At 71.2% G+C, this 50,090-nt stretch carries 66 protein-coding genes and 1 other RNA gene (1 of these 67 running past the window's edge); 46 read left to right on the forward strand and 21 right to left on the reverse strand.

Annotation, left to right across the window (positions count from 1 at the left end):
• From ACZ6H8_RS03930 to ACZ6H8_RS04035, 22 genes are all read left to right on the forward strand, one after another.
• On the forward strand, nucleotides 1-32 hold the end of the coding sequence (locus tag ACZ6H8_RS03930) for a hypothetical protein (protein ID WP_464144585.1). It extends 547 nt beyond the left edge of the window; 32 of the gene's 579 nt are visible here — the last part of the coding sequence; its start codon lies beyond the left edge, outside the window; the stop codon is at nucleotides 30-32.
• On the forward strand, nucleotides 29-649 hold the full coding sequence (locus ACZ6H8_RS03935; protein WP_464144586.1) for a hypothetical protein: 621 nt from the start codon (nucleotides 29-31) through the stop codon (nucleotides 647-649). The genes ACZ6H8_RS03930 and ACZ6H8_RS03935 overlap by 4 nt, the downstream gene beginning before the upstream one ends.
• A complete protein-coding gene (locus ACZ6H8_RS03940; RefSeq protein ID WP_464144587.1) occupies nucleotides 642-863 on the forward strand; it encodes a hypothetical protein in 222 nt (73 codons plus the stop codon). The genes ACZ6H8_RS03935 and ACZ6H8_RS03940 overlap by 8 nt, the downstream gene beginning before the upstream one ends.
• 419 nt (nucleotides 864-1,282) lie before the next feature.
• The gene (locus ACZ6H8_RS03945) at nucleotides 1,283-1,546 is read left to right on the forward strand and encodes a hypothetical protein (protein ID WP_464144588.1); all 264 of its coding nucleotides are present in this window, start codon (nucleotides 1,283-1,285) and stop codon (nucleotides 1,544-1,546) included.
• 367 nt (nucleotides 1,547-1,913) lie between these two features.
• Entirely contained in the window at nucleotides 1,914-2,216 is a 303-nt protein-coding gene (locus tag ACZ6H8_RS03950; protein ID WP_464144589.1) for a hypothetical protein, read from the forward strand.
• 223 nt (nucleotides 2,217-2,439) lie between these two features.
• Nucleotides 2,440-2,922: a hypothetical protein gene (locus ACZ6H8_RS03955; RefSeq protein WP_464144590.1), complete on the forward strand. Its 483-nt coding sequence runs from the start codon at nucleotides 2,440-2,442 to the stop codon at nucleotides 2,920-2,922.
• Nucleotides 2,915-4,621, forward strand: coding sequence for a hypothetical protein (locus ACZ6H8_RS03960; protein ID WP_464144591.1), 1,707 nt, complete (start codon nucleotides 2,915-2,917; stop codon nucleotides 4,619-4,621). The genes ACZ6H8_RS03955 and ACZ6H8_RS03960 overlap by 8 nt, the downstream gene beginning before the upstream one ends.
• 14 nt (nucleotides 4,622-4,635) lie before the next feature.
• Nucleotides 4,636-6,150, forward strand: a complete 1,515-nt coding sequence (locus tag ACZ6H8_RS03965) for a phage portal protein (protein ID WP_464144592.1) — start codon at nucleotides 4,636-4,638, stop codon at nucleotides 6,148-6,150.
• A gap of 15 nt (nucleotides 6,151-6,165) precedes the next feature.
• Entirely contained in the window at nucleotides 6,166-7,419 is a 1,254-nt protein-coding gene (locus ACZ6H8_RS03970) for a hypothetical protein (protein ID WP_464144593.1), read from the forward strand.
• A 70-nt stretch (nucleotides 7,420-7,489) separates the two neighbouring features.
• Nucleotides 7,490-8,182: a hypothetical protein gene (locus ACZ6H8_RS03975; RefSeq protein ID WP_464144594.1), complete on the forward strand. Its 693-nt coding sequence runs from the start codon at nucleotides 7,490-7,492 to the stop codon at nucleotides 8,180-8,182.
• Between the two features lie 45 nt (nucleotides 8,183-8,227).
• Complete coding sequence (locus ACZ6H8_RS03980; RefSeq protein ID WP_464144595.1) at nucleotides 8,228-9,184, forward strand: major capsid protein; 957 nt, start codon at nucleotides 8,228-8,230, stop codon at nucleotides 9,182-9,184.
• A gap of 15 nt (nucleotides 9,185-9,199) precedes the next feature.
• Nucleotides 9,200-9,556 (forward strand): hypothetical protein, encoded by a 357-nt coding sequence (locus ACZ6H8_RS03985; protein ID WP_464144596.1) that lies wholly within the window; start codon nucleotides 9,200-9,202, stop codon nucleotides 9,554-9,556.
• A gap of 15 nt (nucleotides 9,557-9,571) precedes the next feature.
• On the forward strand, nucleotides 9,572-9,964 hold the full coding sequence (locus tag ACZ6H8_RS03990) for a hypothetical protein (RefSeq protein WP_464144597.1): 393 nt from the start codon (nucleotides 9,572-9,574) through the stop codon (nucleotides 9,962-9,964).
• Between the two features lie 14 nt (nucleotides 9,965-9,978).
• A complete protein-coding gene (locus ACZ6H8_RS03995) occupies nucleotides 9,979-10,374 on the forward strand; it encodes a DUF6093 family protein (protein WP_464144598.1) in 396 nt (131 codons plus the stop codon).
• The gene (locus ACZ6H8_RS04000; protein WP_464144599.1) at nucleotides 10,359-10,796 is read left to right on the forward strand and encodes a hypothetical protein; all 438 of its coding nucleotides are present in this window, start codon (nucleotides 10,359-10,361) and stop codon (nucleotides 10,794-10,796) included. The genes ACZ6H8_RS03995 and ACZ6H8_RS04000 overlap by 16 nt, the downstream gene beginning before the upstream one ends.
• Nucleotides 10,793-11,209, forward strand: a complete 417-nt coding sequence (locus ACZ6H8_RS04005; RefSeq protein WP_464144600.1) for a hypothetical protein — start codon at nucleotides 10,793-10,795, stop codon at nucleotides 11,207-11,209. Before ACZ6H8_RS04000 ends, ACZ6H8_RS04005 begins: the two co-directional genes overlap by 4 nt.
• Nucleotides 11,206-11,439, forward strand: coding sequence for a hypothetical protein (locus ACZ6H8_RS04010; RefSeq protein WP_464144601.1), 234 nt, complete (start codon nucleotides 11,206-11,208; stop codon nucleotides 11,437-11,439). Before ACZ6H8_RS04005 ends, ACZ6H8_RS04010 begins: the two co-directional genes overlap by 4 nt.
• The gene (locus tag ACZ6H8_RS04015) at nucleotides 11,432-11,755 is read left to right on the forward strand and encodes a hypothetical protein (RefSeq protein ID WP_464144602.1); all 324 of its coding nucleotides are present in this window, start codon (nucleotides 11,432-11,434) and stop codon (nucleotides 11,753-11,755) included. The genes ACZ6H8_RS04010 and ACZ6H8_RS04015 overlap by 8 nt, the downstream gene beginning before the upstream one ends.
• 1 nt (nucleotide 11,756) lies before the next feature.
• Complete coding sequence (locus ACZ6H8_RS04020; protein ID WP_464144603.1) at nucleotides 11,757-12,257, forward strand: phage tail tube protein; 501 nt, start codon at nucleotides 11,757-11,759, stop codon at nucleotides 12,255-12,257.
• A 91-nt stretch (nucleotides 12,258-12,348) separates the two neighbouring features.
• Nucleotides 12,349-12,681, forward strand: a complete 333-nt coding sequence (locus ACZ6H8_RS04025) for a hypothetical protein (RefSeq protein WP_464144604.1) — start codon at nucleotides 12,349-12,351, stop codon at nucleotides 12,679-12,681.
• Nucleotides 12,674-13,258 carry a hypothetical protein gene (locus ACZ6H8_RS04030; protein ID WP_464144605.1) on the forward strand — a complete coding sequence of 195 codons (585 nt, stop codon included), beginning with the start codon at nucleotides 12,674-12,676 and terminating at the stop codon, nucleotides 13,256-13,258. Before ACZ6H8_RS04025 ends, ACZ6H8_RS04030 begins: the two co-directional genes overlap by 8 nt.
• A 38-nt stretch (nucleotides 13,259-13,296) precedes the next feature.
• Nucleotides 13,297-13,641, forward strand: coding sequence for a hypothetical protein (locus ACZ6H8_RS04035; RefSeq protein WP_464144606.1), 345 nt, complete (start codon nucleotides 13,297-13,299; stop codon nucleotides 13,639-13,641).
• On the opposite strand, the gene ACZ6H8_RS04040 is transcribed toward ACZ6H8_RS04035, so the two are convergent.
• On the reverse strand, nucleotides 13,638-13,907 hold the full coding sequence (locus ACZ6H8_RS04040) for a hypothetical protein (protein WP_464144608.1): 270 nt from the start codon (nucleotides 13,905-13,907) through the stop codon (nucleotides 13,638-13,640). The two genes, ACZ6H8_RS04035 and ACZ6H8_RS04040, sit on opposite strands and share 4 nt — an antisense overlap.
• A 71-nt stretch (nucleotides 13,908-13,978) precedes the next feature.
• Between ACZ6H8_RS04040 and ACZ6H8_RS04045 the strand changes: the two genes are divergently transcribed.
• The 9 genes from ACZ6H8_RS04045 to ACZ6H8_RS04085 all read left to right on the forward strand — a co-directional run bounded on the left by ACZ6H8_RS04045 (nucleotide 13,979) and on the right by ACZ6H8_RS04085 (nucleotide 22,451).
• Complete coding sequence (locus tag ACZ6H8_RS04045) at nucleotides 13,979-16,783, forward strand: phage tail tape measure protein (RefSeq protein WP_464144610.1); 2,805 nt, start codon at nucleotides 13,979-13,981, stop codon at nucleotides 16,781-16,783.
• The gene (locus ACZ6H8_RS04050; protein WP_464144611.1) at nucleotides 16,780-17,559 is read left to right on the forward strand and encodes a hypothetical protein; all 780 of its coding nucleotides are present in this window, start codon (nucleotides 16,780-16,782) and stop codon (nucleotides 17,557-17,559) included. The genes ACZ6H8_RS04045 and ACZ6H8_RS04050 overlap by 4 nt, the downstream gene beginning before the upstream one ends.
• Nucleotides 17,560-17,742: 183 nt before the next feature.
• Entirely contained in the window at nucleotides 17,743-18,675 is a 933-nt protein-coding gene (locus tag ACZ6H8_RS04055; RefSeq protein WP_464144613.1) for a hypothetical protein, read from the forward strand.
• Nucleotides 18,672-19,283, forward strand: coding sequence for a hypothetical protein (locus ACZ6H8_RS04060; RefSeq protein WP_464144615.1), 612 nt, complete (start codon nucleotides 18,672-18,674; stop codon nucleotides 19,281-19,283). The genes ACZ6H8_RS04055 and ACZ6H8_RS04060 overlap by 4 nt, the downstream gene beginning before the upstream one ends.
• Before the next feature lie 15 nt (nucleotides 19,284-19,298).
• Entirely contained in the window at nucleotides 19,299-19,556 is a 258-nt protein-coding gene (locus ACZ6H8_RS04065; protein ID WP_464144616.1) for a hypothetical protein, read from the forward strand.
• A 2-nt stretch (nucleotides 19,557-19,558) separates the two neighbouring features.
• On the forward strand, nucleotides 19,559-20,002 hold the full coding sequence (locus tag ACZ6H8_RS04070; protein WP_464144619.1) for a hypothetical protein: 444 nt from the start codon (nucleotides 19,559-19,561) through the stop codon (nucleotides 20,000-20,002).
• Between the two features lie 4 nt (nucleotides 20,003-20,006).
• A complete protein-coding gene (locus ACZ6H8_RS04075) occupies nucleotides 20,007-21,152 on the forward strand; it encodes a hypothetical protein (protein WP_464144620.1) in 1,146 nt (381 codons plus the stop codon).
• A complete protein-coding gene (locus ACZ6H8_RS04080; RefSeq protein ID WP_464144622.1) occupies nucleotides 21,152-22,048 on the forward strand; it encodes an alpha/beta hydrolase family protein in 897 nt (298 codons plus the stop codon). The genes ACZ6H8_RS04075 and ACZ6H8_RS04080 overlap by 1 nt, the downstream gene beginning before the upstream one ends.
• Before the next feature lie 19 nt (nucleotides 22,049-22,067).
• A complete protein-coding gene (locus tag ACZ6H8_RS04085; RefSeq protein WP_464144624.1) occupies nucleotides 22,068-22,451 on the forward strand; it encodes a hypothetical protein in 384 nt (127 codons plus the stop codon).
• Here ACZ6H8_RS04085 and ACZ6H8_RS04090 read toward each other — a convergent pair.
• Entirely contained in the window at nucleotides 22,448-22,690 is a 243-nt protein-coding gene (locus ACZ6H8_RS04090) for a hypothetical protein (protein ID WP_464144626.1), read from the reverse strand. The genes ACZ6H8_RS04085 and ACZ6H8_RS04090 overlap by 4 nt on opposite strands.
• Before the next feature lie 176 nt (nucleotides 22,691-22,866).
• Here ACZ6H8_RS04090 and ACZ6H8_RS04095 point away from each other — a divergent pair, with 176 nt between their 5' ends.
• From ACZ6H8_RS04095 to ACZ6H8_RS04110, 4 genes are read left to right on the forward strand one after another with little or no spacing between them, the layout of a single operon-like run.
• The gene (locus ACZ6H8_RS04095) at nucleotides 22,867-23,628 is read left to right on the forward strand and encodes a peptidoglycan recognition protein family protein (protein ID WP_464144627.1); all 762 of its coding nucleotides are present in this window, start codon (nucleotides 22,867-22,869) and stop codon (nucleotides 23,626-23,628) included.
• Between the two features lie 27 nt (nucleotides 23,629-23,655).
• The gene (locus ACZ6H8_RS04100) at nucleotides 23,656-24,138 is read left to right on the forward strand and encodes a hypothetical protein (protein ID WP_464144629.1); all 483 of its coding nucleotides are present in this window, start codon (nucleotides 23,656-23,658) and stop codon (nucleotides 24,136-24,138) included.
• Entirely contained in the window at nucleotides 24,138-24,536 is a 399-nt protein-coding gene (locus ACZ6H8_RS04105; RefSeq protein WP_464144631.1) for a hypothetical protein, read from the forward strand. The genes ACZ6H8_RS04100 and ACZ6H8_RS04105 overlap by 1 nt, the downstream gene beginning before the upstream one ends.
• A gap of 9 nt (nucleotides 24,537-24,545) precedes the next feature.
• On the forward strand, nucleotides 24,546-25,025 hold the full coding sequence (locus ACZ6H8_RS04110) for a hypothetical protein (RefSeq protein WP_464144632.1): 480 nt from the start codon (nucleotides 24,546-24,548) through the stop codon (nucleotides 25,023-25,025).
• An 89-nt stretch (nucleotides 25,026-25,114) separates the two neighbouring features.
• Here the strand turns inward: ACZ6H8_RS04110 and ACZ6H8_RS04115 are convergent, their stop codons facing one another.
• Nucleotides 25,115-25,462: a hypothetical protein gene (locus tag ACZ6H8_RS04115; RefSeq protein WP_464144633.1), complete on the reverse strand. Its 348-nt coding sequence runs from the start codon at nucleotides 25,460-25,462 to the stop codon at nucleotides 25,115-25,117.
• A gap of 165 nt (nucleotides 25,463-25,627) precedes the next feature.
• Here ACZ6H8_RS04115 and ACZ6H8_RS04120 point away from each other — a divergent pair, with 165 nt between their 5' ends.
• The 3 genes from ACZ6H8_RS04120 to ACZ6H8_RS04130 are packed head-to-tail and all read left to right on the forward strand — an operon-like array spanning nucleotide 25,628 to nucleotide 26,914.
• Nucleotides 25,628-26,020 (forward strand): TadE/TadG family type IV pilus assembly protein, encoded by a 393-nt coding sequence (locus tag ACZ6H8_RS04120; protein WP_464144636.1) that lies wholly within the window; start codon nucleotides 25,628-25,630, stop codon nucleotides 26,018-26,020.
• A complete protein-coding gene (locus ACZ6H8_RS04125; protein ID WP_464144638.1) occupies nucleotides 25,995-26,444 on the forward strand; it encodes a hypothetical protein in 450 nt (149 codons plus the stop codon). The genes ACZ6H8_RS04120 and ACZ6H8_RS04125 overlap by 26 nt, the downstream gene beginning before the upstream one ends.
• Nucleotides 26,441-26,914, forward strand: a complete 474-nt coding sequence (locus ACZ6H8_RS04130) for a Tad domain-containing protein (protein ID WP_464144640.1) — start codon at nucleotides 26,441-26,443, stop codon at nucleotides 26,912-26,914. Before ACZ6H8_RS04125 ends, ACZ6H8_RS04130 begins: the two co-directional genes overlap by 4 nt.
• A 32-nt stretch (nucleotides 26,915-26,946) precedes the next feature.
• On the opposite strand, the gene ACZ6H8_RS04135 is transcribed toward ACZ6H8_RS04130, so the two are convergent.
• The 10 genes from ACZ6H8_RS04135 to mvk form a co-directional block, all read right to left on the reverse strand.
• Nucleotides 26,947-27,258, reverse strand: a complete 312-nt coding sequence (locus ACZ6H8_RS04135) for a hypothetical protein (RefSeq protein WP_464144643.1) — start codon at nucleotides 27,256-27,258, stop codon at nucleotides 26,947-26,949.
• Nucleotides 27,259-27,342: 84 nt separating this feature from the next.
• On the reverse strand, nucleotides 27,343-27,966 hold the full coding sequence (locus ACZ6H8_RS04140; RefSeq protein WP_464144645.1) for a hypothetical protein: 624 nt from the start codon (nucleotides 27,964-27,966) through the stop codon (nucleotides 27,343-27,345).
• Nucleotides 27,967-28,065: 99 nt separating this feature from the next.
• The gene (locus ACZ6H8_RS04145) at nucleotides 28,066-29,283 is read right to left on the reverse strand and encodes an MFS transporter (protein WP_464144647.1); all 1,218 of its coding nucleotides are present in this window, start codon (nucleotides 29,281-29,283) and stop codon (nucleotides 28,066-28,068) included.
• A gap of 58 nt (nucleotides 29,284-29,341) precedes the next feature.
• Nucleotides 29,342-29,725, reverse strand: a complete 384-nt coding sequence (locus ACZ6H8_RS04150; protein WP_464144649.1) for a hypothetical protein — start codon at nucleotides 29,723-29,725, stop codon at nucleotides 29,342-29,344.
• A gap of 114 nt (nucleotides 29,726-29,839) precedes the next feature.
• Nucleotides 29,840-30,976: a hydroxymethylglutaryl-CoA synthase gene (locus ACZ6H8_RS04155; protein WP_464144650.1), complete on the reverse strand. Its 1,137-nt coding sequence runs from the start codon at nucleotides 30,974-30,976 to the stop codon at nucleotides 29,840-29,842.
• Complete coding sequence (locus tag ACZ6H8_RS04160) at nucleotides 30,973-32,022, reverse strand: hydroxymethylglutaryl-CoA reductase (protein WP_464144652.1); 1,050 nt, start codon at nucleotides 32,020-32,022, stop codon at nucleotides 30,973-30,975. The genes ACZ6H8_RS04155 and ACZ6H8_RS04160 overlap by 4 nt, the downstream gene beginning before the upstream one ends.
• The gene (gene fni / locus ACZ6H8_RS04165; protein ID WP_464144654.1) at nucleotides 32,019-33,098 is read right to left on the reverse strand and encodes a type 2 isopentenyl-diphosphate Delta-isomerase; all 1,080 of its coding nucleotides are present in this window, start codon (nucleotides 33,096-33,098) and stop codon (nucleotides 32,019-32,021) included. Before fni ends, ACZ6H8_RS04160 begins: the two co-directional genes overlap by 4 nt.
• On the reverse strand, nucleotides 33,091-34,173 hold the full coding sequence (locus ACZ6H8_RS04170; protein ID WP_464144655.1) for a phosphomevalonate kinase: 1,083 nt from the start codon (nucleotides 34,171-34,173) through the stop codon (nucleotides 33,091-33,093). The genes fni and ACZ6H8_RS04170 overlap by 8 nt, the downstream gene beginning before the upstream one ends.
• Nucleotides 34,170-35,150 carry a diphosphomevalonate decarboxylase gene (mvaD, locus tag ACZ6H8_RS04175; RefSeq protein WP_464144656.1) on the reverse strand — a complete coding sequence of 327 codons (981 nt, stop codon included), beginning with the start codon at nucleotides 35,148-35,150 and terminating at the stop codon, nucleotides 34,170-34,172. Before mvaD ends, ACZ6H8_RS04170 begins: the two co-directional genes overlap by 4 nt.
• On the reverse strand, nucleotides 35,147-36,097 hold the full coding sequence (mvk, locus tag ACZ6H8_RS04180) for a mevalonate kinase (protein WP_464144657.1): 951 nt from the start codon (nucleotides 36,095-36,097) through the stop codon (nucleotides 35,147-35,149). The genes mvaD and mvk overlap by 4 nt, the downstream gene beginning before the upstream one ends.
• A gap of 214 nt (nucleotides 36,098-36,311) precedes the next feature.
• Here mvk and prfB point away from each other — a divergent pair, with 214 nt between their 5' ends.
• The 5 genes from prfB to smpB all read left to right on the forward strand — a co-directional run bounded on the left by prfB (nucleotide 36,312) and on the right by smpB (nucleotide 41,115).
• Nucleotides 36,312-37,433: a peptide chain release factor 2 gene (gene prfB, locus ACZ6H8_RS04185; RefSeq protein WP_464144659.1), complete on the forward strand. Its 1,122-nt coding sequence runs from the start codon at nucleotides 36,312-36,314 to the stop codon at nucleotides 37,431-37,433.
• Complete coding sequence (locus ACZ6H8_RS04190; RefSeq protein WP_464144661.1) at nucleotides 37,430-38,845, forward strand: 4-hydroxyphenylacetate 3-hydroxylase N-terminal domain-containing protein; 1,416 nt, start codon at nucleotides 37,430-37,432, stop codon at nucleotides 38,843-38,845. Before prfB ends, ACZ6H8_RS04190 begins: the two co-directional genes overlap by 4 nt.
• A gap of 82 nt (nucleotides 38,846-38,927) precedes the next feature.
• On the forward strand, nucleotides 38,928-39,659 hold the full coding sequence (gene ftsE, locus ACZ6H8_RS04195; protein WP_464144663.1) for a cell division ATP-binding protein FtsE: 732 nt from the start codon (nucleotides 38,928-38,930) through the stop codon (nucleotides 39,657-39,659).
• Nucleotides 39,656-40,570 (forward strand): permease-like cell division protein FtsX, encoded by a 915-nt coding sequence (ftsX, locus tag ACZ6H8_RS04200; protein WP_464144664.1) that lies wholly within the window; start codon nucleotides 39,656-39,658, stop codon nucleotides 40,568-40,570. Before ftsE ends, ftsX begins: the two co-directional genes overlap by 4 nt.
• A gap of 68 nt (nucleotides 40,571-40,638) precedes the next feature.
• Nucleotides 40,639-41,115 carry an SsrA-binding protein SmpB gene (gene smpB, locus ACZ6H8_RS04205; protein ID WP_464144666.1) on the forward strand — a complete coding sequence of 159 codons (477 nt, stop codon included), beginning with the start codon at nucleotides 40,639-40,641 and terminating at the stop codon, nucleotides 41,113-41,115.
• 12 nt (nucleotides 41,116-41,127) lie between these two features.
• Here the strand turns inward: smpB and ACZ6H8_RS04210 are convergent, their stop codons facing one another.
• The 3 genes from ACZ6H8_RS04210 to ACZ6H8_RS04220 all read right to left on the reverse strand — a co-directional run bounded on the left by ACZ6H8_RS04210 (nucleotide 41,128) and on the right by ACZ6H8_RS04220 (nucleotide 44,959).
• The gene (locus ACZ6H8_RS04210) at nucleotides 41,128-42,327 is read right to left on the reverse strand and encodes a hypothetical protein (protein WP_464144667.1); all 1,200 of its coding nucleotides are present in this window, start codon (nucleotides 42,325-42,327) and stop codon (nucleotides 41,128-41,130) included.
• Nucleotides 42,324-43,325: a hypothetical protein gene (locus ACZ6H8_RS04215; RefSeq protein ID WP_464144668.1), complete on the reverse strand. Its 1,002-nt coding sequence runs from the start codon at nucleotides 43,323-43,325 to the stop codon at nucleotides 42,324-42,326. The genes ACZ6H8_RS04210 and ACZ6H8_RS04215 overlap by 4 nt, the downstream gene beginning before the upstream one ends.
• A gap of 185 nt (nucleotides 43,326-43,510) precedes the next feature.
• Complete coding sequence (locus ACZ6H8_RS04220; RefSeq protein ID WP_464144669.1) at nucleotides 43,511-44,959, reverse strand: hypothetical protein; 1,449 nt, start codon at nucleotides 44,957-44,959, stop codon at nucleotides 43,511-43,513.
• Nucleotides 44,960-45,119: 160 nt separating this feature from the next.
• Here ACZ6H8_RS04220 and ACZ6H8_RS04225 point away from each other — a divergent pair, with 160 nt between their 5' ends.
• The gene (locus ACZ6H8_RS04225; protein ID WP_464144671.1) at nucleotides 45,120-46,148 is read left to right on the forward strand and encodes a 6-phosphofructokinase; all 1,029 of its coding nucleotides are present in this window, start codon (nucleotides 45,120-45,122) and stop codon (nucleotides 46,146-46,148) included.
• A gap of 121 nt (nucleotides 46,149-46,269) precedes the next feature.
• Nucleotides 46,270-46,641, forward strand: a transfer-messenger RNA (tmRNA) gene (gene ssrA / locus ACZ6H8_RS04230).
• 90 nt (nucleotides 46,642-46,731) lie between these two features.
• On the opposite strand, the gene ACZ6H8_RS04235 is transcribed toward ssrA, so the two are convergent.
• On the reverse strand, nucleotides 46,732-47,022 hold the full coding sequence (locus ACZ6H8_RS04235) for a rhodanese-like domain-containing protein (protein WP_464144673.1): 291 nt from the start codon (nucleotides 47,020-47,022) through the stop codon (nucleotides 46,732-46,734).
• A 63-nt stretch (nucleotides 47,023-47,085) separates the two neighbouring features.
• Between ACZ6H8_RS04235 and ACZ6H8_RS04240 the strand changes: the two genes are divergently transcribed.
• Nucleotides 47,086-47,562, forward strand: coding sequence for a VOC family protein (locus ACZ6H8_RS04240; protein WP_464144675.1), 477 nt, complete (start codon nucleotides 47,086-47,088; stop codon nucleotides 47,560-47,562).
• Here the strand turns inward: ACZ6H8_RS04240 and ACZ6H8_RS04245 are convergent.
• The 4 genes from ACZ6H8_RS04245 to ACZ6H8_RS04260 are packed head-to-tail and all read right to left on the reverse strand — an operon-like array spanning nucleotide 47,504 to nucleotide 50,053.
• Complete coding sequence (locus tag ACZ6H8_RS04245; RefSeq protein WP_464144677.1) at nucleotides 47,504-48,091, reverse strand: hypothetical protein; 588 nt, start codon at nucleotides 48,089-48,091, stop codon at nucleotides 47,504-47,506. The genes ACZ6H8_RS04240 and ACZ6H8_RS04245 overlap by 59 nt on opposite strands.
• Nucleotides 48,088-48,804, reverse strand: a complete 717-nt coding sequence (locus ACZ6H8_RS04250) for an SDR family NAD(P)-dependent oxidoreductase (RefSeq protein WP_464144680.1) — start codon at nucleotides 48,802-48,804, stop codon at nucleotides 48,088-48,090. Before ACZ6H8_RS04250 ends, ACZ6H8_RS04245 begins: the two co-directional genes overlap by 4 nt.
• 4 nt (nucleotides 48,805-48,808) lie before the next feature.
• Nucleotides 48,809-49,579: an inositol monophosphatase family protein gene (locus tag ACZ6H8_RS04255; RefSeq protein ID WP_464144682.1), complete on the reverse strand. Its 771-nt coding sequence runs from the start codon at nucleotides 49,577-49,579 to the stop codon at nucleotides 48,809-48,811.
• A gap of 36 nt (nucleotides 49,580-49,615) precedes the next feature.
• Nucleotides 49,616-50,053: a DUF3817 domain-containing protein gene (locus ACZ6H8_RS04260; protein ID WP_464144690.1), complete on the reverse strand. Its 438-nt coding sequence runs from the start codon at nucleotides 50,051-50,053 to the stop codon at nucleotides 49,616-49,618.
• Nucleotides 50,054-50,090 lie beyond the last annotated feature (37 nt).

Here is a 50,090-nt window from a genome sequence, read left to right on the forward strand (position 1 = left end):
TCGAGGGCTACGAGGGAGGGAAGGCAGCATGACCGAGCAGCCGAAGACCGAGACCATGATCGGCGACGTGACGCCAGCCATCAAGCGGCTGCGGAACCTGGCAGCGGGCTACCTCGCGCTGGACATCGCGGAGGTGCTGGCCGAGCTCGAGCGGCTGCGGGCCGAGCGGGAGGCGCTGCACAGCGAGGGGATGCGCGACCGGATCGAGAATGCCGTCGCGCGGTTCGCCATCGCGAGCAACCCGTACGCCCCCAGCATTCAGATCTATCAGGCGCGCGAGGCTGCCGACGCGGTGCTGTTCGTGCTGACGGCTGACCCGATCACCTTCACGGATCGCCCCCCGGTCCTGCGCGACCGCGACACGATCCTGCGCGACCTCGCTGCCCCCGACCCCATCGTGCAGCGCATCCGGGGGCTCATCGATCGCCAGGCGACCGCACTCGCCGACGGATCCATCACGTCCGGGGTGCTCGCGTCGCTCGTGCTGGACACGCTGACTGCTGACGCGGACGCGGACGCGAAGCCGTTCATCGACTGCCCGCACTGGGCTCCTGGCAGCATCACGAAGCGCCGAGGCTGCACCGCGTGCGCAGCCGCCGCGGATCGAGTGGCCGACGTGGGCCTCGAGCCGGAGGGCGGCCGTGGCTGACCCGTTCCTCACCGACGAGCAGGCTGCAGTCCTCGTGCGTCGCTCGACGCGGACGATCAAGCAGTGGCGGCAGGACGGCCTGATCCGGTCGTTCTGGATGTGGGATGCGGGGAAGCGGCGCGAGGTGCACAAGACGCATCAGGAGCAGCTCCTCGCGGCCGACAAGGTGAAGCGTCAGCGCATGTTCGCGGGGAAGCGCCACGCCGACGACTGACCCTCTGCACCCCCTGCATCCGGCGTGCTACGCTCTGCGTAAGCGACCAATGGCCCCGAACTCGTTCGGGGCCATTCGCATGCGCGCGCGGACTGGGAATGCTCGGTCGCTGCGCGCTCGCGTGACGTGCTCCCGTGGGGGTGAGCGCCGATCGCGAAGACCTCTCGACGCACGCGTGCCTACTTCCCGCGTGCGTCGAAGCCCACTTCCTCGGCCGCTCACACTCGCATCTGCATCCAGGGCGCACGGCGCCAGCGCGTCACCTCCTGTACCGGCCCCGTGCTCGTGCGTCAGCGAGGTGGCCCGCATCGCACAGCAGGAGCGCGACCGAGGACCTCATCCACAACCGAACAGGGGACGGCCCGTGCGTCGCGCAGCAGCGGGCGCACGGGCCCACCGACCTGACGATCGGAGATGCCATGCCCGAGGCAGTGCAGCAGGTGACCGCCACGCTCATGTTCCGCCGGGAGGCGTGGACGACCGAGCGCGGCAAGGTGAAGCGTCTCGAGGATCGCGACAAGCAGCTCCCCGAGAAGCCGTCTGCCTACCGACCGCTCGTCGGTCCGTACTCGCAGGTCGCAGCTGAGGCCGTCCGCCTCAACCAGGTGCAGCAGCGCGCTGGCTTCCAGGACTACCTCTACTGGCCCGAGATCGTGGCCGAGCCGAAGCCCGCCGCAGCGTGATGCGCGTGTGCTCGGTCGGTGGATGCCCCGAGCTCTACGACTCGGCTGAGGGCAGCCGCTGCTCGACGCATCGCAGCGAGGCAGACCGTCGACGTGGCACCTCACGCCAGCGTGGCTACGGCTCCACAGGGCACCGAGACTTCCGTGCTGCTGTCCTCACCCGCGACCCCGTGTGCGTCATCCCCGGATGCCAGAGCCAAGCGCAGCACGCAGACCACCACCCGTACGGGCGCGACGACCTCGTCCGCATGGGCAGGAACCCGAACGATCCCCAGTACGGACGCGGACTGTGCCAGCCACACCACGCCTCCGAGACAGCCCACGCACAGCCCGGAGGCTGGCACCGACCATGAGACCGGAGAACGCCATGACGGACACCGCCACTGCATCGCTGCCCACGACGGGACGCATCGTGCTGTACGCACTGAGCGAGAACGACTGCGCCACCATCACCGCACGCCGCATCCGTGACGACCGCACGCCCGATCATGCGCGAGGCAACACGCCCCGCCCCGGCGACATCGTCCCGCTCGTGGTGGTCCGCACATGGAGCGACTCGATCAACGGCCAGGCCCTGCTCGACGGTGAGGACAGCCTGTGGGTCACGTCCGCACACTCAGGGCCGCACGGCAGGCCCGGCACCTGGCACTGGCCCACCATCACCCGGTGACTGGACGGCCCTCAGGGGCCGTTTCAGAGGGTGGGGGGTGACCCCCTTCGACCCGACCCCCTCGGACCGCCGGGGAGGGGCCTTAGGGGTGCGGAGGGTTCAAAAGTTCCGGGGTGCTACCGCAATGGGGCGCCCGACTCGATGTCGCGCAAGGCGGCGTGGAGGTCGATTGCTCATGCCTCGTGGAGGTGCTCGCCCTGGTTCGGGGCCCGCTGCGGATCCGATGTCCGCGCGCTCGGAGGCTCGTGGCCTGGCCGAGATCCGTCTCCCTGCGAAGGGATTCCGTGGCCGCATCCCTCGCTGGCCGCTGCCGCGCCGCCTCGTCTTCGACGTGTACTTCGTCGATAAGGAGCGCATCAAGGAGCTCGACGAGAACGCCACCGGTGCCGTCGCGGACCGCGAGCTCGACGTCTGGAAGCAGCTGTGGCGCACGCCGCAGGCTGTGATGTGGCACCGCGAGCCGTGGCGTCAGCACTCGGTCGCGCACTTCGTGCGCATGTCGGTGCGCGTCGAGGGCGGCGAGGCTCCCGCGGCCGACACTGCCGCGATGCTGCGCCTGCAGGATCAGATCGGTCTCACACCGGGCGGCATGCGCTTCAACGGCTGGGCGATCGACGCCGACGAGGTAGCCGAGAAGCGCCAGGCGAAGCCAGCCGAGGACGCGACGCCGCCGCCACGGCGGCTGAGGGTGGTCGCCGATGTCTGAGCCTCTCGTCGTCGACTTCCCGACCCTGGGTGACGTCGGCGATGCGTGGCTCGAGCGTCACGCTCGCGTGCCGAACGGCTTCGACCGCGGCGCGGCCTTCCGACAGTCGGATTGGCAGTTCTGGTGCATGGCGAACCACTACCGGATCCGCCCGGAGTCGGAGTGGATCCCGTCGCGGCCACTGCTGAACCAGGCGTTCACGTATCGCCGCTCGCTGATCGTCGGACCGCAAAAGATCGGCAAGGGCCCGTGGACTGCGGGCATCGTCGCGCTCGAGGCCGTCGGCCCGGCGATCTTCGGCGGATGGGCGGGCAAGGACGACGGGTACGCGTGCGTCGACTTCGGCTGCTCGTGCGGCTGGGAGTACGAGTACGTGCCCGGTGAGCCCATGGGCATCCGCCACCCGTCGCCGCTGATCCAGCTGACCGCGATGTCCGAGGATCAGGTCAACAACGTCTACAACCCGCTCAAGGCGATGATCCGTCTCGGACCGCTCGCCGATGTGCTGCTCGTGCGCGACGGTTTCATCCGCATCGTGTCCGAGAACGCCGACCCCGACCTCGACCGCATCGACCGCGTCACCTCCAGCGCGCAGTCGCGCCTTGGCAACCCGATCTCGTTCGCAGTGCAGGACGAGTCGGGCCTGGCGACGAAGTCGAACAAGATGCGCGACGTCTACGAGGCGCAGCGCCGCGGTGCCGCCGGCATGGGCGGCCGCACGGTCGAGACGACGAACGCGTGGAATCCGGCCGAGCATTCGGTCGCGCAGACCTCGTGGGAGTCGACCGCGCCGGACGTGTTCAAGTTCTTTCGCCAGGCTCCCGCGAACCTGTCGTTCGCGAACAAGGCCGAGCGGCGGAAGATCTTCGCGGTCGTCTACGACGGGTCGCCCTGGGTGCCGCTCGATGGCATCGAGGCCGAGGCCGCCGAGATGATGGTGCACGACAAGGCTCAGGCGGAGCGGTTCTTCGGGAACCGTCTCGTCGCAGGCGACGGCGCGTACCTCGACGTCGCAGGCTGGGTCGCCAAGGCCCGTGACGGACGCGAGGGACGCGACGAGCCCATCGAGGTCCGCTTCCGCACGAAGGTCGGGCTCGGCTTCGACGGCTCCGACAACGACGACTACACCGGCATCCGTCTCGAGACGCTGGACCAGCACCAGTTCACGCCCCGCTACGGGACGAAGTCGCTGCCGACGCTGTGGCGGCCGCAGGACTGGGGCGGGACGATCCCGCGTCTCGAGGTGCGAGCGGCGTTCGAGGAGCTCCAGCGAGAGTTCGAGATCGTGCGTGCCTACCTCGACCCGCCGGGATGGTCGACCGAGGCCGACCAGCTCGCGGCCGACTTCGGCGAGAAGGTCTTCGTGCGCTGGCCGACGTACCGCATCGCTCCGATGAGCGCAGCGCTCGAGCGGTTCCGCATCGACGTGCAGGGTCTGCATTCGCGGTTCTCGCACGACGGCGACGTACAGGTCGAGGAGCACGTCCGCAACGCGGTCGTCCGTGCGCGAGGGATCACGCTCGACGACGGCGGCGCCATGGTCAAGCGGTACGTGCTGGGCAAGCCTGCGCAGCACCAGAAGATCGACTGGCTCATGTCCAGCGTCCTCGCTCACGAGGCAGTCATGGATGCGCTCGCCGCGGGCCTGGGCAACGACCAGGCCGACCGCACATCGGATGCGATGTTCGGCTTCAACTGACCCGAGGAGGCGCCGTGGATGCTTCGACCGCAGTGCGCCGCATCCGCATCACGGAGTCGCGGATCAAGGAGCTCGCTCCGTTCGTGAAGCGCCGCATGGACTACACGGAGGGCAAGCAGGATCTGCCGTTCGCGCCGTACGGGATCATCGACGAGTACGACGTGCTGCGGAAGCAGGCGGTGCAGAACTACACCGATCTGTTCGTCCGCGCACCCGTGCAGCGCCTGCGTCAGGACTCGATGCACACCGGCATGGGTGCGGTCGACGAGGTGCAGGTCGACGACATCGTCTGGCGCGACTTCTTCCAGGCGAACCAGTGGGACACCCGGCAGACGCGCGTCTACCGTTCGATGGTCATGCACGGTCGCGGCCTCGCGTCGGTGTGGCCGAACGAGCGGGACCGGTCGCGGCCGATCATCCGGCCCGAGTCGTTCGGCAACGTGCACGTCGAGATGGACCCCGAGGACCCGTTCGAGATCGGGTGGGTCGGCAAGATCGTCACGGTCGAGACCGATGAAGCCCACCCGGCGAGCGCCCTCATCCTGCCGTCGAGCATGACCCGCACGAAGCAGGTCGGCTTCGTCTACGACGCCGACCGGGTGATCAGGCTCGAGAAGGGTGGCGTCGGCGGGGCCGGCGACTGGGTCATCGTCAACGACACGGAGCACCCCATGGGTGAGGTGCCGTTCGCTCGCTATGACCTCACGGTCCGCGACGACGGCACGCCGTGGTCGGGCATGGACCACATGATGGTGCAGCAGGACGCGCTGAACACGATCCGCTTCAACACGCTGCTCGCGATGCAGTTCGCCGCGTACCGGCAGAAGATCGTCTCCGGCTTCGACCCGCGCGTGCGGGATAAGGACGGCAACATCGTCTACCGCACGAACAGCGACGGCACCCCGATGCTCGACACCTCCGGGCAGCAGATCCCGATCCTCAACTCGCCCGGCAAGGTGGGCGTCGACCGGATGCTCGTGTTCCCCGGCACTGACACGAAGGTCTACGACCTGCCCGAGTCGAACCTCAAGAACTACATCGAGGTGCTGACCGAGTTCCAGAGCGGGTTCTTCGCATCCGGGCAGATCCCACCGCAGTATGCGATGAACCGCATGGCGAACCTCTCCGGCGACGCGCTCGCCGGCGCGGAGTCGACGTTCGCATCGCTGCTGTCGGAGATCAAGCTCGCCGCCGGCGAGGGCAACGAGAAGGCCGCCGAGCTCGCTTGGAAGGCGAGCGGACACACCGAGCCGTGGAACCCGGCTGCCGAGTCGCAGTTCGCTGACGGTGAGGCGCGGTCGTTCGCGCAGGTGGTCGACGGCGTCACGAAGCTGACCACGCAGGGCTTCCCGCGTCGCGGCGCCTGGGAGATGATCCCCGGCGCGACGGCGCAGAAGGTCGATCGCTGGATGGAGCAGGCAGACGACGAAGCGTTCACGCAGGGCGTCGCTGGCATCAAGCGCTCGATGTTCCCGTCGAATCCGCTCGAGCTCGATGCGCGCGCGGATTCGCAGCCGCAGGAGGCGTAGCGGGAGGAGGGGAACATGATCCCCCCCTCCGCTCGCATCCATCACGAGGAGCGTCGACAGACGGCCCTCGCGACCGTCACCGAGACGCGACGGCTGTGGCAGTCCGTGGGCGAGGACTTCGACCTCGGCTGGGCCGCCATCGAGGAGCAGACCACGGCGACCGTCATGGCCGGCATGCAGCGCTCAGCCGAGCTCGGCATCGCCTACACGGCGACGCAGGCGAACGGATCTCCGCTCGCCGACCTCGACGTCGCCGCATTCAGCGCCGCCGACTCGAGCGGCCGCCCGATCGACTCCCTGCTGCAGGGCGCGGTCGTGCAGAGCCGCATCCAGGTGGCTGCTGGGGCTTCGACCGCACAGGCGCTCGCCGCAGGCGGCTCGTGGCTCGCCGAGATCGTCGGCAGCGAGGTCGTCCGTGCGAACAGCGCCGCGATGGACGCGTCGATCGCGCTCACGCCGACGATCGCCGGATACGTCCGCATGCTCAACCCGCCCTCCTGCAAGGACTGCGTCATCCTCGCCGGGAAGTGGTTCCGGTGGAACACGGGCTTCCAGCGTCACCCGCGCTGCGACTGCCAGCACATCCCCGCCAGCGAGGACGCTGCCAGCGACCTCACCACCGACCCGTACGCGTACTTCCGCTCGCTCACCGAGGCGGACCAGAACCGAACGTTCGGCCGCGACAACTCGCGAGCGATCCGCGAGGGCGCCGACATCTACCGGGTCGTGAACATCGAGAACCGCGGTCTCGCATCGGCTCGCGCCGGCCGGATGTACGGGACGCCGACGCGCGCGACGGTCGAGGATCTGCTGCGGCAGGCTGGCACGCGGACGAACTTCCAGCGACTGCTCGCCGAGAACGGCTACATCACCGGACCGCAGACCGCGGGCGGCAACATCGTCGGCCGCTACCGCGAGCGATTCCAGTCCTCGATCGCTCGAGGCATCATCCCCGGCTCGGCACGCGATCGTGTCCTGCGCGCTCGAGTGACCGGCGTCCGCGACCCGCTCGACCGGGCGACGATGACCGCCGCGGAGCGCCGCCTCTACGACGCCTGGTATCGCGTTGAGTACGCCCGGCGAACAGGTTTCGTGCCGCGCTCGATCGGCGCCTCATCGGCCGACATCGGTGCCGCACGACAGGTGCTCACGCCCGAGATCGATCAGCGTCTCCGAGACGAGCTCGCGTCCCAGATGGCGACCGCCTCGAGTGGTCCGCAGTCGGTGCGCACCCTGCGCCGCCTGCTGCAGCAGGCCGGACGCCCATAGACCCCGCCGCACGCAAGGTGCAGCGGTTCATCGCCGCGCAAGGCGGCACCGATCCAACAGGAGCATCCCCATGCCCGTCATCGCACATCGTCGCCTCGCCGCGGCCGCACCGCTCATCTGGAACCGCCCCCGTCTCCGCTTCGCGGATGGCGCCCCGGACGGTGCCGCACCGAGTGGTGCACCGGCCGCACCCGCCGCACCTGCGGCGCCCGCAGCACCGTCCGCAACGGACGGCACCGAGCATCTCGGAGACGCGGGCAAGCAGGCCATCGACCGCATGAAGGCCGAGCGCGAGGCAGCCAAGAACAGCCTCAAGGCGTTCACGGACCTCGGGCTCACGCCCGAGCGCGCGAAGGAGCTGCTGCAGGCGAACGAGTCCGCAGCCGAGCAGGCCGAGCGCACGAAGCAGGAGGCCGCACAGGCGCAGGCGGTGCAGGACCGTCTCACCGAGCGACTCCGCAGCGTCGAGATCCGTGCGGCCGCGGCGACGATGGGCTTCCACGACCCGAGCGACGCGATCTCGAACCTCACGAAGGACGAGCTCGACGCGATCACCGTCAACGACAAGGACGAGGTCGACTCGGCCGCCGTCACGACGGCGCTCGAGCGGGTCGCGAAGGCGAAGGCATACCTGCTCAAGAACAGCGGCGGCAGCCACCGCGCCGCAGGGATCGGATCCGTCTCGCAGAAGACCACGACGGGCGACGACGTCAGCCCCGGCCGTGGCCGGCTGCGAGCCGCGTACGGCAAGACCCAGCAGTAGCGCCCGCGACCCCGCGGCGCACCCAGCACATGAAAGGAGGCGGCAATGGCCGTCACCCTCCCCGAGGCAGCGAAGCTGTCTCAGGACGACCTGCAGAGGGGCGTCGTCGAGACGTTCATCCAGGAGTCGTCCGTCCTCGACCGGATCCCGTTCCTCGAGATCCAGGGCAACGCGTACGCGTACAACGAGGAGGCCACCCTCCCCGGCGTCGCGTTCCGTGGCGTCAACGAGGCCTACACCGAGTCGACCGGCACGGTGAACCAGAAGACCGAGTCGCTCGTCATCCTCGGTGGCGACGCGGACGTCGACCGCTACATCGTGCAGACGCGCGGCAACCTCAACGACCAGCGCGCCGTGCAGACGGCGATGAAGGTCAAGGCCGCCACGCGGAAGTACCAGTCGACGTTCTTCAACGGCGACGTCGCGGTCGAGTCGAAGGGCTTCGACGGCCTGCGCAAGCGCCTCGTCGGATCCCAGGTGCTCGACGCCGGAACGAACGGCGTCCCCGTCCTCGGCAACGGCACCACCGACTCTCACGCGTTCTTCGACCTGCTCGACGCCCTCGTCGCACAGGTCCGCGGACTCGACGGCTCGAACGGCGCCATCTACGCCAACCGTCTCATCCAGGGCAAGATCCGCTCCGCAGGCCGCCACATCGGCGGCACCGAGACCGTCCGCGAGGACGCCACGGGCAAGCGTGTCCTGCAGTGGAACGGCATCCCGATCCTCGACCCCGGTCAGGACCTCACGGGTGCCGAGATCCTCGGTCTCAACGAGACGCAGGGCACCGCGACCGACGCGTCGTCGATCTACGCCGTGAAGTTCGGCGAGGACGAGGGCGACCAGGGCGTGACGGGCCTCACCAACGGCGGCATCCAGGTCGACGACCTCGGCCAGCTGCAGGAGAAGCCCGCCTACCGCACCCGCATCGAGTTCTACACGGGCATGGCCGTCTTCGGCGGCCGTGCCGCAGCGCGCCTGCGTGGCGTGAAGAACGCCTGAGCGAAGGGAACCCACATGGCACGCGCATCCAGCACCGCCAAGGCCGACTCGAACGACGAGGCCACGACCGAGACGCCGGCGAGCACCACGCTCGACACCGATGTCACGAAGCCGTCGACGACGGCACCCGGTGACGGCCCCGCCGACACCACCGACCCGAACGAGCGCGCCGTCTCCGTGACGCCGAGCCCGTCCGACGAGGCGCTCAAGGTCGGCACCGTCAACGCGGTCAAGCCCGCACCGACGGTCGACGCCAAGCCGAGCACTGCGAAGCACCGCACCGAGAAGTACACGGCCACGAAGCCCGACGGCTCCGAGGTCACGGTCGAGCGCGACCTCGAGACCGGCGTCTCGAAGATCGTCTCCAAGTAGGAGGGAGGGGCCGCGATGGACGCACCCGTCAACGTCGAAGACGTCAAGGGCGCGATCCCGCGGCCCCTCACCCCCGACGAGGAGCGCGTGATCCCGGCCTGGATCGAGACCGCGTGGGGTCTGATCCTCGAGAACGTCGGAAGGCTCGAGCAGCGGCTCGCGCTGCCCGACACCGCCCTCGACCATGTCGCCGAGCGCACCGTGAAGTCGGTGCTCGTGTCGATGGTCGAGCGCAAGGTCAACAACTCGACCGGCGCCCGCTCGTTCGGGCTCGCCGACGGCACGACCGTCACGAACGACCACTCGGTCGCCGCCGGCAAGATCTACATCGCACCCGAGGAGCTCGCACGGTTCCGGCCGGACGAACCGCAGGCCGGCGCGATGTACTCCGTACCACTGGGGCTGTGATGCTGACCCCTGGCATGGTCGCTCTCGCACGATCGCTCGACCGCAGCAGCATGTGGGACACGTGGTCCTGCACCCGCGGCGGCGCTCGGACGTTCGACGACGAGACCGGAGCCTGGACGACATCGCCAGTCGCGACGGTCTACGACGGACCAGGCAAGCTCAACGACCGCAGCATCATCGGTCGCCGCCAAGAGATGCAGGGTGAGACGACCGTGCTGAGCGCCGTTCGCCTCGAGCTGCCGGTCGGAACCTCCGACGGCATCCGTGTCGACGACGTGCTCGTCTGCACCGCATCGATCGTCGACGACGCACTCGTCGGGCTCGCGCTCCGCGTCACCGACGTCGACGAGCAGACGCGGGCGAGTGCGCGTCGATTCAGCGTGGAGGTCGAATCGTGGCCGACGACCTGAACCACCTCGCCGCCGACCTATCACGGGCTCCGGCTGAGACTTGGCCGTTCGTCGCGCGTGCGCTCGGCGAGACGGCAAAGCGCGTCAAGGAATCGTGGACCGAGAATCTGGGCGGTGAGCGCAACTCGGGCTCGTCGTTCGCGCACATCGGTCGTTCCGTGGACTACACCGTCGGAGTCTCGGGCGCTTCGCTCGTGCGGACCGCGCTCGGTGCGGGCGGCGGCGGAACAGGACTCGAGGCTGAGATCGGCCCGAACCTCGGGCGTCTGCAGGGCTCGATGGCCGGATGGTTCGAAGAGGGCCAGGCGAACATCCCGGCGCTGCACCCCGGTCAAGCCGCGCTCGCGAAGAACGAGGTCGACTTCGAGCGCGGGATCGCGAAGGCGATCGACGACGGGCTCAAGAAGGCGGGGCTGCTGTGACCGGCACGCGAGCGCACACGAGGGCGCTGCTCGCGCACCTGCGCGGAGACGTCGAGCTCGCGAGCATCGTGTTCGACGGCAGCGTCGAGGGGCAGGCTCCCGCACGATACGTGCTGGTGTTCCCGTGGCGTCCGAGCAGCCGTGATGAGGCGCGCCGGATGGCGGCGCCTGACCTGCGTCGCGAGCGGCGCTACACGATCCACTGCATTGGCACGATCCCCGCTGAGGCGGAGTGGCTCGCCGACCGAGTCGCGACGCGGCTGACGCCGGGTGTGCCGAGCGTGCGTCTCGTCGTCGGCGGCGTGACGCAGGGCCCGATTCAGCACCGGCTGTCGCGGCCCGTGCAGCTCGATTCGTCGACGCCGCCGGCCGTCTACTTCTACCCCGACGAGTACGCCTGGGAGGCGCGATGACCAACGGAACCCTTCACGGCTTCGAGGCAGATGGCACGGCGGTGTCGGTGCGCGCGCGGCGCGTCGACGTCGACGCGGGCGGACGCGAGTTCGTCGAGGCGCTCGAGCCGTTCCTGTCCCTGCCGACGCGCGACGACCCGGACGCGACGCTGTTCGTCCCCGGCGAGCCGCGGTGGCTGCACCCGCGCATGTTCACCTTCGAACCCGACGAGGAGGCCACGAATGGCTGACACCACCGCCAAGGTCTGGGCGATCGACCGCAAGACCAACGAGCCGGGCCAGTACACGCCCGAGTTCCTCGCAGCGTGGCCGAACGGATACCTGCGCATCGACCCGCCCGCACAGCCCGGCCGATCGGCCGAGCCCGGCGAGTCGTGGAAGAACGACGACCTCAAGGCCCACGCCGACGAGCACGGCATCGACCTCGCCGGAGCGAGGACGAAGGCCGACATCCTCGCGGCAATCGCCGCCCACGATCAGGAGCCGACCGTCCGGTCGGACTCCCAGCAGCCCGACACGGGCAAGACCCAGGAAGGGGGTGCGTGACATGGCGCGCACCGTCAGGATCCCTCGCAATCGTGATGTCGACGAGAACGTCTCGATCGTCTGCATCCCCAAGGCCGACATGCCCGACCCCGCGAACCCGTCGGCGGCCGTGCTGAACGCTGCACCGGACGTGACGTTCGAGTTCACGGCCGCCAGCCCGATCCCGACCGCCACGCAGGCGACGAAGGAGGATCCGCGCTACGCGCAGCGCGAGGTCCAGTCGGCACTCGACAAGGTCACGCGCGCCTGGGCGCCGGAGTACTTCTCCGACGACGAGGAGCTCGAGCTCGACCCGCTGGTGGTCGAGGGCGCCGAGCTGTTCTTCTTCTTCCGCTACGGCGTGCACATCACCGAGGACTTCGTGGCGGCGACGCAGAAGGTCGACGTCGTGCCGGTGACGGTCGGCATCCGGCCGCGCAGCGCGCCGACGGGCGGCAAGTTCACGCGCAAGCCGACGCTCGCGATCGGCAACGTCCTCGAGGACGTCGCCGTCGCCGCCTGACGCTCCGTCGCATCACACGCCCTGGCAGGGGCAACGGCCCCGCCCCTGCCAGGGTTCTCGCACGTCTGGGGCCATCTCGAAGGGGCGAACCATGACCGACGACTATCCGATCCCGAGCAGCATCCGAGTCGAGGGGCGAGCGCTGACCGCACCCGTCGCGCCCGCGGTGCAGGACGCACTCATCACGTGGGAGGAGACTCAGACCGACGCGATCGCCGATGCGCTCGCACCGTTCGGACTGAGCCCGTACGCAATCGCCGCTGTCGAGTACCGCCGCATCGTGACGCCCGACGAGGTGCGGGGCGCCGCAAGCGACGACGAGATCGTCGCGGCGCTGCGAGCCGCCGGCGTCGAGTTCGTGACGCCCTCGATGGTCGCCGCCGTCAGGGATCTCGCATCATCGGGGGAGGTGCAGCATGGCTGAGGCAACCGCTCCCGAGGAGCAGGATCTCGACGACCTGCTCGCATCCGCAGTTCCCGGCACGAGCGAGGTCCACATCCTCCTCGACGGCTCACGCCGAGAGGAGTGGAACCACCTCGTCCAGGAGACGATGCAGCCGACGCCGACCGAGGGAGACCCCGACGGGCGCATGGCGGCCCCGTCGCGGGCAGCGCGCGCGCAGAAGCGGCTCGATCAGCTCCGCGCCGAGCTTCGGTCGAAGGTGATCACGATCCACATCACGCAGTTGCCGGGCTCGCAGTGGGCTGGGCTCAAGGCGAAGCACAGGCCGCGGAAGGGGAACCTTCGCGACGAGGGCCTGGGCTACAACCTCGAGGCCGTCGCGTTCGAGGCGCTCGTGACCCACGGCGCCCGTGTCCGCGGCGACGCGCTCGAGAAGGTCTCCGTGAAGCAGTGGGAGGCCATCCGCGAGAAGGCGGGCGGCGGCGACCTGCAGGCCCTCGAGTACGCGGTGCTCGGGCTGAACCAGATCGTCGGGCAGCAGATGGTCGGGGCCCTAGTAAAAGGCTCGCCGACGACCAGCAACTCCGTCGGGAACTAGCAGCAGCGACCCGTCTCGGCATCTCTCACGCCCGGTTCATGGGGTCGGAGCCTGCCGAGACGGTCGTGCACGAGTACGACGCTGACGGGGTCCTGGTCGCCTCTCGCGTCACTCGTGAACCGGAGTGGGATGCATGGCAGCGCTCTCTCGCGCTCGCGTACATCGCCTTCGACAACGACATCGGTCCCCACGGGCACTCGATGTCGGAGGCGACGGATCCGACAGCCCTCGACCCAGAGGGCGCGTACCACTACGTCGCCGAGACGCCGATCGTAGACGCCGCCGAGCAGGCGAAGCAGGCACGCATGAAGGCGTACCGCGAGGAGCACGGCAGCGATGCGGGCGTCATCTTCCCTGTGCGGAAGGTGCCCGCACGCGACTAGTCGGTCGCGGCTGTCTCGGCCGCGAGGGCCTTGCGGTCACGAACGGTGAGTGCCACGAAGACGACGAACGCGCCTGCCGCGATGAGCGCGGACAGTCCGCCGAGCCCGTAGAGCGTGCTCCTCTGCTGCGCCGCGTCTTCGTCGAAGGAGAACCCTCCGATGCCGACGGCGATGGTGCTGATGCTGCTCGCGGAGCCGAGCAGCGCGATCGCCGCAATGAAGCCGACTGCGGCTGCAACGAGCGACACGATCCGTGCGGTCGACATGCCCGCCCCCTTCTGGTGAACGACCGGAACGTAGCACGAGAGGTGGCGGGATGGCTGAGCGCACCGTATCCGTGAAGTTGATCGCCGATGCCGCCGCGTACGTGCGGGGCATGGACGAGGCGGTCCGCAAGACGAAGGACTCGACGCAGTCCATCGAACAGCAGCTGCAGCAGCAGGCGCAGGCGTACCAGATGCTCGGTACGGCGGCGATCGGTGTCGGCGTCGCGGCGCTCGCGGGCGTGACGGCCGCGGTCGTGGCCTACTCCCAGTTCGACGCGGCGATGTCGAACGTGCAGGCCGCGACCGGTGAGACGACCGACAACATGGCGGCGCTGTCGGAGGCCGCGCTGCAGGCGGGCGCCGACACCGTCTACTCCGCGACGGAGTCCGCGGCGGCGATCGAGGAGCTGTCGAAGGCGGGTGTCTCGACGGCCGACATTCTCGACGGTGGTCTGACCGGGTCGCTGAACCTCGCGGCAGCGGGCGAGATCGCTGTCTCGGAGGCGGCCGAGGTCGCCGCGTCGGCGATGACCCAGTTCGGGCTCGCGGGCTCGGACGTGTCGCACATCGCCGACCTGCTCGCCGCGGCCGCCGGCAACGCGCAGGGCGGCGTCGCGGACATGGGTGCGGCGCTGTCGCAGTCTGGTCTCGTCGCCGCCCAGATGGGCCTCTCGGTCGAGGAGACCACGGGCACGCTCGCAGCATTCGCTTCCGCGGGCCTCATGGGCTCCGACGCTGGCACGTCGTTCCGTGCCATGCTGCTCCGTCTTGCGAACCCCACCGGCGAGGTGCGGGACACGATGAACGAGCTCGGCCTGTCTTTCTACGACGCGCAGGGCGAGTTCATCGGCATGGAGGGCGTCGCCGGCCAGCTCACGACGCAGATGGCGGACCTCACGCAGGAGCAGCGGAACGCTGCTCTCGCGACGATCTTCGGCCAGGACGCGATCCGTGCCGCGTCGATCCTGTACGAGCAGGGCGCTGACGGCGTCGCGCAGTGGACCGAGACGGTCAACGACTCGGGCTACGCCGCCGAGCAGGCCGCAGCCCGACTCGACAACCTGCAGGGCGATGTCGAGGCGCTCGGTGGCGCGTTCGAGACCCTGCTCATCAACCTCGGCGCGGGCGGCGACGGTGCGCTCCGCGGTGCCGTGCAGTGGCTCGACGACCTCGTGTCGGCTGCCGCTGAGGCACCCCCGTGGCTGCAGTCCACGACCCTCGGGGTCATGGCCGTCACGGGCGCTCTCGCGCTCGCTGGTGGTGCGGCTCTGGTCGCGCTGCCTCAGGTCGTTGCGTTCCAGGGTGCGGTCGCTACCTTGGGCATCACGGCCGCCGGCACGCGCGCTGCTCTCGCGTCGATGCTCGGCAGTCCGCTGCTCGTGGCTGCTGCTGCCACCGCGGCCGCGATCATGGTCGTCAACGACGTCGCGGAGTCGTCGCGGGCATCGGTCGACGAGTGGGCGGCAGCAGTCGAGGGCGGCGCGACCGCACTCGAGCTGTTCGCGATCGCTGCGCAGGGCAACGAGGGGGTGGCGTTCCAGGGGTTCGAATTCGACGCCTCCGAGTTCGACTCGTACCTCGATTCGATGCGACGCATCGGAGAGAACCCGCTGGCATCGCTCGACCCGTCGACGTGGTCGCTGCAGATGTCGAACTTCGCATCGTCGCTGCGCGAGGTCGATGAGGCTCTGGCAGCCGCCGATCCGTCGGTGATGATCGACGGATTCAACGGCATCGTCGAGCAGTACAACCTCAGCGAGGACGCCGCGATCGAGCTCCTGGGCGAGATGGAGGGTGTTCGCGAGGCGCTCGTGAACCAAGCCATCGCTGCCGACCCCGCGGTCGCGGCCATGTCGGAGGCAGAGCAGACGCAAGCGGCCTATGCGATCGCGACCAGCGACGCGGCGGCCGCGTCGCAGACTGCCACGGGCGCGCTCACCGATCTGGCTGTCGAGACTCAGTCCGCTTCCGACGCTGCCCTCGAGCTCCTAGACGTGCAGCGGGCGATCGTCGACGAGTTCTTCGCGGCCCAGGATGCGACGGCGGCGTACGAGCAGAGCATCGATGACATCGCGGAGGCGATCGCCGATGGTCTTTCGCCCGCGATCAACCAGATCACGGGCGACTTCGATCTCGGCGAGCAGTCGGGTCGGGATGCTGCGGCGATGATGCAGGAGCTCGTGACGGCATCGAACGATGCATCGGCGCAGCTGCTCACGACGGCTTCTTCGGCTGAGGAGGTGGCGGCTCAGCAGGCGCTCATGCGCGACGAGATCTACCAGACGGGCCTCGAGATGGGGTTGTCCGAGGAGCAGGCTCGCGACTACGCGAACATGCTGGTCGAGATTCCTGACTCGGTGTTCACGCAGGCGCAGCTCGCGACGTCTGCAGCGGAGGCCGCGATGGCCGCGTTCCTGAACAAGCGTCGCGTGGTGCTCATCGATGTGCAGGCGGGGGCGATGCCCTCGATCAGCGCGTCTACGTTCGCTGGCGGCAACGTCGTCGGCTTCGACGGTGGTGGCCGGATCCCGGGCCCGTACCTGGGGCGTGACGACCGGTTCGGCTTCGACCAGCACGGCAACGTGTGGGGTCTCGCTGGTGACGAGTGGATCATCAACGCGTCGTCGTCCTCGAAGTACGACCGCATCCTTCGTCAGATCAACGACGGCACGTTCGTCGGATACGACAGCGGGGGACGGGTCGGTGCACCTGCGCCGTCGTACTCGTACTCGTCGGCTCCGATCGTGAACGTCACGACGCCTGCGGCACTGGCACCGAACGTGCAGGTCGACGTGCATGGAGCGGGGACGTCTCCTGCCGTGATCGGGCAGATCGTCGGCGCGGAGGTCGACTGGTCGTTGAGGAGCGCAGGATGATCGAAGTCGGTACGGACGTGCGTGTCCATGTCCCGGGTCTCGTGTTCGACGGCGGCGGGGGCAACGAGGGGTTCTACATCGAGCCTGGCGGGTTCACGGGGTGGGAGGACGGTGTCGGCGCGGACGTCGACACCGCCGCCCGCCTCGGGCCCGGCTCGTTCGACGTGGCGCCGCGACTCACCGACCGGCTCATGACCCTACGGGGTCTCTGCTGGGCTCGGTCGCCGCAGCAGCTCCGCGACTTCGGCGTGCGGCTTGCTGGGATCGGCGCGGATGGTTCGCGCTTCCAGGTGACCGTGGAGATGTACGGGGAGACGTTGTGGGCGTGGGCGCGACGCGCCCCGAACGCACCCAAGTTCGTCTCCCGCCCCGCACTCGGGTACGCGGAGTATCAGGTCTCGTTCTGGCTGCCGAACCCTCGCAGGTTCGGTGAGACGCGGCTGCAGTCGCCGCCAGCGAACACTCCTGTGCGGCTGGTGAATCGGGGCACGATGCCCGCTGAGCCGAGGTTCCAGGTATGGGGTCCGCATCCGACGGGGTACTCCATCGTCGCAACGGGCCGCCCGACGTTCCAGGTTGATGGGGCGCTCGAGGCTGGGGTGAACGACATCGTCGACTTCGCGACTGGGACGGTCAGGCGCGGCGGCGAGCCGCTGGTCGGGTTCGTCCCGTTCCCGCGGACGTGGTCGGTGCCAGCAGCTGGTGACCAGGAGTGGCGATTCGTGCCGACTGGTAACGGTCCGATCACTGCGGAGATCACGGACACGTACGTCTGAGATCGGGGGTTGGCGATGGCCTATTCGTGCGCGTTCGTCGACACCCGATCTGGGCAGCGACTGTTCGAGATCGAGCCTCGTGGGGGTTCGTGGAAGACGCTGCTGAACGCCGTCGGGAACAGCGAGATCGCCTTCGCACCGACCGACGTCAGGGATGCCGTACCGGCGTCCGTGTGGCGTGACGTGACGCAGACGTGGCATCGGACGCTCGTCGTCTCGTACGCCGGCGTCGCAGTGCACGCGGGCATCGTCGTCGGTCACGACTGGAATCCCGCGTCGGGCAGGCTCGGCGTCCGGACGCAGGAGGTTCGCGCGCTCGCCGCTCGACGGTATGCGGCGATGCTCGTCACGTACGACCGGATCGGGAAGTTCACCGCCACGGGGAAGTCTCTGCGCGGGCTCGTGCGCGCGATCCTGGGTGCTGCGTTCTACCGCGTGCCTGGCGACAACTGGACGTTGCCGTTCGTCCTCGGCGGTGACGAGTCGGGCCCGCACTCGCGCGAGTGGTGGCACCACGAGTTCGACTCGTTCGAGGACATGCTGTCGGAGGTGCAGGACACCGAGGGTGGACCTGACCTCGCACTGGATCCTGTGTGGTCCGCTGACGGCAAGTTGCAGTGGTGGCCTCAGATCGGCGCACCCCGTGTGCCGGGTGCCGCGTTCGAGTGGAACGCGTCAGCGGTTGAGTCGCCGCTCACGGGATTCTCGACGAGGGTCGACGGGTCGCGGCAGCTGTCGGGCATCTTCACCATCGGTGAGGGGTCCGGGCAGGAGTTGAAGGTCGGGCGTTCGCCGCTCACCGGCATCACGGGTCCACCGATCCCGGACATGGACGGCACGCGCTCGTTCAGGACGATCAAGGATCAGGCGCAGCTGGACGCACGTGCGACGGCCGAGATTCGTGCGTTCCGTTCGCCGACGACGTCGCACTCGTTCGGGCTGCGGATCGCTGGCGAGCACGCTGTCGACCTGTCGAAGTTCCGCCTCGGCGCGCGTCCCCGGATCTGGCACGACGGCGACGAGATGCTCGCCCCCGGATGGCGGAACGGGTACGTCACGGCATTGTCTGGCGATGTCCAGTCGACCGCGCTCGCCGTGGAGGTGCAGACGATATGAGACTCGACTCCCCGGCGAACACCCAGGCGTCGATCCATGACCTGCTGCGTCGTGTGCGGCAGATCGAGACGGGGACGCCGCAGGAGTCGGCGTCGATCCAGTACGGGATGACGAAGGTCCTGCGACCGGACGGGTCGCTGTTCGCGGCGATGGGCCACTCGGGCGGCAAGTCCGGCCTGCTCATCCCATCTGGTGGCGAGCTCGTGACGGTACAGGAGTGGGTGGACCAGCAGATCGCGGCGTCGGGCGCGTTCGTCGCGGCACGCGTGACGGACCTCGAAGGACGCACCGGCCGCGTCGAGACCCGCATGGCCACCGCTGAGGGTTCGCTGTCGTATGCGGGTGCCCGACTGAACGACATCGAGGGTCGTGTGGGTCGTCTCGAGCCGCGGATGGCTGCGGCGGAGGGTGACGTGTCGGCGCTGCAGTCGTGGCGTTCGACGGCGTCGAGTCAGATCGGTTCGTTGCAGTCGGCGGTGTCGGCGTTGCAGTCGGCGGTGACGACGCTGATCCAGAACATGATCGCGGTCATCCAGCGCAGCAACGCGCACCAGTCCGACCTCGAGTCGCTGGGGAAGCCGAACCGACCGCCGCTGGTGCAGGGCTGACCGAAGGAGATGGTCATGGAGTTCACGCCACAGATGTGGACCGACGTGTGCGAGGCGATCGGCCTCGATCCGGCTACGACGCTCGCCATCAACGTCTCGCCCGACTTCCTGCGAATCGTGCACGCCGACCGCGATGTCACATCAGCCGAGCTCGTCGACCCCGAGCGGACAGCAGCGGCCGAGGCGGAGGCGCAGCGCCTCGCCGACGCGGCGGCTGCCTTCGAGGCGGCAGTCGCCGAGATGGCCGCTGCCGCTGCAGCCGAGGAGGAGTAGCCATGCCGACGTACACGTACACGGGCACCCTCACAGACATCGGCCTGCGCACCCTCGCGTGGGCGTTCCCAGTGCTGCGGGTTCGTCCTGAACGGGAAGCGTACGCCGCGAACGGCTTGATCGCTGCGGCGCCGATGACGGTCGACGTGAACGCGACGACGGGTGCGTTCTCGATGCAGCTGCTCGCGTCGACGGACATGACGCCGCAGACGGACTACATCATCGAGGTAGGCCGCTTCGAGAACTCGATCGACGGGCAGCGGTTCATCGGCTTCGACACGTGGCGGTTCACAGCGGTGCCCGGTGGCGGGTCGCTGAGCGAGATCGCGGGGCTGCAGATCGGCAACGACCTCGTGTGGGCGGCGGCGAGCGGCGTCGACCCGTCGAAGCGCACCGGGTTCCAGCTCGACACCGTGACCGGTGATCTCTACCAGTGGAAGGCGTGACCCGATGTCGTACGTGAAGATCGCGAACATCCGCGGACCGCAGGGCGCACCCGGCGTGAGGGGAGCTACGGGCACCTTCGCGTCGGCGACGGCGGAGACTGTCGCTGCGGACGCTCCGGCGCAGGCGATCGTGAACGAGGCGCAGCGAACGATCGAGTTCAAGATCCCGAGGGGGCTGCCCGGCATCAACGTCGTCCCGACGGATGAGGGCTTCGCCGCGCTCGTCGGAAGCCCGGAGACGCAGTCGTTTGAGGCGGTCGAGTCGGTCGTGCTCGACGCGCTCGGCGGTGGCGCGGACTCGCTGGTGCGGGTGGTGAAGGCGACGCTGACGAACATCGGCGCGCCCCGCCCGGCCTGGGCGGGGATCGTCCTGTGGTTCGTGCCCGTCGGCTCGGTCGCCCCGTCGAACTACCAGGCGGGCGATCTCATCGTCGAGGCGGAGACCGGTCCGGTGCCGTGGTCGCCGGCTTCGCATGCGCTGCTGAAGGCGTGGTGGAACCCGTCGAACTCCGGTGTCGCCGATGGTGCACCGGTCGAGTCCGTGGCCGATGCTTCGGCGTCGGGGTGGACGCTGACGCAGACCGATGCGGCGAAGCGTCCGCTGTTCGACGCCGACGGCATCGCGGGCCTGCCCGCGTGGCTGTTCGACGGCACGAAGCTCTTCCAGACGTTGGCGATCGCTGGCGGGAAGCGGCAGCCGTCGACGGTGTGGGCGGTCGTGAAGGGTGCCGACGTGGTGAACGCGGGCGGTTCCGTGTTCGCGTTCGACCAGCGGAACGGTTCGACGGCGCTGGGCGGCGCAGCGGGACGCACGGCGGCGAACAAGTGGTACTACATCACGAACTCCTCGGGCACGTCGATCACGTCATCCGTCGACTCCGACAACCAGGCCCGCATCGTCACGGTCGTCACCGACGCGGCGGGCGTGTCGACGTTGTACGTCAACGGCGTCTCTGTGGGGACGACCACGTCGACCGCTCGCGACGCGTTCACGGCGTTCGTCGTCGGCGCTCGCGGCGACGGACTCAACGGGTGGAAGGGGCACATCGGTGACGTGGTGGTGATCGGCGCTGCGCAGGCTCCGGGTGCGGGGTCGTCGTTCGCGCAGACGCTGGCGTACCTGGCGTCGAAGTACGGGATCACCGTCTGATGCCGGCCACCGCATCGGGCTCGGCGTACACGACGACGACGATCGACCTGGGCGCACCGCACGGGGTGATGCACATCACCGCGAAGGACGGGCTGACGGGCACGCGTCCGTGCGTGCTGTACGCGCACGGCGCGGGCGGCGCGTCGGATCAGCTGGTGTCGCTGTCGTCGTGGTCGCAGATGCGCGACTGGATCATCGACGCGGGCATCGTCATCGTCGAGGGGTCGGGCGGGTCCGTGCAGGGCGCGCAGAACTGGGGCAACCCGGCAGCGCGTGCCGCGTACCCGGCGTACCTTGCGCACGCGCGCACGCTCCGCAGCCTAGGGCCCGTCATCCTCATCGGTCGCTCCATGGGCGGCCTGGTGGCGTCGTGGCTGTACGCGCACGACACGGGCGGCACGTACGCGGGCCTCATCAACAACTCCGGCGTGTCGACCCTGTTCGAGGGTGCGCTGTCGGGGTCGAAGGATGCGGCAGCGGCGACGGGCTGGTACTTCTCGCCGACGATCTTCACCGCGTGGGGCGTGTCCGACATCGCGGGCTTGCAGGCTGCTGCAGCGGACGCGGCACCGGAGGACTTCGCACCGTCGATGTGGGCCGGCAAGAAGGTGCTGTGCTGCTACGGCGACGCTGACACGACCGTCCCCTGGATGGTCCGTGGTGCTGGTCCGCTGCGCACCCTGTGGGCTGGGCAGCTCGCCGTCGACCGCGTGTCGCTCACCCCTGGGGGCGGGCATGGCGGGTCGGTGAACTCGTACACCGATGTCGGCGCGATGGGCGCGTTCCTCACCGACGTGCTCGGCCTCACGCCGACGCCGCCCCGGCCGCAGGTGGCGTACCGATCGCGACTGATCTACGGCATCGACGGTTCGAACCGTCTGCGCATCGTCCGCTGAAACGCGAAGGAGACACCTCATGGCCGTCGTCACCGTCAGAAAGCAAACGACCCAACACCTCTATCCGTGGAGAGCGGCACTGCGCACGTCCGTGGCGGTGGCCGTGACGCTCTCCGCCGCAGCGATCGTCGGCGGTTCGTCCATCGGCCCCGTGATCGATGAGCAGTGGCCAAGCCTGCCAGCGCTCGCCTGCACGGCACTGACTGTCATCGTCCTGGCTGTATCCGCCGGACTGCTCACTCGAATCGCCGCAGTCCCGGCAGTGGATCGCCTGCTCGCCCGAGTCGGTCTCTCGTCCGATCCGCGCGTGCAGCGGTGGCGGACTGATCAGATCGTGAGGGAGAGCGATGGGTCGTGGGTGCTTAAGACCCTCGACGAGTCTGGTCAGAGAAGCAGAACCTAGGGGCCGATTCGCGTCGTGCGTCGCGTGATGCCAGCCTCATCGAACTGTGCAAGAACGTGCTCCTGCACCAGCTGCAGGAAGTAGTACCGCGCAGCCTCAGCGTCGCTCGCGTGCGCCACAAGCCCCAGGTCGAGGTCATCGCCGATGACCGGGATCAGGGCGGCGGCGCGGAGACGCTCGGGATCGTCGACCGCGAACTCAATGGTCAGACGCAGCGTGTGGGATTCGGGATCGGCCATGTCGGGCAGAGTAACCCGCGCCCGCTGCGACTTGCGTCAAAACCCTAGCCGTCCCATCCGGGGCGGCTCTCGTCGATCCATGGGGGAATCACGTGGCATCCAGCACACTCGCGACGCGGTCCGCGTCGTACGGCTCGGCGGTGAAGAAGGCGAACACGCGTCGGTCGAAGGTCGACATGTTCATCGTCCACCACGCCGCGACCCCGTCGATGGCGGGGCTGCTCGGCATCTTCGCCGCCGACGGAGGCCGCGGCACGTCGGCGAACTACGCGATCGGCCCGTTCGGAGAGATCGTCGCGGCCGTCCCTGAGTCGCTGCGCGCGTGGACGTCGGGCGGGAAGCGTGACGGCGCGGTCGTTGACGGCTCCGTCTACGACCACCGTGCGATCACCGTCGAGGTGTGCAACGCGCCGGGCGCGGGCGACGCGAACGGATGGCCGGTCACGGCCGAGGCGTTCGACGCACTCGCCCGCCTCATCGCGGACTGCGCGACCCGCCACGGCTTCCCCCTCGACCGCAACCACGTCGTGAACCACGGCGAACTGCTCACCCGCTTCAAGGCGTCGTACGCGACCGCCTGCCCCGGCGCGATGCGCAACCGCATGGACGAGCTCATCGAGCTCGCCCGCGCCCACCAGACCGGCGAGCAGAGGCCCGCCGCAACCATCACGGAGGACGACATGGCGAAGGCCAAGCTCTATCGGGACACGTCCAACGGCTACACGTTCGCGGCGTCGCCGTCGACGGGTGAGCTGTGGCACGTGCCCGACCCGAAGCTGCTCGGCAAGGGCGGCTACCTCGGACTGCTCGAGGTGCTCGAGGATCCCGAGACGATCACCGAGCTCTCGCACGACTCGGCCCAGGTGCTCGCGAAGTACACCTTCCAGGCGCACGACGACGACCACCGTCGGGGAGTCGTGGACTTCCTGAGCCGCTGACCCCTCGACCCTGAGAGGGGGTAGGCGATGCTTCGTCGTCTCATCACCCGCGTCTGGCGGGCAACCATCTGGCACCCGGATGCGATCCCGCACGACGCGGCGTACATCTACGTGTCGCCGATCAAGCGGGTGTTCCTGCCCGCGTACGACGTGATCGTGCTCTGGCTGGGCCTCGCTGGGCTCATGCAGGGTTTCCAGGCGGTGGGGGCGATCCTTCCCCATCCGGGCGCGACGGGGCTGTACGCGGCGCTCGCGGCCGCTGGCCTTGCATGCCTCGTCGCGTGCGCGTTCCCGAGGCTCTGGCGCGTCGAGGTCGCTGGCAAGGTGACGATCGTCGTGCTCCTCACCATGGTCGCCGTGTCGATGTTCATCGCCGGCGTCACCCTCCCGAACCACACGGGCGTGACGATCACCCCGCTCGTGGTCGGGCTGCTCATCCCGCCGCTCATCCGCCTGTGGACACTCGGGCGGGAGTACGGCAACCGTCGAGCGATGGCGGCCGATTCGTGATGGGCGAGTGGCTGCCGTGGGTGCTCGGCGGCGGCGGGCTCGCCGCGATCCTCAGCGCCGTGCTCGTCTACGCGGCGACCCGTCGGCGGAACACCGACCAGGCGCGGCGGGAGCGGGAGACCACGCTCGCCGAGCGCTTCGACGACGCGTCCGAGCTCGCGAAGTACATCAACGAGCGCGTCGAGGCGGAGGTCGAGCGACTCGTCGCTCCGATGCGCACCGAAATCGCGACGATGAAGGCCGAGTCGCACGAGATGAACGACGCCGTGCGAGCGCGCGAGACGCAGCTGTGGCTGTGGGACCAGCGCGGACGAGCGGGCGCTCTCCCGATGCTGCCGGATCCCATCCTCGAGCGCCTGGGCCTCGGCCATCTCGCTCCAACCACACCAGACCCGTAGGAGGTCAGCATGTCCATCCCAACGCAGGCGACCGGCGATCCGCCGATCGCCGTGAAGCCGCGCACGCCTGGCGAGGTCGCGAAGGCGCTCGTCTACACGGCGTTCGCAGTCGTGGCCGTGCTCGCCGCGGCCCTCGCCGACGACGTCGTCTCACCCGTCGAGCTCGTGAACGCCGGCATCGCCCTCGTCGGCGCGATCCCGGTGTACTGGCTCGCGGGCACGCTCGCGAAGACGGGCGCAGCGTTCGCGCTCGCGTTCCTGCAGGCTCTCGTGACGACGCTCGCGACGGTCGCGGGATTCGGTGACGTGACGCTCGGCACATGGCTCGGCATCATCGTGTCGGCCGGCGCAACGATCGGCGTCGTGCTCATCCCGAACGCGCCGCCTCCCGCGCCCGCAACGCGCACCGGCTCGACCTTCAACATCGCGACGCTGCCCGAGGGGACATCCTCAGAGGGCGTCGCTCGAGCTCTGCGCGACCTCGACTGACACACGCATGCAAGAGGGCCCCGGCCTCGCACCTCACGGTGCGGGAGCCGGGGCCCTTTTTCGCGTGCCGGGGCCACTACGTGGGGGAGTCAGCGACGGGATGCGTGGCGCGAAGGCATGGCGGCCTGCCGCGAGTCGCCGCGCTGCGCTGCGTCCGCCGCGGCGCCAGGTAGCGTCGTCTGCGGATGGACCCGAAGACGGTTGCCGATGCCGGGGTCGCCGTAGACGTCCTCGCCGGTCGCTTCCTGGTACATCGCCAGCACGCTCTCCGTCGCGAGCGGCAACGCGTCCCAGGAGCCCAGCACGCGCTCCTCGCCGTCGACGTCGCGCAGCGCGACGTAGTAGTCGACTCCGTCGACCGTGCGCAGGACCACTCGGCCGATGGTGATGCGGGAGAGCGGCGTGAAGACGCGCCACTCGACGGCGAAATAGGACATGGCGGCGAGCGTACGCACAGCCACCGACCTAGCGGGTGATGCGGTGGGGGGTTCGCGCATAGTCATGCTCATGACGGCCGGGCTCGTGATCATCATCTGGGGCGTGGCGGGACCCGCCCTGACGGAGGTGTTCCAGCAGGCGATGGAGCGGGTGACGGGCTTCTGATGGGCCAGGCGAGGGATCTGCGCGACGATCGCGGCGCCGCCGTCGCGGAGTTCGCGATGGTCGCAGGACTGCTGACGCTGATCGTGCTGACGATCATGCAGCTCACCCTCGGCCTGCACGTGCGGAACGTGCTGCAGGATGCCGCTGCCGAGGGCGCGAGGTACGGCGCGCTCGCCGGCTCGTCGCCCGACGCAGGCATCGAGCGCGCGCAGACGCTCATCGAGGTGGCGATCGGACCCGACTTCGCGCAGGCGGTGACGGCGGCGACGGCGACGGTCGCCGGCCACCCGGCGCTGCAGCTGACCGTGCGGGCGCCGCTGCCGGTGCTGGGGCTCGTGGGGCCTGCCATGTTGGAGGTGCGCGGCAATGCGGCGCTCGAGACGCTCGGCTGACCTCGCACGCGACGAGGGCTCGGCGTCGATCGAGCTGCTCACGGTGGGCATGCTGCTGACGGTGCCGCTCGTGTACCTCGTGCTCGCGATGTCGCAGCTGCAGGCGGCGACGCTCGCGACGGAGGGCGCCGCGAGGCAGGCGGCGCGTGTGCTCGCGGCGGCCGACGACCACGGCGCGGGGCTCGCCGCTGCCGATGCGGCAATCGCCGTCGCCCTCGCAGACCTCGGACTCGCGCCCTCGGCGATCGACGTGTCGTGCACGCCGAACCCGGCCGACTGCACGCAGCGGGGCGGCACGGTCGTCGTCGCCGTGGAGGTGATCGTGCCGTTGCCGCTCGCGCCGCCGGTGCTCGACCTCGACGTGGGCCTGTCGGCCCCGATCGCGGCGTCGGCTGCGCAGCCCGTGTCGGAGCTGCGGCCGTGACGGCGGCGGTGCGCGCCGGGCACGTGCGACGGGGCAGGTCGCTGGCACGCGACGACGACGGGTCGACGCTGCTGCTCACGATCGCCTACGGCGCCCTGGCGCTCGCGCTCATCGTGGTCGTCGTGGCGGCGACGGCGCTGCTCGTCGAACGGCGGCGGCTCTTCACGCTCGCCGACGGTGCCGCGCTGCACGCGGCGGAGGCGTTCGCGCTCGAGCAGGTCGCGTTCGACGGGGAGCGCGCCTCGCCGCAGCTCGCGGACGCCGCCGTGGAGGAGGCCGCCGCCGTGTGGCTCGTGAGCGCCCCGACCGAGCTCGACGACGTCGCGCTCGTCGCGGCACGCTCGCTCGACGCGCAGACGGCCGAGGTCACGGTCGCCGCCGCCTGGAGGCCGCCGATCGTGTCGCTGCTGCTGCCCGACGGCATCCGGCTCGACGTGACCGTGACGGCGAGATCGGTGCTCGTCGGGTGAGCCGCACGCGGCCGCTCAGCGCTGCACGGCGCCTAGGAGGCGAGCGGTGCCATCGGGTCGGCGCCCAGGCGCACGACCTTCGGCTGCGCGTCGTCGTGCGCGACGACGGCGTCGAGCGTCGCGCCCCTGCGCAGGCGCAGGACGGTGAGCACGGCGAGGATCGTCGAGGCGACCACGAGGGCGGGAGCGGTCATGACGACCGCGCGCCACGCGTCGAGCCCGATCGCCGACGACGTGTCGGCGGTGAAGGCGAGGAACAGGCTGCCGGCAGTGACCGCCACGAGCACGACGCACGTGAGCACGGCCATCGCCCACAGCGCGTCGAGCAGGCTCCGTCTTCCCATGCCGCTCAGCATGACGGCTGTGAGCATCCCTCGGGAAACCCTTGACGACGGGGCGAGGACGTGCTGCGAGCAGGAAGACGCCCATCAGGCGAGGGCGATGAACGACGTGCGATCGCGGGTGGTGATCGCGATGACCCCCTGCTCGAGCCCCTCCTCGGGCGCGAGCATGTACTCGCGGAACTCGTACTGCACGCCCGCGACCATGTCGGTCATCGGATTCGCGTCGCCCGCCGACACGGCCTCCGAGAAGAACACGTCGCCGTTCGGCGCCACGTACGACGCGAACACGTCGCGCGAATGCTGGCCCTCGGCGGTCGTCTCCGCCTGCACCGTCACCGCGACCCACCGCCACCCCTCGGGCGCGGGGCCCGAGGATGCAGCAGCCTCGGCCTCCAGATCCGCGGTGAAGACGGCGACCGACCAGTCGCCGCCCGTGAGATCCGCGCCGGGCGGGTAGGGATTGCCAGCCGAGCCGATGTCGCCGCCCGGCGTGATCGGCCCGCCGATGCTCTCGTCGGGAGACGGCACCTCCACAGGGCCCTCCGACTCGACGGGGTCCGTCTCGAAGGGCTCGACCGGGTCGGCGGAGGTGGTGTCGGACGGCTCGAGCACGGGATCCGCCTGCGGCAGCACCGGCGGCGGCGTGAGCACGCACCCCGTGAGCGTCAGGATGGCGACGGCCGGGACGATCAGCAGGGTGCGGCGCATGCGTCGAGCATGCTCGCCCATGCTGGACGCGCCGGGCACGCCCACGGCACGCCCCCTGGGCATCTCGTGACGATCCCGCGGAGCGCGAGCCCGGTCTGCTCAGCGCTGCGAGCGCGGCAGCGTGCGCACGAGCACGACGACGCCCACGAGGCACGTGCCCACGAGCGCCGCGCCCGCCGTGACGATCGACGCCGCCTGGATGAGCGCGGCGATGCCGAGCGGGGCCGTCGCAGCCCCCAGGTTCGTCGTGAGTCGCCACGCCCCGAGGAACGGCGCCGGGTTCGCGCGGTCGGCGAGGTCGGCGCCGAGGGTCATGAGGATGCCAGACGACATGCCGTTGGCGACCGCGAGCAGGCCGGCGCCCACGACGAGCCCGACGAACGCGGCGCCACCGTCGTGGGTGGCGGCGAGCGTGGTGAAGCCCGCCGCCATGAGGATGAGCGACGGCACCACCGCCCACAGCCGCCCGAAGCGATCCATCACGAGCCCGGAGACGAAGAACAGCAGGAAGTCGACGGCCCCCGCGAGCCCCACGATGAGGCCCGTCGAAGCAGCATCGACCCCGATCGACACCGCCCACAGCGGCACGATGACGTCGCGGCCCTTGCGGGCGAGCGCGAGCATCGCCGCCCCCGCGCCGACGGTGCCGAGCGTCTTCGCGTACCGGCGCAGCGTGTCGCCGAGCCGTACGGTCTCGCGCTCGACGACCTCCGCACCCTCGTGGCCCTTGCCCGACTCGAACGTCGACTGCGGATCGGGCAGGAACAGCAGCACGACGACGGCGGCGAGGCAGCCGCCGACGAACATCCACACCGTCGACTGCACGGGGGCGCCGAGCGCGATGACGCCCGACGCGAGCAGCGGACCGATGAAGAGCCCCAGTCGGAACGTGCCGCCGAGCGCCGACAGCGCACGCGCCCGGTATCGGTACGGCACGTACGTCGTCATGAACGCGTGCCTGGCGAGGGCGAAGATCGCCGTGGCGACGCCCGTGACGAGGATCGCGAGCCCCAGCATCCACGGCTCGGTCGCGAACCACGCGAGCGACAGCGCCAGGATCGTCGCGAGCCCCGCGTAGATCATCACGGCGCGTTCGCCGAGGCGAGCCACGAGGAACCCGCCTGGCACGCTGCCCGCGAGCTCGCCGACCGTCATCATCGCCGCGACGAGGCCTGCGACGGCGAGGCTCGCCCCGAGGTCGCCCGCGATGACGGGGATGTAGGGGATGATCGCGCCCTCGCCGATCGCGAAGAGCACCGTCGGCAGGTACGCGGCGACGGCGACCTTCTTGAAGGGGAAGCGCTCCGCGTCGCTCACGGCGCCGCGCCCTCGAGCGACGCGGCCAGCCGGATCCGGTGGCCGGACGCCGCCACCGTCAGCCGACGGCGGGGGAGAGCAGGATCACGAGCCCCACGAGCGCCATGCCCACGAGGTTCGAGCAGATGCCGATGCGGATGGAGTGCTTCTTCTGCGTGTAGGCCTGGTCGACCGTGTACGCCATGACGGGGCAGCCCGCCCACATGAGCAGCCCGAGGCCAGCGGTCGCGACGAGCGTGCCGATCCAGAAGACGAGCTCGACGGAGCCCGTCAGGTCGGCAGGTCGCCAGCCGGCGGCGACGAGCGGGCCGAGGCCGATCACGGGGGCGAGCACGCCCGCCGCCGTCCAGATGGTGCCCGTGCGCATGATGCGCTGCACCTCGATGGGCACCGAGTCGACCGTCTCGACGGTCCGGCTCTGCTGCGCGACCTGATCGCTCATGGGTTGCACCTCGGAGGAGAAGAAGAACTTGCAGTGACTGCATGATCCTACTCCCGCATGCTCCGCGCCCCACGCCGCGTTCGCCGGAGGCGATCCCGCCTCCCGCGGCGCCGATCAGACCCGCTCGTAGCGCCGCGCGCCGCCGACGACGCCCGACATGCGGAAGGGGCCCGTCGTGACGCGCGGCAGCTCGCGGTCCTCGCTCGAGGCCGAGTGCTCGGCGTGCAGGCGCTCGTACGCGGCGACGTCGACGGGCACGCGCTCGTCGAGCGCGCGGCGCACACCCGCGTCGTGCACGCCGGCGCCGCTCGTGACGACGCCCGTCATCCACTCGCCGACGGACCCCGACCCGTAGGAGAAGAGCCCGACGCCCTCGCCGGAGCGGTCGCCCGACTCGAGGAGCCCTGCGAGCGCGCCAGGCAGCGACGCGCTGTACGCGTTGCCGAGCCGTGCGCCCACCTCGATCGCGCCCGCCTCGAGCGGTGCGAGCTCGACGCCGGTCGTCTCGGCCAGGCGCGCGTGCGCCTTGCGGGCCATGCCCGTGAAGGGCTGGTGGTAGAGCAGATGCTGCAGCTCGGCGAGCGGTCGGCCGCCGCGCGCGACGAGGTCGTGCCAGGCGCCCGTGAGCGAGTCGAGATACGCCGTCGTCGACAGCCGGCCGTCGACGATCGCCGTCGTGCGGTCGTTCGGACGCCAGAAGTCGTCGACGTCGACGGTGTGCAGGCCGCTGACGGCGTCGAGCTCGACGAGCCGAGGGCTCGCCGAGACGAGCATCGCGACGGCGCCGGCACCCTGCGTCGGCTCGGCAGCGGATGCGACGTCGTACCTGGCGACGTCGGTCGCGATGACGAGCGCGAGGTCGTCGGGCCTGCGTGCCACCTGGTCGGCGGCGAGCTGCACGCCCGCGATGCCGCCGTAGCAGGCCTGCTTCAGCTCGACGACCCTCGTCGTCGAGGGCAGGTCGAGCAGGCGGTGCACGAACACGCCCGCGGCCTTCGACTGGTCGACGCCCGACTCCGTCGCCACGAGCACCGTGCGGATGCGGCTCGCATCGACGCGCGCGACGATGGGGGCCGCCGCCGCAGCAGCCATCGTGACGATGTCCTCGTCGGGGGCGAGCACGCTCATCGCGAGCTGCCCGAGCCCGACCGACAGCTTCGCCGGGTCGATGCCCCGCGCCTGCGCGAGCAGCGACAGGTCGAGCACGTGGTGCCCCGTCGCGATGTGGATGTCGTCGATGCCGACGCTCATGCCGTCCTCCGCTCTCCGCGCTCCAGCACACGATGCGTGGCCATGAGCTCTCCCGGGTTGGTCTGCGCCGCCAGCAGCGACAGCTCGCCGCACAGCACCGTCGCGCCGATGAGCGCTGCGAGGCGGCGCGCGTCGGCGCCCGGCTCGCCGCCGGAGCGGCAGCCGAGGCGCGTCAGCGCGTCCTCGACGACCGGCAGGCCGCCGCCCTTGCCGTTGCCGACGGTGCCGACGATGAGGTTCGGCATCGTGCACGAGAAGTACACGCCCGTCTCGCGTGCCTCGACGTACGTGATGCCCTGCGAGCCCTCGACGATGTTCGCCGCATCCTGCCCCGTCGCGAGGTAGAAGCCCAGCAGCATGTTCGCGTAGTGCGCGTTCGCCGAGCGCAGCGCACCCGCGATCGTCGAGCCGACGAGGTTCTTGCCCGTGTTGAGCGCCTCGAGGCGCTGCGGCGTCGTGCGCAGGCCGTCGACGACGAGCTGCGTGGGGATGAGGATGTCGGCGACGACGGAGCGGCCGCGGCCGAGGAGGCCGTTGACGGCGGTGGCCTTCTTGTCGGAGCACCAGTTGCCGGAGATCGAGCCGTAGTCGAGCTCGGGGGCGAAGGCGAGGATCGCGTCGATGAGCGACTCCGCGGCGGCCGTGGCCATGTTGTGCCCGGAGGCGTCGCCGGTCGAGAACGCGAAGCGCACGAACAGGAGGCTGCCGACGACCTCGGTGTGGATGTCGAGCAGCCTCGCGAAGCGGCTCTGCGCCTCGACGACCATGCGGAGGTCGTCGATCCGGCCGACGATCGTGCGCCCTGCGGCGACGGCCGTCGCGGCGTCGTCGGCGCGCAGCAGGATCGACCGCGTCATGCGCTCGTCGACGACGGTGACGCGGATGCCGCCCTCCACCTGCCGCGAGATGCGCGCGCCCCGGCCCACCGACGGCCACAGCGGCGACTCGTACGTCGCGAGCGGCACCGACACCTCGCCCGTGACGGCGTCGCCCGAGACGCGGATGGGCCCGACCCACGAGGTCGGGATGGGGGTGAACTCCGTCATGCGGTGCCTCCGTCGGCAGCTGGCAGGGCGCGTCGTCGTGCGAGCGTCGCCACGTCGATGCCACGCAGCTCGGCGAGCTCGCGCAGCCTGCCGCGCACGAGCACGTCGGCGTGCACGGCATCTGCGGGTGATTCGGCGCCCACGAGCCCAAGGATGGCACGCACGTGGCCGAGCCACCGGTGCATCTCGGCGACGAGGGCCTCCTCGCCGCCCTCGACCGCGACGGCGAGGAATCGGCTCGCGACGCCCACGGCGCGTGCGCCGAGCGCGAGCGCGCGCACGACGTCGAGCGGGTGCCGCACGCCGCCGGAGGCCAGCAGCGGCAGCCCGGCGTGCGCGGCGTCGAGGAGGCACGCGGGCGTCGACAGACCCCATCCTGCGAGGTAGGCGTAGTCGCGTCCGTCGCGGCGGTCGTTCTCGACCTGCACGAAGTCGGTGCCGCCTGCGCCGCCGACGTCGGCGACCGCGACGCCCAGGTCGGCGAGCCTCGCGACGGTGCGCCCGGAGAGCCCCGCACCGACCTCCTTGACGACGACGGGCACGTCGACGGCCTCGCAGATCGCGGCGATCGATGCAGCCCACGTGTCGAAGCGCGTCGAGCCCTCCGGCATGACGAGCTCCTGCGCGGCGTTGAGATGCACCTGCAGCGCGTCGGCCTCGAGCAGCTCGACGGCGCGTCTGGCGTCGTCGGCGGAGCGGTCGGCGCCGACGTTCGCCATGACGAAGCCGTGCGGATGCTCGTCGCGCAGCACGCGGAACCACGGTGCGCGCGACGGGTCGTCGAGCGCGATCGACACCGATCCGGAGGCGATGGGCAGGTCGGCCTCGCGTGCGGCGATCGCGAGCGTGCGGTTCACCTCGCCCGTGCGGGCCGTGCCGCCGGTCATGCCGTTGACGTAGATGGGCGCAGGCCATGCCATGGGGCCGACGCGCACCTGCAGGCGCACGCGCGACGGGTCGATGCCGTCGAGCGCGTGATGCACGAGCTCGACGTCGTCGAGGTCGTTCGGCCTGCCTCGGCGCTCGCGCTCGTGCTCGAGCGCGATGCGCAGATGCTCGTCCTTGCGCTCACCCATCGACGTCGCTCCGCGGCGGCGTGACCGAGATCGTGAGGTGCCGCACGTCATCGGCTTCCCACGCGCGGTGCATCGCCTGCACGTCGGCGTCCGAGGGCGCGAGCGCGATGCCGCAGTCGCCGCCGCCCGCGCCGGACGGCTTCGCCGCGGCGCCTGCGCGCTCGGCGGCGTCGCACAGCGCGGCGAGGCGGTCGGTCTCGATGTCGATGCCCGCGGCGCAGCCGAGCTCGCGCAGCAGGCTGCGGCAGGCGCGGATCGCGTCCATCGCGGCGGGTGCGTCGTCGCGCTGGAGCGCGGTCGTGAGCATGCTCACCTGGTCGAGGCTCGCGACGAGGAAGTCGCGGTGCACCTGCGCACCCGTGTCTCGCATGTGCAGCACGCGATCCACGAGCCGCTCGGTCGAGGCTGGCGCACCCGTCCATCCCACGAGCAGCCGCATGGAGGCAGGCGGGTCGATGCGCGTGACGCTCAGGCCCTCCCACGGCTCGGCGATCAGCTCGGCGACCGACGCGTCGCGCATGCGGCGCACGAGCGCGGCGCGGTCGGGGGAGGAGTAGCCGATCCACCCGCCGAACGTCGACGCGGCGAGGTCGCCGCCGGATGCCGTGGGCACGACGGCGATCGTCGCGAGCATCGCGAGGCGGAAGCGCTCCATCGCCGTGAGGCGCATGTCGTAGAACTCGTCGAGCGCCGCGACGGTCGCGACCGTGACGGCTGCAGACGAGCCGAGCCCGAACTTGCGACCGCCTCGGTCGTCGAGCTCGCTCGAGATGCGCAGGTCGAAGAAGGAGTCGCGGCGCCCGAGCTCGGCGCGCAGCCGGTCGACGAGCGTGATGGTCGACAGCACGTAGTCGTACGGCGTCTTGCGATCGATGCGCACGCCCGTCGCGTCGCGCGTCCAGGTGACGGGCAGCTGGCCGTACGCCTCCGAGTGCACCTGGCCGAACGCGTCGGACTGGTCGACGGAGACCGTGAGGAACCGATCGACGGCGACGAGCACCGACGGCTGGCCAGGCTCGACCACGGCGTACTCGCCTGCGATGAAGAGCTTGCCGGGTGCGCGCGTCGTGATCACGCGGGGGCCTCGACGAGGTGCGCGCCCGGGCCAGGGCGCGCCACGACGGTGGAGGCGACGTCGGAGAGCCGTTCGGCGATGCGCTCGGCGTCGCCCGGCGCGCACAGCACGACGACGTTCGGGCCGGCGTCGATCGTCGAGTACGCGAGGGTGCCCTCGGCGCGCAGCGCCTCGACGCGGTCGAGCACGGCGAGGCTCGCGCCCGTGAGGTAGCGGATGGGCGGGTCGCACGACTGGATGAGCGCGTGCATGCGCAGCGCGTTGGTCTCGGCGATGCGGCCGACGAGGTCGAGGTCGCCGCCTGCGCACGCGTCGACCATGCGCTCGAGCGTCGCGGTCGTGTCGCGCACCCATGCGTCGTAGAAGGGCGACGTCTCGGCGGTCCGCACCATGGCGGCGCGGCTCGAGATGGGCTTCTCGCGCTCCTCGACCGTCGCGATGACCATGGCCATGTCGGGGGCGTCGGTCGGCTCGGCGAACGACGTCGCGTCGTCGTGTCCCGCGTGCCACACGGCGACGCCGGGCACGATGGAGCGCGATGCGGATCCCGAGCCGCGCCTGGCCAGGCGCGACAGGTCGCGCGGCGACAGCTCGAGACCGTATGCGGCCGACGCGGCGACGGCGAGCGCTGCGAACCCGGAGGCGGAGGATGCGAGCCCCGCTCCGGTGGGCACGGCGTTCGTCGTCACGACTCGCGCGCGGCTCGTGGAGCCTGCGAGCTCGCGCACGAGGTCGAGGAACCGGACGACGCGGTCGAGCGCCGTGCCGGAGAGCTCCTCGCCGTCGAGCTCGAGCGAGTCGGCGCCCTGCTCGTCGTCGACCGTGACGGTCGTGGAGGTGGGGAAGACGTCGAGGGTCATCGACAGGCTGCCGGTCGCGGGCAGCGACATCGCGGCGTCGCGCTTGCCCCAGTACTTCACGAGCGCGATGTTCGGGTGCGCGACCGCCGTCGCCTGCCTGCCGGCCACCTGCGTCATGTCGTCTCCACCGTCGCGGTCCACGTCGCTCGCGCACCGGCGGCGCGCAGCGCGGCCGCGATGGCTGGGGCGTCGTGCGCGGTGCGGGCGAGCGCGAGCACGCACCCTCCACCGCCGCCACCGGTGAGCTTCGCACCGGCGGAGCCCGCCTCCATCGCGGCCTCGACGAGGGTATCGAGGTGGGGCGTGCTCACGCCCAGGCCCTGCAGCTGCGCGTGGGCCGTCGACATCGCGTGGCCGAGCACGTCGACGTCGCCGCGCTCGAGCGCATCGGCGAAGTCGTGCACGACCTGCGTGAGGGTCGCGACCGTCTGCTCGACGTGGCCGGGCCGTGTGCGCCGCAGGTGCTGCACGTGCGCGACCATCTCGCGCGTGGAGCCGCGGGATCCGGAGTCGGCGACGACGATCGTGACGGGGGCGCCCACGGGCAGCGGCCTCGACGTGCCCGACTGGAACCAGATGGGGCCGGCGGCGACGACCGTGCGGGCGTCGAGGCCCGATGGCGTGCCGTGGGCGACCTGCTCGGCCTGGTGCACGAGCGCGTGCAGCGTGGGCTCGTCGAGCTCGACGTCGGCGCAGCGGGCGATGGCGCGCACGATCGCCGCCGCCGTCGCCGCGCTCGAGCCGAGGCCTGCCGACAGCGGCACCTCGTTGCGCACCTCGACGTCGAGCGGCGCGGCGTGCACGTGCTCCATGGCGAGGCGCACGGCGGCGACGGTCGGGGCGAGGCCGTCGGGTGCCCCCTCGAGCGATCCGGTGTAGTCGTCGGTCGTGAGCGTCGACTCGTCGCCGCGCGCGAGGGCGGCGGTCGCCGTGATGGTGAGCGCGTCGAGGGGCGTGGCGATCGCGGGTGCGCCGTGCACGACGGAGTGCTCGCCGACGAGGATCGCCTTCGCGTGCGCCGTGGCCGTCGCGGTGTCGCGCACGCCGCTCGAGACGTGCGTCATGCGATGCCGCCAACGACCGACGCGCCCGGCGTGCTCCGTCTGGCGGGCACGCGGGCGACGGAGTCGCGGATGAGGAGGTCCATGCGAGTCGAATCGTAGCGCGCGGTCCATTGCCCGAGGCATGTGCTTGCGCGGTGGAGCGCGCACGGTGCATGCAGGCGGCGCCTGCGACGGGATGCCGCGGGCCGCAGCGCGGCAAGTAGGCTGGACGATCATGGCCGACCTCGACATCGCCGGCGAGATCGCCGACCTCCGCTCCACGTACTCCGACATCGCCGTCGTCGCCGACGTGCCGCGCCTCGAGCGCGAGATCGCCGAGCTCAGCGAGCAGGCGGGCGCACCCGACATCTGGGACGACCCCGCGAAGGCGCAGCAGGTCACGACCGCGCTCAGCCACCGGCAGTCGCGCGTCAAGCGCCTCGCCGAGGTCGCGGACCGCATCGACGACCTCGAGGTGCTCGTGCAGCTCGCCAACGAGGAGGACGACGAGGACTCCCGCGCCGAGGCGCGCAAGGAGCTCGCCGGCCTGCGGCGCACGGTCTCCGAGATGGAGGTGCTCACGCTGCTCGACGGCGAGTTCGACGAGCTGCCCGCCGTCGTCACGATCCGTGCCGGCGCCGGCGGCGTCGACGCATCCGACTTCGCCGAGATGCTCCTGCGCATGTACCTGCGCTACGCGGAGCAGCACGGCATGAGCGTGCGCGTCTACGACACGTCGTACGCGGAGGAGGCGGGCATCAAGTCGGCCTCGTTCGAGGTCGACGCGCCATACGCGTTCGGCAACCTCTCCGTCGAGGCCGGCACGCACCGGCTCGTGCGCATGAGCCCGTTCGGCCAGGCGGGCAAGCGGCAGACGTCGTTCGCGGCCGTCGAGGTCGTGCCGCTGTTCGACCAGGTCGACGAGGTGGAGGTGCCCGAGGGCGACATCCGCGTCGACGTGTTCCGCTCCTCCGGTCCCGGTGGCCAGTCGGTCAACACGACCGACTCCGCCGTGCGCATCACGCACCTGCCCACCGGCCTCGTCGTGTCGATGCAGAACGAGAAGTCGCAGATCCAGAACCGCGCCGCCGCGATGCGCGTGCTGCAGTCGCGCCTCATGCTGCTGCAGCGCGAGGAGGAGGCGGCACGCAAGAAGGAGCTCGCAGGCACCATCACGGCGTCGTGGGGCGACCAGATGCGCTCCTACGTGCTCGCGCCGTACCAGATGGTCAAGGACCTCCGCACCGAGCACGAGGTCGGCAACCCGTCCGCGGTGTTCGACGGGGACCTCGACGGCTTCATCGCCGCGGGCATCCGCTGGCGCAAGCAGCAGCAGCAGGAGCGGGCCGACTCGTGACCGGCGGGCCGCAGACCGGCGCCGAGTACCTCGCGGGACTCGGCGACGGCCGTGCGGTCTGGCTCGACGGCGAGCGCGTCGACGACGTCGCGACGCATCCCGCCCTCGCGGGCACCGCCGCGACGATCGCGTCGCTCTACGACGCCATGCACGGCGACGACGCGGACGCGTTGCGCACGACGACGCCCGACGGCGTCGTCACGCACGCCTTCTACGCGATCCCGCGCTCGCAGGCCGACCTGCGCGCGCAGCGCGAGGCGATCCGGGCCTGGCAGCGCACGACGCACGGATGGCTCGGCCGCACGCCCGAGACGCTCGCGTCGGTGCTCACGTCGATGGCGGCGCACGCGTCGTTCTACGGCGACCGCGCAGGCGCGGTGCGCGCGACGCTCGAGCGCGACCAGCGCGCCGTGACCCACTACGCCCAGGCGCTCGTCAACCCGCCCGTCGATCGCGACCTGCCGCCCGACGAGGTGGGCGACGTCTTCCTGCACGTCGCACGCGAGACGTCCGACGGGCTCGTGCTGCGCGGCGCGAAGGCCGTCGTGACCGGCGCGGCGACGGCGCAGCGGCTGCTCGTGTCGCACTTCGGCGGCGAGGTGACGACCGACGGCTTCGCCATCGCATGCACCGTGCCCGTCGGCGCGCCCGGGCTGCGGCTCTACGCACGCGGCATCCCGGCGCGTGCCGACCAGCCGCTCGCGACCCGCTACGCCGAGCACGACGCGCTCGTGGTCTTCGACGACGTGCTCGTGCCGTGGCACGACGTGCTCATCCGCGACGCGGAGACGATGCTCGGCCACAACCGCGGCGCCGTCGGCTGGAACGCGCGGCTCGCGTTCCAGTCCGCGACGCGGCTCGAGGCGAAGCTCGAGTGGATCGCGGGCCTCGCGGTGCGCGCGAGCGAGATCATGGGCACGTCGTCGATCCGCGGCGTGCAGGCGGCGCTCGGCGAGACGATCGCGTTCCGGCACGTCGTCGCAGGCATGCGCGACGCGATGATCGAGCAGGCGACGCCCGTCGGCGACGACGACGCGGCGCGCGGCCGAGCGTGGGGTCCTGGCGTCGAGCCGGCGCTCGCGTTCTCCGCCTACGCCCCAGACGCCTACAGCCGCATGCGCGTGACGCTCGAGACCGCTGTCGCGTCGGGGCTCGCGCACCTGCCGATCCCCGCGGACGCGCTCGCGCACCACGCCGACCTCGCACCGCTGCTGCGTGGCTCGGGCGGTGCGGACGCCGCGGAGCGCCTCGAGGTCATGGGTGCGCTGTGGGACGCGATCGGCACGGGCTTCGGCGCCCGCCACGAGCTGTACGAGCGCAGCCACTGGGGCCAGCCGGAGCGCACGAACGTCGGGATCCTCGGTCTCGCGCAGGCCACGGGCCGCGTCGCGCAGTGGCGCGGGCGCGGCTGACGCCCCCGCGGCGCATGCCGCATCGCGCGCCGCGCCGGGCGCGCGTCCCCGATCCCTGCCGACGCGGCCGTAGCCTCGACGAGTGATCCGGTTCGACGCGGTCTCCAAGACCTACCCCCGCTCGGCGCGGGCGGCGCTCACCGACGTGTCGCTCGAGGTCGCGAAGGGCGAGTTCGTCTTCCTCGTCGGCGCGTCCGGCTCCGGCAAGTCCACGCTCATCCGCATGGTGCTGCGCGAGGAGCAGCCCTCCACGGGCGAGATCCACGTGCTCGGCAGGCGCCTGCGCTCGATCCCGAGCCGCAAGGTGCCCTACTTCCGCCGCAACCTGGGCGTGGTCTTCCAGGACTTCCGACTCCTGCGGGCGAAGACCGTGTACGAGAACGTCGCGTTCACGCTGCAGGTGCTCGGCAAGAGCCGCGGCTACATCTCGGAGGCCGTGCCCGACGTGCTGAAGACCGTGGGCCTCGCAGGCAAGCAGAGCCGCCTGCCCCACGAGCTCTCCGGTGGCGAGCAGCAGCGCGTCGCGATCGCGCGCGCGCTCATCAACAAGCCGCCGATCCTGCTCGCCGACGAGCCCACCGGCAACCTCGACCCCGCGACGAGCGCGGGCATCATGGCGCTCCTCGCACGCATCAACGAGTCCGGCACGACCGTCGTGATGGCCACCCACGACTCGTCGATCGTCGACGCGATGCAGAAGCGCGTCGTCGAGCTCGACGCCGGCCGCATCATGCGCGACGAGCTGCGCGGCGGCTACGCCACGACCTCGCCCATCCCGGTCTCCGATCCCGCGAGCCTCGGAGCGGTGCGATGAGGGTCGCGCTCGTCCTGCAGGAGGTGTGGACCGGTCTGCGGCGCAACCTGTCGATGGCCGTCGCCGTCGTGCTCGTCACGTTCATCTCGCTCACGTTCGTCGGCGCCGCGGTGCTGCTGCAGCTGCAGGTGAACCAGATGAAGGGCTTCTGGTACGACCGCGCCCAGGTCGCCGTGTACTTCTGCAACGACATCGACCAGACCGAGACGTGCTCGCAGGCTGCTGCGACGCCCGAGCAGATCCAGGCGGCCGAGGACGCGCTCGCCTCGAGCGCCGTCGCCCAGTACGTCGACGGCGTCGAGTTCGAGGACCGCGATGCGGCGTACGCGCGCTTCATGGAGCAGTTCGGCGGCACGACGACCGCCGAGTTCGCCACGGCCGACACCATGAACGAGGCGCTGTGGGTGAGCCCCGTGACGCCTGCGGACGCCGACGTCATCGCCGAGGCGACCGCGGGGCTGCCTGGCGTGCTCGAGGTGCGCGACCAGCGGGCGCTGCTCGAGCCCATCTTCTCCGTGCTCAACACGGCGAGCCTCGCCGCGGTCGGCATCGCCGTGCTCATGCTCGTCGCCGCCGTGCTGCTCATCGCCACGACCATCCGGCTCTCGGCGTTCTCCAGACGCAGGGAGCTCGGCATCATGCGACTCGTGGGCGCGTCGAACCGCTTCATCCAGACCCCGTTCATCCTCGAGGGCGTCACCGCCGCGTTCGTCGGCTCGCTGCTGGCAGCCGGTGCGATCGTCGTGCTCGTGCAGGGGGTGCTGCAGGGCTACGTGGCGCAGACGCTGCGCACCGTCGCGGTCGTGGGGCTCGACGATGCGCTACTCGTGGCGCCTGGGCTCGTCGTCTTCGGCGTCGTGTTCGCCGGGCTCGCCGCCGCCGTCGCGATCCGCCGCTACCTGAAGGTCTGAGCCGCGGCCGTCGGGCCGCTGCGTGCTACGCTGACTGGCTGCCCAGGACGCGAGACGAGGAGGCGATCATGGCACGCGAGCAGGGTCAGAAGGTCGTCGCCCAGAACAAGAAGGCCAGGCACGACTACACGATCGAGGACCGCTACGAGGCGGGTCTCGTGCTCACCGGCACCGAGGTGAAGTCGTTGCGCGCAGGCCGGGCCTCGCTCGTCGACGGCTACGCATACGTCGACGGGGGAGAGGCGTGGCTCGACGCCGTGCACATCCCCGTGTACGGCCAGGGCACCTGGACCAACCACCCGCCGCGCCGCAAGCGCAAGCTGCTGCTGCACAAGCACCAGATCGAGAAGCTGCAGGCGGCGGTGTCGCAGGGCGGCTACACGCTCGTGCCGTTGTCGCTCTACTTCCTCGACGGCCGCGCGAAGGTCGAGCTCGCCGTCGCGAAGGGCAAGCGCGAGTACGACAAGCGGCACGCGCTGCGCGAGCGGCAGGACAAGCGCGAGGCCGATCGGGCGATGCGCACGCGCAACCGCATGAACGAGTAGCGCGAGCGCCCGCTAGTACCCGGGCTCCGCCTGGATGCCCTGCACGAGGTCGCCGAGGTCGCCGAGCCCGTCCGAGAGGATCGTCGCGAGCGCCGCCTCGATGTCGCCGCCCGGCGCCGCCGCCTCCGCGTCTGCCCATGCCGCCTCGAAGCGGCTCGCACGCTCGTCGAGCGCCGTCTGCAGCGCCTGCAGCTCGGCTGCCGTCGCGCCGTCGTCGTTCGCGACCCCCCACGCCGTCAGCACCGTGCCGTCGTCGGCGGCGAGGGTGCGCAGCGCGTCGGCGGCGAGCACGCACGCCTCGTCGAGCTCCGCGGGGCAGGTGCCGTCGAAGGCGTCGGCGAGCTCGCGGTGCAGGTCGGCGAGGCTGCCCCACTCCCACGTGGGCGTCGGCCCCGGTCCCGTCGGGCACCCCTGGGCGCCCGCGCACACGACGGTCGTCGTCTCGCCGACCTGCGCGGCCTCGCCCTCCTCGATGGGCGTCGATGCGTACTGCAGGTACGTCACCGGCAACGACAGCCGCGTCGCGAGCGCGCACGCGGCACCGAGCGAGCCGTCGAGCGCCGCGACGTCGTCGGCGTACGTCGCGGCGGCTGCGAAGGAGTCCTCGAGTGCGGCGGCCTCGGACACCGCGTCCTCGTAGGCGTACGACGACGCGTCGCCCGGCCCCAGCACGGGGATCGCGATGTCCTCGCCGGCCCGCGAGAGGCGGATGGCCGCATCGGCGCCCGAGCACGCGGACGACACGGTGCTGAGGTCGATGCCGTCGGACTGCTGCAGCAGGTCGCCGGAGACGAGACCGGTCGCGGCGACCGCCGACGCGTCGACCTGCCAGCCGGAGCCGGTGAGGGCGACGACGGTGCCCTGGTAGGCGGCGAGGTCGGTCTCCCACGCCGCGACGGAGTCCGCCGACTGGGCGTCGGCGTCCGGGGAGAGCCTGCCGACGACCAGCACGGCGATCGCGAGGATCGCGAGCCCGGCGACCGCGAGCCAGCCCGCGTGCCTGCGGGCGCCCGCGCCGACGCGGCGGGCCGACGCGCGCGCGGCATCGAGATGCTGCTGCCGCGTGCGAGGCGCGGCGGGCGCGGGCTGCGTGCCGTCGTCGTGTCGGTCGGATGCTGCAGCCGGGTCGTCGGCCGGCGCCTGCGGCGTCGGCGTGGGCACGGCCGACGTGGGCACGGGCGGCGGCGGCACGTCGCGGTCGTCGTTCGTCATCGGACGATCGCCTCCTGCGCGCACGCGGCGACGGGCTCGAGCGCCGCGACCCACGCCTCGGCCAGCAGCGCCTCGAGCGAGTCGCCTCCTGCGTCGGCGACCGCCTCCTGCGCGGCCGACCATGCGGCGTCCCAGTCGAGGGTGCGCTGCTGGAACGCTGCCTCGATCGCTGCGGCATCGCCGGCGCGGAACGCGTCGGCGATGGCCTGCTCCGCCTCCGCCCTGACCTCGTAGGCTTCGGCGACGACCGCGCACGTGTCGGCGAGCGACGCCGGGCAGCGCGCGTAGGCGTCGGCGTAGTCCTGCGAGCCCCAGACGAACTCGCGCGTCCACGAGTCGGCGATCGACGCGCCGGAGGTCGCGAGGTCGACGCCGGTGCAGCCGACGACGCCGTCGCACACGACCGTGATCATCGTCGTCCCCTCGACGATCGCGTACGTCACCGAGTCGGTCGATGCGTCGACGAGCCGCTCGAGGGCGAAGCCGTCCTGCGCGGCGGTCGTCGCCGCGCCCTGCGCCGCGCGCAGCGCCGCCGCGGTGGCGCACACGGCGTCGACCTCGGGCATGGCTGCCTCGAGCACCTCCGGCATGCGATCGAACGCGGCCGCGGCGGACGCGTCGGCCTCGGCGAGCTCGCGGGCCGAGGCGTAGTCCCAGCTCGCGATGCCGAGCGGCTGCGCGGGCAGCGCCGGCACGTCGCGGTCGACCTGCGCGAGCCGCCACGAGTCGAGCGAGCACGGCAGCGGCGACGCGGCGGACCATGCAGGCGCGTCGGCGTCGTCGAAGTCGGCCTCGCCGAGGCCCTGCGCTGCCGCGATCGCGTCGAGGCGTGCGTACGGCGCCGCGACCTGCGCCGACCAGGTCGCCCAGGAGCCGCGGTCGGAGCGGTACTCGTCGGCGACGTCGGAGGCCGACGACGCTCCGCTGCCGAGCACGATCCACGCGGTGAGCACGAGCACGCCCGTCGCGAGCGGCGGCAGCCATCGTCGCAGCGGCACGCGGGCGGTGCGTGGAGGTGCAGCGCTCGAAGGCGCCGGGCTCGAGGGTGCCGGACTCGAGGGTGCCGGGCCCGGGGGTGCCGGGCTCGAGTCCGTCGCAGCGGAGTCGGCGGGCATCACGGCGTCCGAGGTGCCCGCAGCATCGTCGGGGGCGTCGTCTGGCTGCGGCCGCCCGGGCTCGTCGCTCATCCGCGCACCGCGGAGGCGGCGTCGCGGATGGTCTGCGCCTCGCTGCGCACGACGTCGCTCACGACGGCGAAGATCGTCTCGACGCCCGTCGCGGCGCTCGTGGCCGACGCGGCCGTCGCGATGTTGGCCTCCTCGCCGACGGCGAACGCGTCGAGCGCGGCCTCGAGATCGGGAGCGGGGAAGGTGTCGCCTGCGACCGCGCCGCCCGTGACGTCCTCGTCGCGGTAGGCGGCGCCGACCGCGGACGCCAGCTGCACGCTCTGGTCGTGCATCGACGCCCACGCGTCGCACGCGGCCTGCACGTCGGCGGTGGGGCAGTGGTCGCGGTACGACTGCGCCATCGCCTGGTTGTACGCCACGAACGCGGCATCCCACGCCGCGCCCGTCGTCGCACGCGCCGCGCGGTCGACGAACGAGGCGCACCCCGTGGGCGCGTTGCACGTGAAGGTGAAGTACTCGACGCTGCTGGCGTCGAAGCGCTCCGTGCCGCCCTGCGGCACCGTGAGCGTCGCGAGGAACGCGTCGTACGTCGTCGCGAACGTGGCGTCGGCCTCGACCTGGGCGCGCACGAGCGCGCAGCCGCTCGCGACGGCGTCGAAGGGGGCTGCGACGTCGGTCGCGAACGTCGTCGACGCGTCGTAGCGCGGCTGCGACGTCGAGGCCTCCGCGAGGGCCTGCGCGTACGCGTCGTTGCGCTCGCCGCCGTCGACGATGCGCAGGGCCGGAGGCGTCGCCGAGAGCATCGCCGCCTGCACGCCGAGCCCTGCGATCGTGTCGCACGACGACTGGAACGCCGTGGCGTCCGGCACCACGTCGTCGTACGAGCCCGAGCCGACGCCGGTCGAGATCGTCACGAGGCCCGCGTCGAGGCCCGCCGTGTCGAGCTCGGCGAGGGGCTGCAGCGCCGCATCCGAGAACACCGAGTCCCACTCGGTGCGCTCCTGCGCGTACGCATCGGCTGCCGACTGCGCGTCGCGGTCGACGAGCACGCCAGGCACGACGATCGCGGCGACGATGCCGCCGATCGCGAGCATCGCGACGGGGATGGCGATGCCGAGGATGAGGCCGAGCCGAGGTCCGCGGCGGCGCGGCGGCTGCTGCGAGGGGAAGGCCTGCGCGCCGGGCATGGCGTGGAGCGGCTGCTGCTGCATGCCGGGGTGCGGCGGCTGGAGGCCCGCCGCGGGCTCGGCCGACTGGATCGGCGTGGGCGCGGTCATGGGCTTGCGCGGCTCGGGGTAGGCCGCGGAGGGGCCGGGCGGCTGCTGCGCGGGGTGCACCTCGACGATCCACGAGCCGTCGGGATCGCGCGTCGGTGCGCTCGGCTGCGGCGGCACGTCGTGCTGCGGAGGCTGCGGCTGCTGCTGCGGAGCGGACGGAGGCGGCGTCGGCGCCCCGCGGAACGGGTCGTACGCCGGGCTCGGACCCGGCGGGCGCTCGTCGGCCATGCGTCGGCTCCGTCCTCGTGCAGCGGCCGTGCGTGCCACGGCGGGGTACCCCAGGGTAGGCAGCGGATGCTGCGAGCGCGATGGGGAGATCTGCCCGAGTTCGACACGGGTGCGTGCGGACGCGAGGATGGAGGCCGACCCACACTTCGAGCGGAGCGACATGCGCATCGGGATCCTCACCTCCGGCGGCGACTGCCCAGGGCTGAACGCCGTCATCCGAGCGGCGGTGCTCGGCGGCATCAAGCAGCACGGGCACGAGTTCGTCGGCATCCGCGACGGCTGGCGGGGGCTCGTCGCCGGCGACGTGCGCGTGCTGAACCGCTCGTCGGTGCGTGGCATCTCCCGCGTGGGCGGCACGATCCTCGGCACGAGCCGCACGAACCCGTTCGAGGGCGACAACGCAGGCCCCGCGAACATCGCGACGACGATGGAGCGTCTCGGCATCGACGCCGTGCTCGCGATCGGCGGCGAGGGTACGCTCGCGGCCGGCAAGCGCCTGAGCGACGCGGGCATCCCCATCGTGGGCGTGCCGAAGACGATCGACAACGACCTCGACGCCACCGACTACACGTTCGGCTTCGACACGGCCGTGCAGATCGCGACGGAGGCGGGCGACCGACTGCGCACGACCGGCGACTCGCACATGCGCTGCATGGTGCTCGAGGTCATGGGGCGTCACGTCGGCTGGATCGCGCTGCACGCGGGCATGGCCGTGGGTGCCCACGCCATCCTCATCCCCGAGCAGCCGCGGTCGATGGACGAGATCTGCGACTGGGCGCAGCAGGTGTACGACCGGCGCCGCGCGCCGCTCATCGTCGTGTCGGAGGGGTTCCGGCTCGAGGGCATGGAGGAGGCGCACTCGCACAAGGGCCTCGACGCCTTCAACCGTCCGCGGCTCGGCGGCATCTCCGAGCTCATCACCCCCGAGATCGAGGCGCGCACGGGCATCGAGTCGCGCTCGACGGTGCTCGGACACATCCAGCGCGGCGGCGCCCCCACGGGCGCCGACCGGGTGCTCGCGACGCGCTTCGGCCTCGCGGCGATCGAGGCCGTGCACGAGCAGGCGTGGGGGCACATGGTCTCGCTGCGCGGCACCGACGTGAAGCGCGTGCCGTTCGCCGACGCCCTCGGCTCGCTGAAGGTCGTGCCCGAGGAGCGCTACCGCGAGGCGGAGCTGCTGTTCGGCTGAGCCGGCGCGTGCCGGCACGTTGACCGTGACGGTGGTCGGCACGTATGATGGAGGGCTGCCGCAGGCCTCGACGGATGCGGTGGCATGGCAACTCCACAGCGCGTGACACGCACCGCAGCACGGGGATGATCGGTTTCGACATCGCCTCAGTCGCTGCGGGAAGCGAGTCGAGGATCCAGGGTCATCTCGTCAACGCCCCCTGGGAAACCATAGGTGCCGATTCCAAGCGCACCGACTTCGCCCTCGCTGCCTAAGCGAGCCTGAAGTCCGTCGGACCGGGTCTGCTCCTGCCCCGGACCCCGGCGTCATCTAGGGAGCTTGCTGCGGAACTGCGTCACAGGGAACCGCGGGACTCGAACTGTGACTGGGCCTGTCTACCTAGGTGTCTGGGGCAAAGGTAGGGGCCGAGCAGAACGAAGAAACTCAGACTGCACTCGGAGAAGCCGCACGGTCCGAGCGATGGACGGGGGTTCGATTCCCCCCATCTCCACCACCGTCGGTGCGTGTCACGCGTGAGGAAGCGCTCGAAGGGCCGCAGGCGACGCCTGCGGCCCTTCGTCGTGTTGGTGGGAGCCGACGCGGGTCAGCGCGCGACGTCGTGGCCCGCGGCGATCCACGCCGACGTGCCGCCGACGACGTTCGCAGCGACGCGGCCCTGCGTCTCGAGGTACTGCACCACGCGGGCGCTGCGGCCACCGGAGTGGCAGATGATCGCCGCGCCGTCCGGCACCTCGTCGAGGCGCTCGACGACCTCGCCCATGGGGATGTGGATCGCGTGCGGCACGTGCCCCGCATCCCATTCGTCCTGCTCACGCACGTCGACCACGGGCACGGTGGTGTCGGAGGCGATGTCGTCCACGGAGATCTCGCGCATGCCTTCGACCCTAGCCGCGTGGCGATGCGCGGGCGTACGCTGCGAGCCGACGAAGGGTGCACCATGACGAGGGTTGCGACGTCCATCTGGTTCGACGGGGGCATCGAGGAGGCGGCGGCGCTCTACGTGTCGCTCGTGCCAGGCAGCGAGATCCAGCACGTCAGCAGGTACCCGGACGACGCGGCGTTCCCGGGTGGCATGGGCGGGCAGGCGCTCACGGTCGACCTCACGATCGGCGGGCACGCCGTGACGCTGCTGAACGGCGGCCCGCAGTTCCCGCTCTCCGAGGCCGTGTCGCTCGTGCTCGCCGTCGAGGGTCAGGCCGAGATCGACCGGCTGTGGGATGCCCTCGTCGCCGACGGCGGGCGCGAGAGCCAGTGCGGCTGGCTCGTCGACCGCTTCGGGCTGTCGTGGCAGATCGTGCCCGAGACGATGGGCCAGCTCATGTCCGGTCCGAACGCCAGCGCCGTCACGCAGGCGCTCATGGCGATGACGAGGATCGACGTCGGCGCGCTCGAGCGGGCGAACGCGGGACGATGACGCGAGCGGGCTTCGCGTCCGCCTGCGGCGTCGGTGCCGCGATCGCATGCCACTGCCACCACGTGTAGTGGTACTCGCCCTCCTCGACGTCGAAGCGACGGCCGCAGGCCGTGCACTCGCAGATGCGTCGCGGCCGGTCCGGGCGACCCTGGAAGAGGACCTCGATCTCCTCGACGATCCGCACGTGGCCGTGCCGCTCCTCCTTCGCCGGCTCGTAGCGCACGTGGCCCGGGTAGACGCCGCACAGGCACTTCCCCTCCGTGAACCGTCGGACGCGGTCGAAGGCGTGGTCGAGGTTCCTGCGGTTCGAGATGAGCGCGCCGCCGAGGTCGAGGTCGTCGGTCGCGCGCTCGATGCGAGCCAGCGACCGCGCGACGGGCTGCAGCACCGCGGGGTCGCGGGTGGCGAAGATCGCCCACACCGCGTGGAGCACTCGGCGCTCGTCGCCCGAGAGCAGGTCGTCGACGAGCTCGGAGTCGCGCGCCTCGCGGCGCGGGTCGTCGCCCTCGCGCGGGTGACGGCGGCTCACAGCCCGCCGGAGACGTCGAGCACCGATCCCGTCGCGTACGACGCGTCGGGTCCCAGCAGCCACGCGATCGCCGCCGCGATCTCGTCCGGCTGCCCTGCGCGCCCGAGCGGCACGGAGGCCGCGACCGTCGCCGGCCGCTCGGGGTCGCGGTGGAAGTCGGTCCAGATCGTGCCGGGCGCGACGGCGTTCACGCGGATGCCGCGGCCGGCGACCTCGAGCGCGAGTCCGTGCGTGAACGCCTCGACGCCCGCCTTCGCGGCGGCGTAGTGCACGTAGGTGCCCGGCGAGCCGAGCCGGGCGGCGACCGACGACACCGTCACGATCGCACCGCCGTCGACCATGACGGGCAGCACGGCACGGCATGCGGCGATCACGCCGAGCAGGTTCACGTCGAGGTCGGCACGGATGTCGCCCAGCGCGTTGTCGACGAGCGCGCCCACGGCCGACGCGGCGCCGGCGTTCGCGACGAGCCCCGTCACGGCGCCCAGCGGCGCTGCGGAGGCGACGAACGCGTCGAGCGAGGCCTCGTCGACGACGTCGACCTGCTGCGCGAGCGCGCGACGGCCGAGCGCCTCGACGGCGGCCACGACGGCGTCGGCCGACGCACGATCGGATCGGAAGCCGACGACGACGTCGTGGCCGTCGACGGCGAGCCGCCTGCACGTCGCGGCGCCGATGCCGCGACTGCCGCCGGTGACGAGGGTGACGGGCACGGCGTCAGTCGCGCAGACGGTGCAGCAGCTCGTCGTGCAGCACGCCGTTCGTCGCGAGCGCCGTGCCGTGCCACGGACCTTCCTGCCCATCGATCGACGTGAAGCGGCCGCCGGCCTCCTCGACGATCGGCACGAGCGCCGCCATGTCGTACGGCTTGAGGTCGAACTCGCCCACGACGTCGAGCGCACCCTCCGCCAGCAGCATGTAGCTCCACGCGTCGCCGTACGAGCGGGCCCGCCACACGTCACGTTGCAGCGCGACGAGGTCGTCGATGCGGCCCGCGCCGTCCCAGCCCTGGATGGAGTTGTACGAGATGGCGGCGTCGGCGAGCGCGTCGACGCCCGACACCCGCAGCCGCTGCTCGCCGGGCGACGCCCACGCGCCCTCGCCGCGTGCCGCCCACCAGCGACGTCCGAGCGCGGGGGAGGAGCACACGCCCACGACGACCTCGCCGTCGACGACGAGCGCGATGAGCGTCGCCCAGACGGGTGCGCCGCGCAGGAAGTGCGCCGTGCCGTCGATGGGGTCGACGATCCACTGCCTGGGGCTGTCGCCCGTCGCGCCCGTCTCCTCGCCGAAGAACGCGTCGCCAGGCCGCTCGGCGGCGACGAGCTCGCGGATGCGCGCCTCGACGGCCTGATCGGCGTCGGTCACGTGCGTCGCATCCGGCTTGGTCGACACGTGCAGGTCGGCAGCCAGGAAGCGATCCATCGAGATCGCGTCGGCGGCGTCGGCGATGCGGAGGGCGAGGGCGAGGTCGTCGGCGTGGCTCACGGCATCCACGCTACCCACCGCTCGGCGCGGCGGTGGTCAGCGGCCGGGAGGGCCGACGATGAGCAGCACGGTGAACACGACGGCGACGAGTGCGATGGCGCCGAGCCCGAACGCGACCGGATGCCGCAGCAGCGTGCGCACGAGGCGGTCGAGCGGGCGGGCGTCACGGGGATCGCCGGTCGCCTCGAGACGCCACGCGCCGTCGAGCCTGCCCGAGCGTCGCAGCCACCGCTCGGTGGGGATCGTCGCGTACGGCACGACGGCGCTCGCGATCGCGACGACCGCGGCACCTGCGCCCCAGCGCTGATGGATCGTCATGAGCACGGCCGTCGCCGCGTAGGCGAGGAACACGAATCCGTGCACGCCGCCGCCGATCGAGACGGCGATCGAAAGGTCGAACGCGGCGCGCAGCGCGAGGCCGCCCAGCAGCAGCGTCCACGAGATCGCCTCTGCGATCGCCACGAGCCGGAACAGGCCGTGCGGGGTGGCGAAGGGCGAACGGGGGCGGGCG

It is taken from the genome of Agrococcus sp. AC640b, assembly GCF_979255995.1.

What these genes read in the sequence shown, in the direction of transcription:
- ACZ6H8_RS03935 (WP_464144586.1), top strand. Translation starts at nt 29, where the DNA reads ATGACCGAGCAGCCGAAGACCGAGACCATGATCGGCGACGTGACGCCA.
- ACZ6H8_RS03945 (WP_464144588.1), top strand. Translation starts at nt 1,283, where the DNA reads ATGCCCGAGGCAGTGCAGCAGGTGACCGCCACGCTCATGTTCCGCCGG.
- ACZ6H8_RS03950 (WP_464144589.1), top strand. Translation starts at nt 1,914, where the DNA reads ATGACGGACACCGCCACTGCATCGCTGCCCACGACGGGACGCATCGTG.
- ACZ6H8_RS03955 (WP_464144590.1), top strand. Translation starts at nt 2,440, where the DNA reads ATGTCCGCGCGCTCGGAGGCTCGTGGCCTGGCCGAGATCCGTCTCCCT.
- ACZ6H8_RS03960 (WP_464144591.1), top strand. Translation starts at nt 2,915, where the DNA reads ATGTCTGAGCCTCTCGTCGTCGACTTCCCGACCCTGGGTGACGTCGGC.
- ACZ6H8_RS03970 (WP_464144593.1), top strand. Translation starts at nt 6,166, where the DNA reads ATGATCCCCCCCTCCGCTCGCATCCATCACGAGGAGCGTCGACAGACG.
- ACZ6H8_RS03975 (WP_464144594.1), top strand. Translation starts at nt 7,490, where the DNA reads ATGCCCGTCATCGCACATCGTCGCCTCGCCGCGGCCGCACCGCTCATC.
- ACZ6H8_RS03980 (WP_464144595.1), top strand. Translation starts at nt 8,228, where the DNA reads ATGGCCGTCACCCTCCCCGAGGCAGCGAAGCTGTCTCAGGACGACCTG.
- ACZ6H8_RS03985 (WP_464144596.1), top strand. Translation starts at nt 9,200, where the DNA reads ATGGCACGCGCATCCAGCACCGCCAAGGCCGACTCGAACGACGAGGCC.
- ACZ6H8_RS03990 (WP_464144597.1), top strand. Translation starts at nt 9,572, where the DNA reads ATGGACGCACCCGTCAACGTCGAAGACGTCAAGGGCGCGATCCCGCGG.
- ACZ6H8_RS03995 (WP_464144598.1), top strand. Translation starts at nt 9,979, where the DNA reads ATGGTCGCTCTCGCACGATCGCTCGACCGCAGCAGCATGTGGGACACG.
- ACZ6H8_RS04010 (WP_464144601.1), top strand. Translation starts at nt 11,206, where the DNA reads ATGACCAACGGAACCCTTCACGGCTTCGAGGCAGATGGCACGGCGGTG.
- ACZ6H8_RS04015 (WP_464144602.1), top strand. Translation starts at nt 11,432, where the DNA reads ATGGCTGACACCACCGCCAAGGTCTGGGCGATCGACCGCAAGACCAAC.
- ACZ6H8_RS04020 (WP_464144603.1), top strand. Translation starts at nt 11,757, where the DNA reads ATGGCGCGCACCGTCAGGATCCCTCGCAATCGTGATGTCGACGAGAAC.
- ACZ6H8_RS04025 (WP_464144604.1), top strand. Translation starts at nt 12,349, where the DNA reads ATGACCGACGACTATCCGATCCCGAGCAGCATCCGAGTCGAGGGGCGA.
- ACZ6H8_RS04030 (WP_464144605.1), top strand. Translation starts at nt 12,674, where the DNA reads ATGGCTGAGGCAACCGCTCCCGAGGAGCAGGATCTCGACGACCTGCTC.
- ACZ6H8_RS04035 (WP_464144606.1), top strand. Translation starts at nt 13,297, where the DNA reads ATGGGGTCGGAGCCTGCCGAGACGGTCGTGCACGAGTACGACGCTGAC.
- ACZ6H8_RS04040 (WP_464144608.1), bottom strand. Translation starts at nt 13,907, where the DNA reads ATGTCGACCGCACGGATCGTGTCGCTCGTTGCAGCCGCAGTCGGCTTC.
- ACZ6H8_RS04050 (WP_464144611.1), top strand. Translation starts at nt 16,780, where the DNA reads ATGATCGAAGTCGGTACGGACGTGCGTGTCCATGTCCCGGGTCTCGTG.
- ACZ6H8_RS04060 (WP_464144615.1), top strand. Translation starts at nt 18,672, where the DNA reads ATGAGACTCGACTCCCCGGCGAACACCCAGGCGTCGATCCATGACCTG.
- ACZ6H8_RS04065 (WP_464144616.1), top strand. Translation starts at nt 19,299, where the DNA reads ATGGAGTTCACGCCACAGATGTGGACCGACGTGTGCGAGGCGATCGGC.
- ACZ6H8_RS04070 (WP_464144619.1), top strand. Translation starts at nt 19,559, where the DNA reads ATGCCGACGTACACGTACACGGGCACCCTCACAGACATCGGCCTGCGC.
- ACZ6H8_RS04075 (WP_464144620.1), top strand. Translation starts at nt 20,007, where the DNA reads ATGTCGTACGTGAAGATCGCGAACATCCGCGGACCGCAGGGCGCACCC.
- ACZ6H8_RS04080 (WP_464144622.1), top strand. Translation starts at nt 21,152, where the DNA reads ATGCCGGCCACCGCATCGGGCTCGGCGTACACGACGACGACGATCGAC.
- ACZ6H8_RS04085 (WP_464144624.1), top strand. Translation starts at nt 22,068, where the DNA reads ATGGCCGTCGTCACCGTCAGAAAGCAAACGACCCAACACCTCTATCCG.
- ACZ6H8_RS04090 (WP_464144626.1), bottom strand. Translation starts at nt 22,690, where the DNA reads ATGGCCGATCCCGAATCCCACACGCTGCGTCTGACCATTGAGTTCGCG.
- ACZ6H8_RS04095 (WP_464144627.1), top strand. Translation starts at nt 22,867, where the DNA reads ATGTTCATCGTCCACCACGCCGCGACCCCGTCGATGGCGGGGCTGCTC.
- ACZ6H8_RS04100 (WP_464144629.1), top strand. Translation starts at nt 23,656, where the DNA reads ATGCTTCGTCGTCTCATCACCCGCGTCTGGCGGGCAACCATCTGGCAC.
- ACZ6H8_RS04105 (WP_464144631.1), top strand. Translation starts at nt 24,138, where the DNA reads ATGGGCGAGTGGCTGCCGTGGGTGCTCGGCGGCGGCGGGCTCGCCGCG.
- ACZ6H8_RS04110 (WP_464144632.1), top strand. Translation starts at nt 24,546, where the DNA reads ATGTCCATCCCAACGCAGGCGACCGGCGATCCGCCGATCGCCGTGAAG.
- ACZ6H8_RS04115 (WP_464144633.1), bottom strand. Translation starts at nt 25,462, where the DNA reads ATGTCCTATTTCGCCGTCGAGTGGCGCGTCTTCACGCCGCTCTCCCGC.
- ACZ6H8_RS04120 (WP_464144636.1), top strand. Translation starts at nt 25,628, where the DNA reads ATGGGCCAGGCGAGGGATCTGCGCGACGATCGCGGCGCCGCCGTCGCG.
- ACZ6H8_RS04125 (WP_464144638.1), top strand. Translation starts at nt 25,995, where the DNA reads ATGCGGCGCTCGAGACGCTCGGCTGACCTCGCACGCGACGAGGGCTCG.
- ACZ6H8_RS04135 (WP_464144643.1), bottom strand. Translation starts at nt 27,258, where the DNA reads ATGGGAAGACGGAGCCTGCTCGACGCGCTGTGGGCGATGGCCGTGCTC.
- ACZ6H8_RS04140 (WP_464144645.1), bottom strand. Translation starts at nt 27,966, where the DNA reads ATGCGCCGCACCCTGCTGATCGTCCCGGCCGTCGCCATCCTGACGCTC.
- ACZ6H8_RS04150 (WP_464144649.1), bottom strand. Translation starts at nt 29,725, where the DNA reads ATGAGCGATCAGGTCGCGCAGCAGAGCCGGACCGTCGAGACGGTCGAC.
- ACZ6H8_RS04155 (WP_464144650.1), bottom strand. Translation starts at nt 30,976, where the DNA reads ATGAGCGTCGGCATCGACGACATCCACATCGCGACGGGGCACCACGTG.
- ACZ6H8_RS04160 (WP_464144652.1), bottom strand. Translation starts at nt 32,022, where the DNA reads ATGACGGAGTTCACCCCCATCCCGACCTCGTGGGTCGGGCCCATCCGC.
- fni (WP_464144654.1), bottom strand. Translation starts at nt 33,098, where the DNA reads ATGGGTGAGCGCAAGGACGAGCATCTGCGCATCGCGCTCGAGCACGAG.
- mvaD (WP_464144656.1), bottom strand. Translation starts at nt 35,150, where the DNA reads ATGACGCAGGTGGCCGGCAGGCAGGCGACGGCGGTCGCGCACCCGAAC.
- mvk (WP_464144657.1), bottom strand. Translation starts at nt 36,097, where the DNA reads ATGACGCACGTCTCGAGCGGCGTGCGCGACACCGCGACGGCCACGGCG.
- prfB (WP_464144659.1), top strand. Translation starts at nt 36,312, where the DNA reads ATGGCCGACCTCGACATCGCCGGCGAGATCGCCGACCTCCGCTCCACG.
- ftsX (WP_464144664.1), top strand. Translation starts at nt 39,656, where the DNA reads ATGAGGGTCGCGCTCGTCCTGCAGGAGGTGTGGACCGGTCTGCGGCGC.
- smpB (WP_464144666.1), top strand. Translation starts at nt 40,639, where the DNA reads ATGGCACGCGAGCAGGGTCAGAAGGTCGTCGCCCAGAACAAGAAGGCC.
- ACZ6H8_RS04210 (WP_464144667.1), bottom strand. Translation starts at nt 42,327, where the DNA reads ATGACGAACGACGACCGCGACGTGCCGCCGCCGCCCGTGCCCACGTCG.
- ACZ6H8_RS04220 (WP_464144669.1), bottom strand. Translation starts at nt 44,959, where the DNA reads ATGGCCGACGAGCGCCCGCCGGGTCCGAGCCCGGCGTACGACCCGTTC.
- ACZ6H8_RS04225 (WP_464144671.1), top strand. Translation starts at nt 45,120, where the DNA reads ATGCGCATCGGGATCCTCACCTCCGGCGGCGACTGCCCAGGGCTGAAC.
- ACZ6H8_RS04235 (WP_464144673.1), bottom strand. Translation starts at nt 47,022, where the DNA reads ATGCGCGAGATCTCCGTGGACGACATCGCCTCCGACACCACCGTGCCC.
- ACZ6H8_RS04240 (WP_464144675.1), top strand. Translation starts at nt 47,086, where the DNA reads ATGACGAGGGTTGCGACGTCCATCTGGTTCGACGGGGGCATCGAGGAG.